The following is a 54,940-nucleotide window of genomic DNA, read 5'->3' on the forward strand; positions in this document are numbered from 1 at the left end:
CGGCCTCACGGCCTCACGGCCTCACGGCCTCACGGCCTCACGGCCTCACGGCCTCACGGCCTCACGGCCTCACGGCCTCACGGCCTCACGGCCTCACGGCCTCAGGCGCCGAGCCAGAGGTCCGGCCCGAACACCTCGTAGTGGATGTCCGCCGCCGGGACGCCCGCGGTCAGCAGCTGCTCGCGGACGGCGCGCAGGAAGGGGAGCGGCCCGCAGAGGTAGGCGGTGGTGCCGGCCGGGACCTCGACGGTGGAGAGGTCCACCAGGCCGGTGCGCTCGGCCGGCCACTCGCCGAGCGGCCGCTCGTAGAAGACGTGCGAGTCCGCGTTCGGCAGGTCGGCGGTGAGCCGTGCCAGTTCGGCCCGGAAGGCGTGGCTCAGCTGGTCGCGGTCGCCGTGGACGGAGACGATCCGCCGGGTGGAGCCGGTGGTGGCGAGGTGGTCGAGCATGGCGGTCATCGGGGTGTTGCCGATGCCGGCGGAGGCGAGCAGCACCGGGCCGTCGCCGTCGGCCAGGGCGATGTCGCCCAGCGGGGGCGCCAGTTCGACGGGGTCGCCGGCCTTCAGGTGGTCGTGCAGGTGGCCGGAGACCTCGCCGCCGTCCTCGCGCTTGACGCTGAAGCGCAGCGCGCCGTCGGCGCCGCCGGAGAGGCTGTACTGGCGGATCTGCCGGGCGCCGTCGGCCAGTTCGGTGCGCACCGAGACGTACTGGCCGGGGCGGAAGGCCGGGACGGGGCGGCCGTCGGCGGGGCGGACCAGGTAGCTGGTGACGGCCTTGGTCTCCTGGTGGCGGGCGATCACGGTGTAGGGGCGCCACAGGTCGGCCGGGTCGCCGCCGGCGGCGGCCTCGGCGCGCAGCCGGTCCTCGAGGGCGATCAGCGCGTTGGCCATCAGCCAGTAGACCTCGTCCCAGGCGGCGGCGACCTCGGGGGTGACGGCCTCGCCGAGCACCTCCACGATGGCGGCGAACAGGTGCTCGTGGACGATCTTGTACTGGCTGCTGTCGATGCCGACGGAGACGTGCTTGTGGGCGATGCGGGCGAGCATCGCGTCCGGCCGCTGGTCCGGGTCGGCGATCAGGGCGGTGGCGAAGGCGGCTATCGAGCCGGCCAGCGCCTCGCGCTGGGTGCCGTTGGCCTGGTTGCCCCGGTTGAAGAGGTCGCGCAGCAGCTCCGGGTGCGCGGCGAACAGCCGGTCGTAGAAGCGCGGGGTGATGTCGCCGATGGCGGCGCCCACGACGGGCAGGGTGGCCTCGATGACCTCGGTGGACTTCGCGGACAGCATCAGTCGGGCTCCTAACTGGTATTTGAGATTCGCATTAAAGGCTGTGAAAGAGGCGCGCAGCCCCGGTGGGCCGATCGGCCGGTGGGTCCGGCGGTCTCGGTGGGTCCGGCAGTCTCGGTGGATCCGGCGGTGCCGGTGACGCCGGTGGGTCAGGCGGTGTCGGCGGGTCTCGCGGTGAGGCTGAGCAGGACCGGCCCGGTGGGGGAGGCCACCAGGTCGTCGATGGAGAGGTGGTCGAGCGCGGCGAAGAACGCCTCCTGGGCGCCCCGCAGTGCTCCGCGCAGCCGGCACGCGGCCCGCAGCGGGCAGGGCGGGTCGTCCTCGCAGCCGACCACGTCGCCGACCCCCTCCAGCTCCCGCAGCAGCAGTCCGAGCGAACCGGTCCGCCCGGCGAAGGTGAGCATCAGCCCGCCGCCGCGACCGCGCCGGGCCTCCACCACCCCCAGGTGCTGCAGCCGGCTGACCACCTTCGCCGCGTGGGTGTACGGCACGCCGACGGACGCGGCCACCTCGCGGGTGGTCGGGTTGTCGCCCTCGCCCAGGACGGCCAGTCGCATGGCGATCCGCAGGGCGATGTCGGTGCTCTTGGTCAGCCTCACGTTCGGAACGCTATCGAATACGACTCCGCAACTCCAATTTTCTGCACGACGTCGATCGAGACCCCGGTCACGTCGATCCGGAGCCCTCGGCCCGGTCGGGGCCGTGGCGGGTCCGCGCACCCTCGCGCGGCGATCGGATCTGAACATTTGGCGACATTAGTAGTCACTCCCTGACGGAAAGTCAGGGCGGCTTCTACGCTTCCCCCGGCTCCGAACCCACCACAGCACCACCACACGTTCGTCCGTGCCGAGCAGCTGGAGAGACCCGTGAGAACACCCCGCACACCCCGTCGTACCCGGACGGCCGTGGCCGCGATATCCGCGACCACGGCCGCACTGCTGTCGCTGCCCGCGACCGCCGAGGCCGTCACACCGCCGCCGGCCGTCGCCGCGCACCTGGCGGTGGCGCCGTACCCGGCGGGCGTCGCGCTGACGCCGGACGGCGGCCACGCCTATGTGACCAGCCAGAGCAGCGGCGCCGTCAGCGTGCTCGACACCGCGAGCAACACCGTGTCCGGCGGCTTCACCGCCGGGTCCGGCTCGTACGCCGTGGCCGTGTCGCCCGACGGGCACCGGGCCTACCTGACCCACCACCTGGACAACACCGTCAGCGTCGTGGACACCGCGACCGACGCCGTCACCGCGACCGTCCCGGTCGGCGCCCAGCCCTGGGGCCTCGCCCTCGCGCCGAACGGCTCCCGCGCCTACGTGAGCAACGCCGCCGCCAACACCGTCAGCGTGCTGGACACGTCGTCCGACACCGTGACCGCGACCGTGCCGGTCGGCGCCGAGCCGCACGGCCTGGCCGTCTCCCCGGACGGCACCCGGCTGTACGTCGCCGCGTCCGGCGCCAAGGCCGTCACCGTGGTCGACACCGCGAGCGGCACGGTGAGCGGCACCGTCCCGGTCGGCCACGGCGTCTTCGGCCTCGCGCTCAGCCCGGACGGCACCCGGCTGTGGACCGCCGACGGCGACGACGGCACCGCCGCCGTGATCGACACCGCGGCCGGTACGGTCCTCGGCACCGTCGCCGTCGGCTCCGGCCCCTACGCGGTGACCGTCTCCCCGGACGGCACGGCGGCCTACGTCTCCAACTACGCCGACAACACCCTGAGCGTGGTGGACACCGCGAGCCGGACGGTCACCGCGACCGTCCCGGTGGGCGCCAGCCCGTACAGCCTGGCCCTGACCGCCGACGGGCGGCACGGCTACCTCGCCGACTTCACCGGCAGCGCCGTCGACGTGGTGACCTTCCCGCTGCCGGTGCCGGACGTGACCGCGATCAGCCCGAACGGCGGCTCCGGGACGGGCGGCACCGCGGTGACCATCACCGGCACCGACCTGGCCGGCGCCACCGCCGTGACCTTCGGCGCGGCCGGCGCCGCCACCTCGTTCAGCTGCACGAAGACCAGCTGCACCGCGACCGCCCCCGCCACCACCGTCGCCGGAGCCGTGGACGTGCGGGTCACCGGGCCCGGCGGCACCAGCGCGGCCGTCGCCGCCGACCGCTTCACCTACACCGCCCCCGCCGCCCACCTGGGCGTCGCGCTCACCGCGACCCCGGTCACCGGGCTGCTCTCCAGCCGGGTCGACTACACCGTCACCCTCACCGGCCAGGGCCCCGACCCGGTGACCACGGCCACCGTCGCCGCCGACCTGCCCGCCGGGCTGACCACGACCTCCGGTGACTGCACCGTCGCCGCCGGGAAGCTGAACTGCGCGCTGACCGCGCCGCTGGCCAAGGGCGCGAGCACCACCCGGCACTTCTCGGTCGGCGTCGGCCTGCTCACCCTGCTCCGCAGCTGGGACGTCACCGTGGCGCGCACCGCCGGGGCGCCCGCCGACCCGTCGCCCGCCACCAGCCGGGCCACCCGCAGCTGCTCCGCGGTGCTCGGGCTGCTGATCACCTGCAAGTAGCGCACGGGCAGCCGCCCCGGGCCCCGCCGGAACCCTCCGGCGGGGCCCGGGGCGTGAAAGCCCTGGACCAAGTGTCCGAGCCGGACGTACAGTCCAGGCATGTCCTCGGAAAACCCCGACCCCCGCGTACGGACCTGGTCCCCGGTCTGCCGCGCGGTGGCCCTGCTGCTCGGCCCGTACGCCGAGGTCGTGCTGCACGACACCGCCACCGACCGGGTCCTCGCCGTCTGGAACCCGATGACCCCCCGGGCCCCCGGCGACCCGTCACTGCTCGGCGAGCTCGACGGGATCGACCCCTCCGCCCCCGACGTCTACGGCCCGTACGCGAAGCTGCTGCCCGACGGACGCCGGCTCTCCTCCGTCAGCGCCGTACTGCGCGACGACGACGGGAAGCCCACCGCGGTGCTCTGCGTCAACCTCGACCGCGGCCCGCTGGAGCAGGCCGCCGCCCTGCTGGCCGGCTTCGCCGCCCCCACCGCGCCGCGCCCCGAACCGCTCTTCGAGCGCGACTGGACCGAGCGGATCAACGACGTGGTCGGCGGGTACGTCCGCGCCCAGGGCCGCCCGCTGGAGCGCTTCACCCGCGAGGACCGGCTCGCCGTCCTGGGCGAACTCGACCGGGCGGGGGTGTTCGCCGTCCGGCGCGCCGTCCCCGTCGTCGCCACCGCGCTGCGGATCTCCCGCTCCAGCGCCTACAGCCTGCTCGCCGAGCTCAAGCAGCACCCCGCGGGCCCCAGCGAGGAGGACCACCAGTGACCCGGCTCCCCGACTTCCGGCTCGAAACCCACTTCTCGCGCTGGGAGTTCACCGCCCGCCACCACCTCACCGCCTCCGACGCGCAGACCATGACGATGGCCGAGCTGCTCGCCCTGGCGGGCCCCGAGGACCGCGAGGCCTGGGACACCCTGGCCCTCGGCTACACCGAGACCTTCGGCGACCCCGGGCTGCGCCGCGCCGTCGCCGGGATGTACGAGCGGGTCGGCGAGGACGACGTGATCTGCTTCGGCGGCGCCCAGGAGGGGCTCAACCTCGCCATGTAGGTCCTGCTCGAACCGGGCGACCACGCGGTGGTGCTGACCCCGAACTACCAGTCCGCCGAGACCGTCCCGCTCTCGCTCTGCGAGGTCACCGGCGTCGCGCTGGACCCGGAGCGGGACTGGGCGCTGGACCTGGACGCGGTCGAGGCGGCGCTGCGGCCGAACACCAGGGTGCTGTCGGTCAACTTCCCGAACAACCCGACCGGCACGGTGATCGACACCGCCGACTTCGTCCGGCTGGCCGAGCTCTGCGACGAGCGCGGCATCCGGCTGTTCTCGGACGAGGTCTACCGCGGTCTGGAGCGCGACCCGGCCCGCGCCCTGCCGCAGGCCGCCGACCTCTCCGAGCGGGCCCTCTCGCTCAACGTGACCTCCAAGTCGCTCGGCCTGCCCGGCCTGCGGATCGGCTGGATCGCCTGCCGGGACCAGGAACTGCGCTCGCGCCTGGAGCGGGCCAAGCACTACACCACGATCTGCAACTCGGCGCCGAGCGAGGTGCTGGCCCGGATCGCGATCACCGCCCGCGACCGCATCCTGGCCCGCAACCGCGCGATCATCGCCGGGAACCTGCCGCTGTTCGACGCCTTCTTCGCCGAGTTCGCCGACCTCTTCGAGTGGCGCGCGCCGGACGGCGGCTGCGTCGCCTTCCCGCGCTACCTGGGCCCGGACGGCGTGGAGGAGTTCTGCACCGCGCTGGTCGAGCAGGCGGGCGTGCTGCTGCTGCCCGCCGGGATCTTCCGCTCGGAGCTGACCCCGACCCCGGCCGACCGGTTCCGGATCGGCCTCGGCCGCCGCGACCCGGGCCCGGGCCTGGCGGCCTTCGCCGACTGGCTCCGCAAGCGCTGAGCGGCGCTTCCCGTGCTGAGCGGTGCTCCCCGTGCTGAGCGGTGCTCGCGGAACTGAGCGGTGCTCCCCACGCTGAGCGGCGCTCGCGGTACTGAGCGGCGTCTCCGTACGGCGAAACGGCCGGGGCGCCGGCCACCGAGGGGAGTCGGTGGCCGGCGCCCCGGCCGTCAAGGCCGCTGCCCGGGAGCGCTCAGAGCTTCTGCCAGGCCGGCTTGGCCGCGTAGGTGTCGCGGAAGTAGTCGGCGAGCTTGAGGCGGGAGGCGGCCGCCTCGTCCACCACGACGGTGGCGTGCGGGTGCAGCTGCAGCGCCGAGGCGGGGACGACCGCGGAGAGCGGGCCCTCGACGGCGAGCGCGACGGCCTCGGCCTTGGCCTCGCCGGTGGCGAGCAGGACCAGGTGGCGGGCCTCCAGGATGGTGCCGATGCCCTGGGTGATGACGTGGTGCGGGACCTCGTCGAGGCTGTCGAAGAAGCGGGCGTTGTCCTCGCGGGTCTGCCGGGTCAGGGTCTTGATCCGGGTCCGGGAGGAGAGCGAGGAGCAGGGCTCGTTGAAGCCGATGTGGCCGTCCGTGCCGATGCCGAGCAGCTGGAGGTCGACGCCGCCGGCCTCGGCCAGCGCGCGGTCGTAGGCGGTGGCCGCCGCGGCGATGTCGGAGGCGTTTCCGTCCGGGCCCAGGAAGGAGTCCTCGGTCAGGCCGAGCGGCTCCACGACCTCGCGCAGCACCACCGAGCGGTAGGACTCCGGGTGGCCGGCGGGCAGGCCGACGTACTCGTCCAGCTGGCAGATGCGCGCCTCGGCGGCGTCCAGTCGGCCGTCGCGGACCCGCTCGGCCAGGGCCTGGTAGATCGGCAGCGGGGTCGAGCCGGTGGCCACGCCGAGCAGGGCGTCGGGCTTGTCGGTCAGCAGATCGGTGATCGCCGCGGCGATGAGTTCGCCGGCCGCACGGGCGTCAGGGACGATCACGATTTCCATACTGGGTCCACCGTTCTGAGGCGAGGCTGAGGTCTAGACCTCCAAGGTCTAGACCAGTTTGCCGTGAAGGGGTGCCCCAGGTCCACCCGGGTCCGCGTTCCGGATGATCTCCGCCGCCGCCTCTTCTGCCTGATCGGGACGGCTGCCGCCCGATCGGCATGGCCGGGGCCGGTCGTCGGGACGGGATGTCCCGGCGGCCGGCCCCGGTGGTGGTGCTCTTCACTGCTTCCCGCCCCCTGGTCGTCCGGACGGCTGCCCGGTCGTACGGACGGCGTGGGGGTGGTGGGTGCGGCGCCTCGGCGGCCCCGCGATCAGAACGGGTGGGTACAGGTGGTGACCTGCTTGGCGACGTCCAGCGCGGGGCCGGCGGTCGCGCAGATCATGCGGGGGGCGCCGGCGGTCACCCGCGGGGTGACCGCCTTGGCGGAGCCGAACCGGACGGTGGTCGCGGAGGCGACCGCCTCCCAGGGGCTGCCCCAGGCGGCCTGGGTGCGGACCTCGACCCGAACCAGCGTCAACTGGCCCGGGTCCGCGCTGACCTGGGCGACGCCGACGATGCCGGAGCCGTCGGCCTGGTGCGAGATGCAGGGCTGGTTGAGCACCGTGGCGCAGAGCGCGGTGTCGGTGTCGGACGTCGCGGTGGCCGCTATGGCCGGGGCCGCCGTCAGGCCGGCGATCCCTGCCGCCGCCATCACCACAGCTGCGATCCGAGCGCGCATGATACGAACCTCCTTGGAAATTAAGGGAATCTCACTCCTTGAGATGAGTCTTGCACACATCGTGAACGTGTTGTGTGTGCGTTGCGTCACACTCATGGTGACCGTTCAACTACATCCTGCAACCATTCCTCATCTGTTCAGCACACGGACAACTCCAGTCCTGACGGATGATCAGTTCATGGGTGGAAAAGGGCGGTTCCTCACCCGTCCGGGTGGCGGGTTTGCCCCCGGGGCGAATAGGACGGATACCATCGACCCCATCCCACGGAGGTATCGACCCGATCCCACGGAGGTGCCGCGTGGACACGGTCATCGTCCAACTGCCCGGCCCCGGGCCCGGGATGAGACCCGGTGGGGCCCCCGGCCTGCTGCGGATGGGCCCGGGCGAGACCGCGGTGTTCGGGCGCGGGGAGCCCGGCCGACCGGTCCCCATCCCACTGCCCGACCAGGGCGTCTCCCGCCGGGCGGGGGAGGTGGTCGCGGCCGAGGACTACTGGCGGCTGTCCAACTTCAGCACCTCGGCCACCTACGTGGTGGAGAACCTGGAGGGCGCGGGGGAGCACGTCAAGGTCGCGCCCGGCCGGCTCGGCGCCCCCGTCCCGTTCGAACTCTCCCGGGTGCTGCTGCCCGCGCTCGGCGAGCCCGCGGCCTTCAAGGTCTTCGCCCCGCAGCACGCCTACCTCGACGGGCGGCCAGGCGGCGCCGACGGCGAGCACACCGTCAGCCCGTTCGCCCTGGACCCGACCGCCAAGTACTTCCTGGTCCTGCTCGCGCTCTGCGAGCCCCGGCTGCGCTCACCCTCCGCCGCCGCCGTCCCCGGAGTGACCGAGGTGCTCGCCCGGCTGCGCGCCCTGCCCGGCTGCCGCGGGCTGAGCCGCTCGGCGGTCAACTACCACATCGACTACCTGGTGGAGACCAAGCTGCGGCTGCGCGAGCCGTACGAGGAAGGGCCGGCCGGCGGCAAGCGCGAGGAACTGGTGGCGCTGGCACTGAAGTTCGACCTCGTCCGGGAGGAGCACCTGGCCCTGCTCCCGCCCCGGCGCCCGGTCGCCCGGCCGTGACGCCCGGCGCCCCGTCCGAGCCGTCGCCGGGGTCCGAGCCCGAGCCGGAGCCGGGTTCCGACCCCGGGCCGTCCGGGGGCCCGTCCTTCGCGGTCCCGGAGGGCTACCCGATCGCCGGCTACCGCCTCGGCGCCTTCCTCGGCGCGGGTGCCTGGGGCAGCGTGTACGCCGCCGAGGGCCCCGACGGGAGCCAGGCCGCCGTCAAGATCCTCGGCGCGGCCCGGTTCGCCCCCGGCCAGCGCCGGACCGTGGCCCGGATGGCCCGCAGCGAACAGCGTTTCAGCCGCCGCGCCGACCACCCCCACCTGATCCGCACCCTCGCCGTGGCCACCGTCGAGGACCCGGACCACCCGGCGCTCGACGGTGCCGTCGCCCTGGTGATGGAACGCGCCGCCAGCAGCCTCCAGGACCTGCTGGGCGAGGCCCGCCCCGGTGCGGCGGTGCCCGGCGCCGAGCGGATCCTGGCCGAGGTCTGCGCCGGGCTGAGCCACATGCACCGGGTCGGCTGGGTGCACGGGGACCTGAAACCGGCCAATGTCCTGCTGATGCCCGACGGCACCGCGAAGATCGCCGACTTCGGCCTCACCGCCGAATTGGAGGGCACCCACGCCTACGCCCCGCCGCTGGGCTCGCCCGACCACGTCCCGCCCGAGTGGTGGTCCGAGCGCACCGGCGCCCGCGGCATCGCGCTGCGCCCCAGCGCCGACGTCTGGGCCTTCGGGGTGATCGCCCACCAGGTGCTCACCGGCGGCCTGCACCCCTTCCTCGGCGCCACCAGTCGGGCCCGCTCGCTGGCCGCCCAGGCGTACGCGCGGGGCGCCGCGCCGCTTCGGCTGCACGAGGCGCTGCCGGTGCGCTGGCGGCCGGTGGTCGCCGCCTGCCTCGCCCCCGGGCGGGAGGAGCGGACCCGGACCGGGCCGGCCGGGCTGGCGGCGCTGGTCGCCCGGGCCGCCGCCGTTCCGGGCCGGGGCCGTCGGGCCGCTGTCCGGGTCGCCGTCCAGGCCGCCGTCCGGTCCGGCGCGGGCCTGCTCGCCTGCGGGCTCGCCGTCCTCGCCCTGGCCGGTGGCCCGGAGCCCGGCGGTCCGGGCGCGGCTGAGCGCGCGGCGCCCCCGCCGCCCGGCGCGATCCCGGCCGGATCGGACGTCCCGGTGGCCTACCGGGGCATGATCGAGACCGCGGCGCGGCGCTGCCCCGAGCCGGAGGTCACCCCGGTGCTGCTGGCCGCCATGCTGAAGGCCGAGAGCGGCTTCGACCCGAAGGCCGCCCGCCCGGAGACCGGCGAGTACGGCATCGCCCTGTGGACGCCCTCCGTCTTCGAGGCCTGGGGCAAGGCCGCCACCCACGCCGGTCCGAAGTCGTACTGGGACCCGGGCGACGCGATCGCCGCGATGGGCAACTACGCCTGCTGGCTCGACCAGCAGATAAAGCGCCACGGCTTCACCCACGACCTGCCCGCCCTGGTTGCGGCGGCCTACCGGACCAGCGACAAGACCGTGGCGACCGCCGGGGGCGTCCCGGAACGACTTCGGCAACATGTCGACAAAGTGCTTCAGTACCTTCATGGCTACGGTGGGTGACTGCCGAATTGGGATGAGTTATGCCACATCCCTATGTATCCGGCGCGGGCACCCGGGTGACGGGCCTCCGGTCTGGGATCCTCGGCGGCATGATCACGAAGCTCCGCGCGGCTCTCGCGCAATGGACCGTCGTCGTCCCGGTGGTGTCGTTCCTCGTCCTCGCCCTGACCTGGCACAAGGAACTCCCCGGCTGGGTGGTGGCGGTGGTCGCCTGCTTCCTGGTGGGCGCCGTGCTGTCGGCCGTGCACCACGCGGAGGTGATCGCGCACTGGTCGGGGGAGCCCTTCGGGTCACTGGTCCTCGCCGTGGCGGTCACCGTGATCGAGGTCGCGCTGATCGTGACGCTGATGGCCGACGGCGGGGACAAGTCCTCCACCCTGGCCCGGGACACCGTCTTCGCCGCCGTGATGATCACCTGCAACGGCATCCTCGGACTGTCCATCCTGGTCGCCGCCGTCAAGTACCGGACCGCCGTCTTCAACGCCGAGGGCACCGGCGCCGCGCTGGCCTGCATCGCCACCCTCGCGACCCTCAGCCTGGTACTGCCGACCTTCACCACCAGCTCGCCCGGCCCCCAGTTCTCGACCACCCAGCTCACCTTCGCGGCCACCGCCTCGCTGGTGGTCTACGGCCTGTTCGTGGCCACCCAGACCGTCCGGCACCGCGACTACTTCCTGCCCGTCACCCCCGAGGGCCGGGTGCTGGCCGAGGAGGAGCACGCCTCCCCGCCCACCCTCCGGGCCGCCGGGATCAGCCTGCTGCTGCTCGCCGTCGCCCTGGTGGCGGTGGTGGGCCTGGCCAAGGGCGTGTCGCCGACCATCGAGAAGGCGGTGGACGACGCCGGGCTGCCGCACGCCGTGGTCGGCGTCGTGATCGCCATGATGGTGCTGCTGCCGGAGACCATCGCGGCGCTGCGCGCGGCCGTCCGCAACCGGGTGCAGACCAGCCTCAACCTCGCCCTCGGCTCGGCGCTCGCCAGCATCGGCCTGACCATCCCGGCGGTCGCGATCGCCTCCACCTGGCTCTCCGGCCCGCTCGTCCTCGGCCTCGACCCGGCGCACATGGTGCTGCTGAGCCTGACCATCGTGCTGCTCACCCTCACCGTCATCCCGCGCCGGGCGACCCCGCTGCAGGGCGCGGTGCACCTGGCGGTGCTGGCGGGGTACGTGGTGCTGGCGCTGAACCCGTGAGGGCCCGCCGGCCGTAGACGACAGTGGAAGCCCCTGCCACGTTCCCCCGTGCGGTCAGGGGCTTCCGCCGTTCCCGGGGCCGGATCGGGTGGTGCCGGTGGTGTCAGTGGGACTAGTGAGATCAGTGGGACTGGTGGTGAACCCGGGAGGCGGTGCCGGCCGTGGTACCGGATGAGGGCCCCGGTCCGCCCCCGTGGTCGGGGCCCTCGTCGAACCCGGCGCGACCGCCGTTGATCCCCCCGAGGGGTCCGCGCCGCGGAACGACGGAGAGCCCCTGGTCCCGCTGCTGCTCGCGGGCCGGGGGCTCGGTTGCGTCCGGGCCCCGGCGTGGCGGGTGGACCCGTACGGCAGGGGTGGCCGGTATTGGCCGGTTCGCGGGGCGGCCTGCGTGTCGGGGCGGCGGGCGGGTGCCGGGGTTCTCTATCGTCCGTCCGGAACCGCCCAGTCCGAGGACTCCGTCGCGCGGACAGCCGATCCGACCCGTGGGAGAGTGCGATGCCCGGCCCAGAGCAGACCGTCCGGCCCGAGGAGACCGTCAGTGGCGGGGAGGCCGTCCAGGACGGGGGGAGCGCCGACGTCATCGTGGTCGGCGCCGGACCGGCCGGCTCCACCGCCGCCGCCCACCTCGCCCGGACCGGACTGGACGTCCTGCTGCTGGAGAAGTCCGCCTTCCCGCGCGAGAAGGTCTGCGGGGACGGCCTCACCCCGCGCGCCGTCAAGCAGTTGACCGACCTCGGCATCGACGTCTCCGAGGAGGCCGGCTGGCTGCACAACCGGGGCCTGCGGCTGATCTCCGGGCACCGCTCGGTGGAGTTCGACTGGCCCGAGCTCTCCGCCTACCCCGGGTACGGACTGGTCCGGCGCCGCGCAGACTTCGACGAACTGCTCGCCCGCAAGGCCGCCTCGCTCGGAGCCCGGGTGGTCGAACGCGCCAATGTGACGGGCCCGACGCTGGACGAGCGGACCGGCCGGATCACCGGGGTCACCGCCAAACTGGGCGAGGAGCGCCGGCCGGTCGCCTACCGGGCCCCGGTCGTGGTCGCCGCCGACGGCAACTCCACCCGGCTGTCGGTGGCGATGCGGCGCTACCGCCGCACCGACCGCGCGATGGGCGTCGCCTACCGGACGTACTTCACCACCCCGCGCCACGACGACCGCTACCTGGAGGTCTGGCTCGACCTGCGCGACCCCGACGACCGGGCCCGGCGCCAGTTGCCCGGCTACGCCTGGGTGTTCGGCATGGGCGACGGCACCGCCAACGTCGGCCTCGGGGTCCTGGACACCGCCGGGACCGAGGCGGACTGGCGCGAGGTGCTGCGGCGCTGGTGCGACGGCCTGCCCCCGGAGTACGGCTACACCCCCGACGCGGTCACCGAGCCGATCCGCGGTGCCGCCCTGCCGATGGGCCTCAACCGCGCGCCCCACTACGCCGACGGTCTGCTGCTGATCGGCGACGCGGGCGGGACGGTCAGCCCGGGCACCGGCGAAGGCATCGCCTATGCGATGGAGTCCGGTCGCTACGCCGCCGAGACCATCGTCCAGGCCCTCGCCCGCCGCACCGACCGCGGTCGCGAACTCGCCCTGCGTGCCTACCCGCAGGCGCTGCGCTCCGCCTACGCGGGCTACTTCGCGCTCGGCCGCCTGGCCGCCGACCTGCTGGGCCGCCCGAAGCTGCGCGGCGCGGCCGGGGCGGCCGGGCTCGGCCACCCGGCGCTGCTGAAGGCGGCGTTCCGGCTGATGGCCAACCTGACCGAGCCGAACTCCAAGGACGCCCTCGACCGGCTGCTCCACCTGCTCGGGCGGGTCGCCCCGGGGAAGTGACCCGGGCGCGCCGGACCGCTCATCCTCGCGGACGGGCGGTCCCGGTGTCCCGGCTTTGGCCGAATCCGCCGAGTCGAACGCGCAGTCGCACTGATCATGTTGACGAATGATCAGATGATCCGATTGCCTGGTGTCGAACCAGCCACGGAGGGTGAGCAGAACGCTCCTCCGTGGCTCCTTTTTCGACCGCTGACCCGTTCGACGGAGACACCGTGCGCCTTCGCCTTCGCCTGCTCGTCGCGCCGCTCGCCGCGGCCGCCGCCCTCACCGCCGTGACCGTCCCCGCCGCCGTCGCGGCCCCGGCGGCCACCCCCGCCGACCAGTGCTCCGCCGCCTTCCGCCACGACGACGCCCGCCTCGGCCCGGCCGACCTCCCGACCGCCGGGCCGGTCGGCCGCCAGCTCGTCGGCTACCAGCGCACCGGCGGCGCGGGCGAGCAGGACTTCCTGGCCAAGTACTACGACCCGGCCGGCAACGGCGGCAAGGGCGGCTGGATCTACCCGCCGGCCGACGGCTACGTCACCCTGCCCGACGGCAGCCCGATCGAGTTCGACCTCACCCTCTACCCGAACCAGAACATCGACCGCTACGGCAGCGAGTACGGCGCCTACCTCGCCCCCGAGGGCCTGCCCTACGCCAGCCGCGCGCTCCCGCCGCAGAGCCTGGACGGCACCCCGCCGGCCGCCTGCAACTACCATGACTACAAGGTGGTCAAGGCCTTCACGGTGCACGCCGGCCCGATCGCTCCCTGGTTCAACCAGCCCGGCTGGGGCCTCCAGTACCAGCTCGACGCCACCCTGCTGCCCGGCGGCCCGGCCAAGCTGAACGTGCTCTGGCTGGTGGAGAACGGCTACCTGGCCCGGAGCTGACCGCGCCCCGTCCGCCCGCCCGCTCCGTACGCCCGCTCCGTCCACCAGGGGCGGAGCGGGCGTCGGGGCGGGCGCCGGAATATTCGCTGGCGGGCCCGGGGGAGCGGGGGATAGGAAGACGGGATGACCATCAGCGATCCCGGCACCGCCCAGCGGCTGTTCCGCCCCACCGTCCTCGACCTCGGCGACGCCGTGCTGCGCCCGTGGGGGCCCGGCCTCGACGTGTCCGGCGGAATCGTGCCCGCCCTGCTCGCCGCCGCGGCGGACCCGGCCGTCGCCCGCTGGAACCCGCTCAGCGCCACCGGCCCGGTCGACCCGCAGGCCTACCTGGAGCGCTGCGAGGCAGGCTGGGCCGACGGCAGCGCGGCCTCCTTCGCCGTGATCGACGCCGCCGACGGCAGCCTCTGCGGCAACGCCTACCTGGGGTGGAGCAACCAGGACGACGGCGTGGCCATGGTCGGCTACTGGCTGCTCGCCGCGGCCCGCGGCCGGGGCCTGGCCACCCGGGCCACCACCGCCGTCACCCGCTGGGCGGTGGAGCACGCCGGCGCCCGCCGGATCGAGCTCTACCACGCCGTCGGCAACGAGGCCTCCTGCCGGGTCGCCGAGCGGGCCGCCTTCCCGTACGAGGGCACCCTGCGCGCCTCCTACACCTACGGCGGGGGCGTCTACACGGACGAGCACCTGCACGCCCGGCTGGCCTCGGACCCGTTCACGGACTGAGCGCCCGCCCGCGGGCCCGCGGCCGGCGGAACGGCTCAGCCCCGGACGGTCCCGCCGCGGACCGCGTACGCGTGGGCGGTGGACTCGGCGAAGCGCTCCTCCTGCATGGCCGTCAGCCGCTGGACGACCAGGACGGCGAGGACGGCGGCGACCACCTCCAGCACGTCGGAGGCCAGCAGCCAGCCGAGGGCGGTCTGGTAGTCGTCCGGGTACTTCGCCGAGTTCAGGTAGTTGGCGCCGAACCGGCCGGTCGCGTTGGCCAGCCAGAAGGTGGCCCACCAGAGGTTGACCAGCGGCTGGGGGTGCGGCAGGCGCACCCCGGAGGCGTCCGGCCGGGCGCTGGCCGTCCAGGTGTCGACCGTGATCCGGAACGGGAACCAGAGGGCGACCACGGGGGTGAACCAGCCGCCGATCGCCCAGCCGCGCTTGAACCGGTGCCCGCTCGGGTCGAAGACCTCCGCGTTCACCCGCACCCGGTGGAACCAGGTGATGAAGGCGACCGCCGAGGCCAGCAGGGTGAGCGTCTGGACCAGGCTGACGTTGTCGTAGAGCAGGGCCGCGTCCGTCAGCGCGGACTCGTCGGCCAGGTCGGAGTCGGCGGCGAACTCCCCCGCCTCCCCGTACAGGCGGAAGCCCGCGGCGAGCGAGGCGAGGGTCGCGGTGCCGCACACGGCGAGCAGGACGGTGGCGGCGGTGGAGCTGGGTCTGGGCGAGCGGTACAGGGCGGGCGAAGGCATCGGGGACGGACTCCTGGACTGGACCAATGTGACGGGGCGACACCCTAGGGCCTGCGGCCCACCCCGGACCAGCGGCTTTTCACGGACCGCACCGCACGACGGGCCCCGGCGCGCGGCCGTCGTCCCCGCCCCGGCCCCGGCCGGCGCTCCGGAGCGACGGCGCACGCGCGGAGCGGCGGTCCGGGCGGCGCGAACCGACGGCCGCGCGGCCCCCCGCCGTGGCTCCTTGCCACGGCCCCCCGCCGCGGATCCACGGGGCGCAGGCTGCGCGCGCGGCGGGGGAGCGACCTAACCTGGAAGAGAGCGTTCGGTGCGTCGCCCGCGAACGGAAGCGGTGGTCATGACGGTGGTCTCGGCGGCTCTCTTCGGTACCGACTGGTGGCAGCCCGCGCTGCCCGGCGGTGCCGAGTTGCTGCGCGAGTGCGCGGTACGGGGCTGGACGGTCGTGCTGACCGGCCCCGGGCCGGCCGGGGCTCCGGCACTGGCCGTGGCCGACCCCGGGGGCGACCCGGTGCGGGCCGCGCTGGACCTGGTGGACGGCAGGCCCTGGCACGCCGTGGCCGTCGCCGGGAGCGTGCGCGAGGTCCGGGCGGCGCGGCGGGCCGGGGTGCCGTGCGTCGCCCTGGCGGCCGGCCGGGACACCGGCCCCGAGCTGCGGGCGGCGGGCGCGGCCGAGGTCCACCGCGACGCCGCCGCCCTGTTGAGCGTCCTGGACGACAGCCTGCTCGCCCGCCCCCGGGCGTTCGGGCCCGTCGGCGCCGGAACAGGCGGTGCCCGGAACGGTTAGCGCGAGCCCGTACCGGGCAACCGCCCGGGTGCGAGCACGTCACCCGAAGTGTCGGAGGTGACCGAGATGGACGGACCCGCGTTGAGCGGATGGGAGCGGCGGCTCCTCGAGGAGATCGAGTCCGATCTGCGCCAGGACACACGGCTCGACCGGAAGCTGAGCACCATGGGCGCCGAGCCGCCGAGCCGGGTCCGGGGCGTGCTCCGCGGCATCGGGCGCAGGTTCTCGGCGGGGGTCGTGCTGACCGCCCTGGTGATGACGATGATCTGCCTCGGTGTGGGCCTGCGGACCCCGGCCACCGCCGTACTGGTCGCGCTCGGCGTGGTCTGGGCGGCCACCGTGGCGGCCGCGTTCGCCGCCTCCGAGCTGCTGCGCCGCCGTCGCGCCGGCCGCGGCCGCACCGAAGCGGTGGACCCGGCGGAGGCCCGGGAACGCCGGGAGCGCCGCGAACGGCGGCCCTGGGACCGTCCGGAGGCGTGACACCATGACCACCGACCTGTGGGAGTACCGCCCGGGCTCCCATCCCGCCGCCGACCTCACGCTGGTCGGGTACGAGGTGCTCGCCACCGACGGCCCGGTCGGCCGGGTCGAACAGGACGCCGGGGACCACCTGCTGGTCGACGCCGAACCCTGGGTGCCCGGCACCCGGGTGCTCGTCCCGGCCGGGCTGGTCGCCCGGCTCGACCACCTCGACCGCGCCGTCCACCTCGACTGCCCGCGCGCCAGGCTCAGCTCCGCCCCGCCCGCGGCCGTCGACCTGACCGCCCCGCACCCGCGCTGAGCGACCACGCCATGGGCTGGCCGTCCACCACGCTCACCGGACGCGTGATCGCCTTCCTGGTCGCGCCGTACGGGGCCGAACAGGTCGAACTGACCGACCCCTGGCAGGCCGTCGCCGAGTCCGGCGGCACCCCGCGGCTGCTGTCCACCGCCGAGGGCCGGGTCCGCACCGTCCGCCACCACGCCGAGGGCGACACCTTCGCCGTGGACGCCCTGGTCGCCGCGGCCGACCCGGCGGCCTACGACGGGCTGGTCCTCCCCGGCGGCGTCGCCAACCCCGACCGGCTGCGCCTGGACCGCCCGGCGGTCGCCTTCGTGCACGCCTACTGCGCCGCCGGCCGTCCGGTCGCGGCGATCTGCCACGCGGCCTGGACGCTCATCGAGGCCGACGCCGTCCGCGGCCGCACCCTCACCTCCTGGCCCAGCCTGCGCACCGACCTGGTCAACGCCGGCGCCCACTGGGTGGACGAGCCGGTCCACGTCTGCCACGACGGCCCCGGCCCGCTCGTCACCAGCCGCAAGCCGGGCGACCTGCCGCTGTTCGACGACGCCTTCGTGACGGAGTTCGCCCACGCGGCGGCGAAACGGAGGCGGTGAGCAAGGGGAGCGAGGGCGGGGTCAGTCGCCGCGGAGGCGGAGGAAGGTGGCGGACGGCGGGCGGCCGGTGAGGGTGAACTCGGCGCGGAGCGGGGCGGTCAGCGGGTGGACCGGGCCGTGGTCCGGGTCGGTGGCGGGCGGGCCGAGCAGGGGGCGGGCGAGTTCGGCGACCTCGCGGGACTGGACCGGGGTGAGCCTCGGGGTGGTCAGGAACACCCGGCCGTCGTCCAGCTGGAGGATCAGCGCGTGCGGGTGGGCGGCCGGGCCGGTGACAGCGCGGACGGTGGCGTCGAGGGTGTCGCCGCGGCGGTACTTGACCCAGACCCGGCCCGCGCCGCGCGGGCGGTACGGGGCCGCCGCGGCCTTGCAGACCAGCCCCTCCACCCCGGTGTCGGCGAGCCGCTCCGTCCACTCCAGCGCCTCCGCCCGGTCGGTGGTGGCCATGACCGGCCGGATCGGCGGCGGGACGTCGGCGAGGGCGGCGAGCAGCAGCCGGCGGCGGTCGGTGAGCGGAAGGGCCCGCACGTCGCGGCCGGGCAGCGCCAGCAGGTCGAAGGCGATCAGGCCGAGCGCGACCCCGGTGGCGGCGGCGCGGGCCCGGCGGGTGCGCAGCAGCTCGCCGAAGGCGAACCGGCCGTCGCGCCAGGCGACCAGCTCGGCGTCCAGCACCAGGCCCTCCGGCAGCCGGGCGACGGCGGCGGCGATCGGCGGGAACTCGGCGGCGAGGTCGCGGCCGCCGCGGGACTGGAGGTACGCGGGCCGCCCGCCCCGGGCGAAGGCGACGCAGCGGAAGCCGTCCAGCTTCAGCTCGTACTGCACGCCCCCGCCGCCCAGGCCGTCGGCGGGCGGGACGGCGGCCACGGCGGCCGGGCGCATCACCTCGACGGGCGGGTGCAGCACCTGGGCCGGCCGCGCTCCTTCCGCCCGCCTGGTCGGTGGTGACCCCGTCGGTGGTGACCCCGTCGGCGGTGGCGCCGCCGGTGCGCCGGGCAGCGGCCGGGCCCGCTCCGGGTCCAGTAGCGGGGCGAGCAGGTCGCCGTGCGCGGCCAGCCGGTCGGGCACCTCGGCGAGGGTGAAGACCAGGTCCCGCTCGTCGGCGGCCCGTTCCAGCTCCGCCCAGGCCAGCGGGGTGGAGACGGTCGGCAGCGGCCTGGCCCGCAGGGTGTACGGCGCGGCGGTGGTCTTCTTGGCGTTGTTCTGCGACCAGTCGACCAGCACCCGGCCCCGGCGGCGGGCCTTGGCCATGGTGTGCACCACCAGCTCCGGGTGCTCGGCCTCCAGGGCGGCGGCCAGCGCCTTCGCGTACCCGGAGACCCGGGCGCTCGGCGCGGGCTCGATCGGGACCAGCAGGTGCAGGCCCTTGGAGCCGGAGGTCTTCACCCAGGCCGCCAGGCCGTCCGCCGCGAGCCGCTCGCGCAGCAGCAGCGCGACCGTGCGGCAGGTGAGCACGTCGGCGCCCTCGCCGGGGTCCAGGTCCAGCACCAGCCGGTCGGCGAGGGCGGGTCGGGCCGCGTGCCACTGCGGGACGTGCAGTTCCAGGCAGCCCAGGTTGGCGACCGCCAGCAGCGCCGCGCCGCTCTCCAGCACCACCTGGCGCAGCTCGCCGGTGTTGCTCGGCACGTCGACCGTGCGCACCCAGTCCGGGGTGCCGGGCGGCGGGTTCTTGGCGACGAACACCTCCGCCTCGACGCCGTCCGGGCAGCGGAGGAAGGAGACCGGGCGGTCGCGCAGGTGCGGGAGCAGCGCGGCGTGCACGGCGGCGTAGTAGCGCAGCACCTCGCCCTTGGGGGTGCCGGTGCGCGGGTAGTACACCTTGTCGAGGTGGGAGAGGGCGAGGGTGTGCCCGTCCACCGTCATCTGCGGCACGGTCCGCCTCCGATGCCTCCGATGCCTCCGGTGGGGTGGCCCCGCTGTCAGTCTGCCCCGGTCCGGCGGCCACCGCCTCGGCGCCGCCGCTCCGGGCCGTCCGCGACCGCGGACCGCCTCACCCCCGTGGGCGGCCGGCCGGCCGGGGCGCGCCCGGGTAGGTGCCGAAGTACCAGCGGTTGCCCTCCGGGTCGGCGGCGGCGAAGTCGCGCGAGCCGTAGTCGGTCTCGTACAGCCCGGTGGTGATCCGGGCCCCGGCGGCCACCGCGCGGGCGTGCACGCCGTCCGGGTCGGCGGTGACCACGTACGCGGTGAAGCCGCCCGGCCGGCCCGGCCACGGTTCGGCGTCCTCGGGCGCCGGACGGTCGGAGCCGAGCATCACGCCGCCGCCCTCGGGCCAGGCGAGTTCGGCGTGCGCGACGAAGTCGCCCTCGCCGTAGGTGACGACCTCCTGGAAGCCGAAGGCGTCGACCAGGAAGCGGATCAGGGCCCGGGCGTCGGTGGCGCGCAGGTTGGGCCAGACCTGCGGGGCGGGGGTCTCGGTGGTGTCCATGGCTCGCTCACTCCTCGGGACGTGCGGGTGGCCGGGCCGGTGGCCGGGCCGGTCGCGTTCTCCTCCACTCTGCGGCCGCGCCCCGGGCCCCGCCTCGAAGGTCGCGCGGACTCGCCCGCTCCGGCTGCGCGGGGTCGCGGGCGGAGGCGGGGTTGCTTATGGTGAGGGCGCGGTCACAGCCCCCTTCCGCCCCGACGGCGGGAGCCCGGGAGCACCGCCGGGGGGATGCGGGGGGATCAGGCGGGGGGAACCACCGACGAAGGAGTCCCCGTGACCAAAGCCCGAGACATCATGCACACCGGTGCCCAGTGCATCGGCGCCCACCAGACGCTCGCCGAGGCCGCGCGGATGATGCGCGACAAGCACGTGGGCGCGCTGCCGATCTGCGGCGACGACCAGAAGCTCAAGGGCATCATCACCGACCGCGACATCGTGCTGCGATGTATCGCGGAGGGCAAGGACCCGGCCACGATGACGGCCATCGAACTGGGCGGCCACCTGCACTGCGTACGCGCCGAGGACAGCATGGAGACGGTGCTGCGCAAGATGGAGCAGCACCAGATCCGGCGGATCCCGGTGATCGACGGGGACCGGCTGGTGGGCATGATCAGCGAGGCCGACCTGGCGATGGGCCACCGCGAAGGCCAGCGGCTGACCGATCAGCAGATCATCGAGTTCATGGACAGCGTGTACCTGAAGCACTGACCGGCTGACACCCCGCCCGGCCCGCCCCGCCCCGCCCCGTTTCCGCCCTGCCCTGCCCCGCCCCGCCCGCTCCGGTGACCGGCCGGCCCCCCGTACCGGCCGGGCCCTTCGAGCGTGCCGGGCGGGGCAGCGGTGCGTCTTGTACGAATGCGCACTCCTCAGCTCCCGGAACCCCCTGGGTCCAGGACGGTGCTGGTCACCCGCCCGCTGACCCGGTCGGTGACCCGCTCGGCGGGCCCGGGCAGGGCGGCGGCGGTGCGCCGGGCGGCCAGGAACGCGCGCGGCGAGCAGCCGACCATGGCGCGGAAGGTCCGGTCGAGGTGGGACTGGTCGTAGTAGCCGCAGCGCGTGGCCAGGTCGGCGCCGGTGGGCCGGTGCCCGGGGCGGTGGTCCCCGGAGGGGTGGTCCTCGTGCGCGGTCAGGGCGTTGAGGGTGCGCTGGAGCCGGAGGATGCCGGCCGCCTGCTTGGGGGCCAGCCCGAGGTGCTCGCGGAAGCGCAGCTCCAGTCGGCGGCGGCTCCACCCGGTGCCCTCGACCAGGGTGCCGATCGGCACCAGCCCGTGCGAGTGCCGCAGTTGCCGCCAGACCCAGTGCACGGACGGGTCCCAGTCCGGCCCGTACGCGAACAGCGCGCCGAAGTACCCGTCCAGCATGGCGAACCGGGCCGGCCAGCTCGGCGCGTGGGCCAGCCGGTCGGTCAGCGCCCGCAGCCGCGGGCCCAGGACGTCCCCGGCCTCGGCCCAGTGCCCGCCGAGCTCGCCGGCCAGCGGCCCGAACGCCCGGAACGCGCCCTGCGGGGTGAGCGAGACGGCCAACCCGTGCAGCGCGCCCGCGTGTTCGGCGACCGTCGCGGTGCGGCGCAGCCCGGCCGCGACCGAGCCGAAGGAGGCCGCGGCCGCGGGGGAGACGGCGTCGGTGAGGCTCATGGTGCCCTCGAAGGCGAGCGCCACGGTGACCACGTCCGTCGGCACCTCCAGCCGCCGGAGCGGCTGCCGCAGCGCCAGCCGGTAGCCCCGGTAGCCGAGCACGTACCCGCGCAGCGGCGCGGCCGGCGCGCCGAGGACCGTCCCGGGAGGGGTGTTCCGGATCATCGCAACTCCCCAGCTCGGTCCGGCGGGTGACACGCGCACGGGCCATCGTAGGCGGCACCGCCCGGCCCCCGGGAGGGCCCGGGCGGTGCGGGGCGTCTCAGGAAGCGGAATCCGGTTTCTTGCCAGCCGAGATGGGGGCAGACTGGCGGGCATGGGAAAGCAGTACGAAGCCATCGACGGTCGGCTGCGCCGGTTCATCGAGCGCCAGCCGGTCTACTTCGTGGCCACCGCCCCGCTGGCCGCCGACGGGCACGTCAACCTCTCGCCCAAGGGCCGGTCCGGGACGCTCGCGGTGATCGACGAACTCACCCTCGCCTACCTGGATTTCGGCGGCTCGCAGGCCGAGACGGTCGCCCATCTGCGGGAGAACGGCCGGATCACCCTGATGTGGTGCGCGTTCGAGGGCCCGCCGACCGTGGTGCGGGTGCACGGGCGCGGGGAGCCGGTGTTCCGGGACGACCCGCGGTTCGCCGAACTGCTCGGCCACTTCGACCCGTCCGCCGACGGATCCGGGCTGCGGGCGATCGTGCTGGTCAGGGCGGAGCGGGTCAGCGACTCCTGCGGGTACGCGGTGCCGTTCATGGACTACCGGGCCGACCGCGACCTGCACGCCCAGTACTTCGACCGGAAGGACGAGGAGGAGTTCGGCGCCTACTGCGAGCGCAAGCCGCTGGTCGGCAGCAGCATCGACGGGCTGCCGGCCGTTCCGCTGCCACTCCCGCCCCGGCCGTCCTGACCGGCCCGTTCCACCGGGGTGGCCGGGATCCGGGGGCCGAGGGGCCGGGAGCCGAGGGGTCGGGATCCGGGGCTCCGGCCGGGAACGCGACGAGGCCGCCGCGCCCCGGGTGGGGTGCGGCGGCCTCGTGGCCTACGTCTTACTTGCCCAGACCGGCCTTGACGGAGCAGACCGGCCAGGCGCCGGGGCCCTGGGCGGCGAGGACCTTCTCGCCGATGGCGATCTGCTGGTCCTTGGTGGCCTGGTGGGCCTGCGCGGCGTAGGAGGTGCCACCGAAGGCGGCCCAGGTGCTCTGGGTGAACTGCAGGCCGCCGTAGAAGCCGTTGCCGGAGTTGATGGCCCAGTTGCCGGTCGCCTCGCAGGCGGCGACCTTGTCCCAGACCGTGGCCGGCGCGGCGGAGGCGCTGGTGGCCGTGACGAGGCCGGCCACGGGCAGGGCGGTGATCGCCCCGGCCATCAGAGCCATCCGGACGCGGTTGCGGCGCTTCGGGGTGGCAGTGGTGGTGGCAGCGGCGGTCTCGTTACGGAAGGTCATGGAGTTCCTTTCGGAGGGGTCTGCGAGCGCGCGGAACCAGGCCTTCGGAAGGCCGTCGGTTTCGGGGACACGTCACTCGCGTGGTCCTGCACCGTTCTGCCCGGGGGCGGTTGGCCCGGCCGGAGCGGATCGCTCGGTGCAACGGGTTCGAAGTTACGGGGGTGGACGGGGCGGTTTCAAGGATCCGAAGGTTTAGCCACGTCAGAGGGGTGTTACCGCGCGTAAGGATCAAGGAAATATGGCGATTTCGCCCGATTTGCCACCATTTCCAAGATCAAAAAGCCCCGGGAAGTGGCCCGCGCCACTCCGAACCCGCCCCGGAACCGGTGTGAGGCCGCCCACACGGTCGACAGCGCGTGACGGTCGGCCAGCCGCCGGTGCCGGTTCCGCCGCCGCGGCCGCCCGCCCGGGTGGCCCGCGCCACAGCCCTCACCCGGAGTGCCCCCTGCCGTCACTCCCGGTGGCGGGCATAGCCTCGGCCCCATGAGCAACGACAGCGATGCAGCGGACACGGCGGACGCGGGAGAGGCGGCCGCCGGTGCGGGAGGGGCGGCCGACGCCGGTGCGGGAAGGGCCGCCGCGGCGGGGGTGCCGATCGGCGCCGAGGAGCACGAGGCCGCGGCCGCGCCCGCGGGCTTCGAGCTGGGCACCGACGGCCCCAGCGTGGTGCTGGCCGGCCTGGACGGCTCCGACTCCTCCTGGCGCGCCACCGCCTACGCCGCCGGACTGGCCCGCCGGCAGGGCGCCGTCCTCGCGGTGGCGTACGTCCAGCCGATCCTCGGCGCCGCGACCGCCCTGGCCGGGGCCGTGGTGGAGGAGACCACCCAGGAGATCGCCGAGGAGCTGCTGGCCGCCCTGCGCGAGGCCGAGCACCGGGTGCGCGAGGTGTGGAAGGTGGAGTGGCGCTTCCTGACCATGCGCGGCGACCCGTACACCGGCCTCGCCAAGCTCGCGGACGAGCTGCGCGCCGACGCCGTGGTGGTCGGCGTCTCCGAGCAGGCCGGGCACAAGGTGATCGGTTCGGTGGCGGTCCGGCTGGTCAAGGCGGGCCGCTGGCCGGTCACCGTCGTCCCATAGGCGTGTGCCCCCAGCCTGAGGCGCGTGCCCTGACCTGCGTGCCCCGGGCCTGAGGCGCGTGCCCGGCCCGGGGCCGGGTGGCCGCCCGAAGGGGGCCGGAGCGGCGGCCGGTAGGGTGCGTGACCATGACGGACACGCGGGGCACGCACCCCTCCGAGCCCGCCCACCCGACCGGCAGTGACCTGCACCTCGACCTCCCCGCCACCGGGGGCCGGCGTGCCGCGCTGATGACGGCCCTGCGCGAGGCGATCCGCAGCGGCAGACTGGCCCCCGGCACCCGGCTGCCGCCCTACCGCGCCCTCGCCACCGACCTCGGCCTGGCCCGCAACACCGCCGCCGAGGCCTACGCCGAACTCGTCGCCGAGGGCTGGCTCACCGCCCGGCAGGGCTCCGGCACCACCGTCGCCGAACGCGCCGAACCCGTCCCGAGCGGCCGGGCCCGTCGGCCCTCCCGCCGCCCCGGCCCCACCCACGACCTGCGCCAGGGCCAGCCCGACGCCTCCTCCTTCCCGCGCACCGCCTGGCTCGCCGCCGCCCGCCGGGCCCTCACCGCCGCCCCCAACGAGGCCTTCGGACCCGGCGACCCCCAGGGCCGGCGCGAACTGCGCACCGTCCTCGCCGACTACCTCGCCCGCGCCCGGGGCGTGCGCACCGACCCCGACCGGATCGTGGTCTGCTCGGGCTTCGCCCACGCGCTGCGGCTGCTCTTCGACGGCGCCGCGCCCGTCCTGCCGCCCGCCGAGCACGGCCCGTTGGCGGTCGAGGCGTACGGGCTGGGCTTCCACCGCGGGCTGCTGGCCGCCGCCGGCGTCACCACCGTTCCGCTGCCGATCGACGAACGGGGCGCCCGGACCGGCGAGTTGGCGAACCACCCGGACGTCCGGACGGCGCTGCTCACCCCCGCCCACCAGTTCCCCACCGGCGGCCCACTGCACCCTGGGCGCCGCGCCGCCGTGGTGGATTGGGCGCGCGGGCGCGGCGGGCTGGTCCTGGAGGACGACTACGACGGGGAGTTCCGCTACGACCGCCAGCCGGTCGGCGCCCTCCAGGGGCTCGACCCCGAACGGGTGGTCTACCTCGGCAGCGCCAGCAAGAGCCTCACCCCCGCGCTGCGGCTCGGCTGGATGGTGCTGCCCGACCACCTGGTGGACCGGGTGCTCGCCGCCAAGGGCGAGCGCGAGGGCTGGGCCAGCGCCCTCGACCAGCTGACCCTCGCCGAGTTCATCGACTCCGGCGGCTACGACCGGCACGTGCGCCGGATGCGCCGCCGCTACCGCGAGCGCCGGGACGAGCTGGTGGCCGCCCTCGCGGCCCGCGCCCCGCACGTCGAGGTGTCCGGCATCGCGGCCGGCCTGCACGCGGTGCTGCGCCTGGAGCCGGGCACCGAGCGCTCGGTGCTCAAGGCCGCCGCCTACCGGGGCCTGGCCGTCGAGGGGCTCGCGGACTACCGGCACCCGGCGGTCGGGGAGGAGGCGATGCCCGCCGTCGACGGCCTGGTGGTCGGCTACGCCACGCCGCCGGACCACGCCTACCCGGCGGCGCTCGGCGCGCTCTGCGACATCCTGCCGCCGTGCGGGTGAGGGCCGCCCCCGGGAGCAGCGGCGAAGGATAGGCCCCCGGGTGCGCCCGTGGGGGCGGAACGAGAGCGGCCGGTGCGGGGTGTCCGCTCGCCGCTCCTGCGTCGGTACGGACCCGGGCCGAGGAGCACAACCCCGGCGGAGGCGGGGCCTACGCTCCTTGGTCATGCGCAGAACACATCCGCGTCGCGCCGCGCTCGCCGCGTGTCCGGCCCTCGTCGTCGGTCTGCTCCTCTCCGCCGCCCCTGCCGCCCGGGCCGACGGACAACTGCCCCTCACGGCCGTCTCCGACAAGCAGACGACGGTCCGGGGGAGCGAGTTCACCGTCACCCTGACGCTCACCAACCCGTACGACACCCCGATCCAGTTCGTCTACCAGAGCGTCCAGGAGACCTACGCCACGAGTCTGGAGACCGGGCTGAAGTTCACCGCGACCGCCTGCGGCACCCAGACCAACGGGTGCAGTGACAACGTCCACGGCGGCATCGCCCGGTACAACGTCCCACTCGCCCCCGGTGCCAGCAGCGCCTTCACGGTGACGTACGCCGTCGCCCCCGATTCGGCCTGCGGTCCCGGCACCCGGATCGACCTCTACTCCTACCTGTACTACGAGTACAAGGGCGGTGAGGCCAACAACTCGGGCATCGTCGGCGTCCCCGGCACCCAGGTCGCCTGCGCCTGACCCGCCCGCCTCGACCGGCCTGCCTCACCGGCCTGGTCACCCGCCTGGTCCGCCTGACCTGAATGACCCGGCTGACCCGAATGGTCCGACCGGCCCACCGGTGTCATCGGCGGAGCACCACAGGCGCGCACCGTCCTCTCCGGCGCAGACGCCCACCGCACACCCCCCGTTCACCCGTCAGGTGCCGGCCTCCCCCGTGCCGGCACCTGACGGGCCGTTCGCGTTTCCCGTGGTCGGCCGCGGGGAGCGGCGGTCGGAGCCCGGCGGCGCGCGGGTGTCCGAACCGCCGGGACGGTGCGTCGGGTTGACGCCGGACGGTGGTCTCCGGGCCGTCCGGCCGGGCCCCGACCGGGGTGGAAAGGCCGTTGGCCGCAGGGGGATCGCCGGGGCGAACGGATGTTCCCGGAGTTTGCGGGGAGATGGGGGCGGACCGGGCAAGATTCACCCTATCGGGGGGTAGTGAGCCTTCGTTCGGGCTCCGTCGGGTCCTGATGATCTAGGGTTCCGGGTGGGCCGCCGGGAGACGGTGGTCGCCTTCTCGCGTAAATCGCCAACGCCCCCACCGATAAACGGATCTGATGATCCGTCATGGCATGCGTCAGGGCGGGCCGCTGTGCCCCTGGACGTGTGACCCGATCACAGGAATGGAGAGCCCTGCCGATGACCGTGGACACGAGCCCGGAGGCAGTGCAGGCCAAGCAGCAGAGCCTTGCGACGGCTGCTGCCCGGAACCTTGCCACCACGACCAAGTCCGCACCGCAGATGCAGGAGATCACCTCCCGCTGGCTGCTCAAGGTGCTCCCCTGGGTCCAGGCGGCCGGTGGCGCCTACCGCGTCAACCGTCGGCTCACCTACGCCGTGGGCAACGGGGTGGTGGAGTTCATCAAGACCGGCTCCCAGGTCCGGGTGATCCCGGCCGAGCTGGGCGAGCTGGCCCTGCTGCGCGGCTACGAGGACGAGGACGTCCTCACCGCCCTGGCCGACCGCTGCCAGCAGCGGGACTTCGGCCCCGGCGAGGTGCTCACCACCCAGGGCGAGGCCGCCGACAAGATCTTCCTGATCGCGCACGGCAAGATCAACAAGATCGGCACCGGCAAGTACGGCGACGACACCGTGGTCGGCGTGGCCGGCGACGGCGACCGCTTCGGTGACGACGCGCTGCTGAACCCGGACGCCGTCTGGGAGTTCACGGCCAAGACCGCCACCTCCGGTGTCGCCCTGACGCTGACCCGGGCGGACTTCGCCGCCATCCGGGACAACGCGCCCAGCCTCCAGGAGCACCTCCAGGGCTTCCTGGCCCTGCCGCTCCAGGCGCAGAACGAGCGCGGCGAGGCCGAGATCGCCATGTCGGCCGGCCACCACGGCGAGTACGAGCTGCCCGGCGCCTTCGTGGACTACGAGCTCAAGCCGCGCGAGTACGAGCTGAGCGTCGCGCAGACCGTCCTGAAGGTCCACACCCGCGTCGCGGACCTGTACAACCAGCCGATGAACCAGACCGAGCACCAGTTGCGGCTGACGATCGAGGCCCTGCGCGAGCGCCAGGAGCACGAGATCGTCAACAACCCGGAGTTCGGCCTGCTCAACAACGCCGACTTCGACCAGCGCATCCAGACCCACTCCGGCCCGCCCACCCCGGACGACCTGGACGAGCTGCTCAACCGCCGCCGCGACCCCGACTACCTGCTCGCCCACCCGCGGACCATCGCCGCGATCGGCCGGGAGTTCAACGCCCGCGGGCTGTACCCCACCCACGTCGACCTCGGCGGGCAGCAGGTGCCGGCCTGGCGCGGGGTGCCGATCCTGCCGTGCAACAAGATCCCGATCACCAAGGAGAACACCAGCTCGATCCTGGTGATCCGTACCGGTGAGGACAACCAAGGCGTCATCGGCCTGCACCAGACCGGCCTCCCGGATGAGTACCAGCCCTCGCTGTCGGTCCGCTTCATGGGCATCGACGAGAAGGCGATCATCTCGTACCTGGTCAGCGCCTACTACTCGGCCGCCATCCTGGTGCCGGACGCGGTCGGCGTGCTGGAGAACGTGGAGATCGCGCACCGCCGCAGCTGAGCGCGCAGAACGGTGAGCGCGGGCCGTTACCGGTCGGCTCGATGATCGTTTGACCTGATGACGGACGGCCCGCCCCCTGAAGGCGGGCCGTCCGCCTGACCGTGTCTGATCACTTCTGGTCGTACCCGATGGAACTTCCGTCGGGAACGCGACCGTACTCGACCTTTCCGCCCGTTCCGTCCGTTCTGCCCGTTCCCTCGCGGCCGGTCGGCCCGAGCCCGTTCCGTCCTCCCCGGACGATCCGAGAGGTGTGTGGAGCCCATGCCCCAGCGTCGGCAGATCTGCCGGATACCGTCCGGCGTCGCTGGGGGTGCGGCCCCCGGGCGGCGGGTACGGCTGATCGGCGCGGCGGCCGGCGTGGTCGCGATCTGCGCGCTGGTCGGCGGTGCGACCGCGTCCGGCGCCGGGCATCCCGGGGGGTACCCGCACGGCCCGGTGGTGGACATCTGCGTGTGCGACGAGACCGACCTCTCGATGTCGGTGCGGCCGGGCGGACAGGTGACCGTCGGCGTGGACGTGGACGTGGACGTCCAGGTCGGCGCCGCGCCGGGCGTCGGCCCGGGGCACCACGGGCCCAAGCCCCCGCACGGGCACCACCCCTGCCGCACACCCAAGCCCGCCCCGAAGCCCACCGCGCCGCACTTCCCCTCGCCCCAGTTCCCCTCGGCGCACTTCCCGGCACCGTCCGTCTCGGCGCCGTCCTTGTCCTCGCCGCCCTTCTCCTCGCCCTCGCGTCCGGCGGGGCTGCGGAGCGAGCCCGGACGGCCGGTCGAGGGGCAGGGTGGCCCCGGGCAGCTCGGGCCGGGCCACGACGACGGCGATGACGACGAGTACGACGACGGGTACGGCGACGACGAGTACGGCTGGCACCACCATCACCATCACCACCACCATCCGTGCCCGAGCCCCAGTCCGAGCCCGAAGCCCACACCGAGCCCGACGCCGACCCTCACCCACACGCCCAGCCCGACGCCCACTCCGACGCCGACGCCGACGCCGACGCCAACTCGGACTCCGACCCGCACCCCCACACCGACCGCCACGCCGTCGCCGACTCCCACGCCGTCACCGACTCCGAGCCCCACGCCGAGTCCGAGCGCGACTCCGAGTCCCACGCCGAGCCCGAGCGCGAGTCCGAGTCCGAGCGCGAGTCCGAGCCCTACTGCCACGGCGTCGCCGACCTCACCGTCCCCCAGCCCGACGCCGTCCCCCAGCCCGTCGCCCGCGTCGCCCGCACCTTCGGCGTCCCCGGCTCCTTCGGTCCCGCCCTCCGTGCCGCCGTCGGCACCCGTACCGGGGCCCTCCCCGGCCGCGCCGGCGACCCCGGCCCCGCCGGCGCCCGCCCCCGTACAGGCCCCGCCGCTCCCCGTTCCGGCGGCTCCCGCGCCCGCGGTCCCGAGTCCGGCCGCGCCCGGTCCGGCGGCCCCCAGCCCCGCGGCCTCGCCGAGTTCGGCCCGTCCGAGCCCGCTGTGGCCGACCCCGTCGGCGCAGCCGGTGTTCCACGCCCCCAGGGCGAAGCCCGCCCCCATGGCCCGGCAGCACCAGGGCACTTCGATGACCACCATGCTGCTGGTGATCATGGTCCCCGGTGTGCTCGCGGCGGCGGCCCTGCGCCCGGGCCGTGGTGGCCGAGGACGCGGCGGCCGTTCGGGCCCGTCCTGACCGTCCCCTGACGGCCCGCCGACCGGTTCCCGGTCGGCGGGGGCCCGTCCTACCGCCCGGTCCCGAACCGAACCGGCCCGTGCCGAAGCGGTCGGGGGGCCGCCCCCTTGAGCTTTCCGTTCCGTCACAAGCCAAGCCAGAGAAGGGAGTTCCCATGTCCGAGTGGGTGGCGTTGATCATCGCCATGGCGTCGGCCTGTGCCGTCGTGATGGCGGTGGTGGTGCTGAGGCAGCGCCGACCGATCGAGGAGAGTGCCGACGAGACCCCGGATGTCATCGAGTACATCACGATGATGATCGGGGTGGTCTACGCGATCGTCCTCGGTCTCGCCATCGCGGGTGTCTGGGAGGCGCGCGGCGCCGCCCAGGACGACCTGTTCCGCGAGGCGCAGTCGCTGCGCGAGATCAGCGACCGTGCGGTGATCTACCCGGCGGAGTTCCGCGACCAGGTCCGGGCCGACGTGGACACCTACGTCTCGTACGTGGTGAACACCGAGTGGTCCTACATGCAGGAGACCGGTGGCATCACCGAGAAGGGCGACCAGCTGCTCCAGAAGCTCCAGAACGACATCGCCACCCGCTCGCCCGCCTCCGACCTGGAGTCGCAGGGCTACCAGCCGATCATGGACCGGGTCAGCCAGGCGTCCGAGTCCCGCAACTCGCGCGGACAGAACGCCGGGCCGACGATGCCCGGAGTGGTCTGGTTCGGCCTGATCGGGGGTGCGGTGGTGACCGTCGGCATGCTCTTCGCGCTCCAGATCCGGCGTACGCCGAGGGAGTTGACCCTGGCGCTCTGCTTCAGCGTGCTGATCGCCTTCCTGCTGTTCATGATCTGGGACTTCGACAACCCCTTCTCCCGGAGCGTCTCGGTGACCACCCAGCCGTTCGAGGACCTCTTCCCCTCGCTCAACCTCGGCGGCTGAGCCGGTCTCCGGCCGCTGCTTGCGGGCCGCCGGCCGCCGGGCGGATCCGGGCAGATGATCTTCGGATAATCTTGCCCGGATCGTCGGGGGTCGGCCCCCGGCGGCGAGAACGAGGAGATCGTCAGCAGTGTCCGACCCGACGCCGGATCTCGGCGCCCACTTCCCGCCGGCCCGCCCGGAGCGCGCCTGGTGGTGGCTGCCCGCCTCGGAACGGCTCCGGCGGAAGAAGCAGCGCCGGGCCTGGGAGGACTACCGGGAGCGCTACCGCAAGGAGGGCCACGCCAAGGCCCAGCGGCGCAAGCGTGCCCGGGACGAGGGCGCGGACTGCTGCGTCGACGGCTGCTGCGAGTTCGCCGACCCCTGCCTGATCGCCCTGATCCCGGTGATGATGGCCTCCGGTGTCCGGTTCGCCCTCACCGGGGCGCGCGGTCGCCGGGCGGCCGATCCGTCCGCCCCAGCCCCGCGCGGGTTCGCGGCCGGGGTGCTGTACGGCGCGGTGCGCTACTACCGCGCCGAGGTCAGCCCCCGCCGTCCGGCCTGCTGCCCGTACACGCCGTCCTGCTCGACCTACGCGGTGCGGGCGCTGCACCGGCACGGTGCGCTACGCGGGGCCCGGCTGACCGCCGGGCGGCTGCTGCGCTGCCGCCCGGGCGCGGGCGGGGCGGACCCGGTGCCGCCGCGCTGAGCCGCGGCCGGCCGGGTCGCGACGGCCGAGCCCGGGACGGGAAGACCGCGGATGGCCCGCGCGGAGTCTCCGTGCGGGCCATCACTGATTTCTGACGAAGCGTGACGAAACGTCAGCGAAGGCTGCTGTCCATCGAGTTGAGCATGGTGCCGGAGGCGTCGTCGTTCTCCAGGGAGAAGGCGAACAGCCCGCCCAGGCCCTTGGCCTTGGCATAGGCCCCGCGCGCCTGGACGGCCTGCGGGGTGTCACCGGTCCAGAAGTTGGTGCCGTCGTAGACCCAGCTGCTCTCGGTGACCGGGTCCCAGTGGGTCTGGGCCGCGGTCGGGTTGAGCTCCTTCCAGGCGGCCAGGCCGGCCTCCTGGCTCAGCGGCTTCTTCGCCGTCGGGCCGGTCGCGCTCTGGTACAGGCCGTAGTTGGAGCCGGCCGGGACGCCGGTCCAGCCGCGCCAGTAGAACGGGATGCCCAGCACGATCTTGTTCGCGGGGAAGCCGCCGGGGATGCCGTACTCGGGCAGGCCGGTGGTGTACGCGGCGAGCGTGGTGTCCACGTTGTACTTGCGGCTGCCCGGGGTGATCGGCGTGGTCGGGTCGGCCGGGCTGTCGTGCAGCGGGTCCTGGTGGTTGGTCGGGCCGGTGGCGTCCCACGCGCCGTGCATGTCGTAGGACATCACGTCCGCGTAGTCCAGGTAGGCGCCGATCTTGTCGGTCTCCAGCTGGGCGACCTTGTCCTGGCCGCTGGGCAGTGCGGCGGTCAGCAGGTAGCGCTTGCCCTGGGCGGCGCCGAGGGCGTCCAGCTGGGTGCGGAACTCCTTGAGCAGCAGGGTGTAGTTCTGCTTGTCGGCCGCGGAGTAGTGGTTGCCGGTGTGGCCGCCGGCCGAGCCCGGGTACTCCCAGTCGAGGTCGACGCCGTCGAAGAGGCCCGCCGCCGAGGCCGCGCCGCCGGAGGCGTCACCGGCCACGCCGGTCGGCAGGTTCCCCTTGAGGAACATGTCGACGCACGAGGAGACGAAGGCCTTGCGGGAGGAGTCGGTGGCCGCCGCGTCGGAGAAGTACTTGGAGTACGTCCAGCCGCCGATCGAGATGGTGAACCGCAGGTTCGGGTACTTGGCCTTCAGCTGGCGCAGCTGGTTGAAGTTGCCCTTGAGCGGCTGCTCCCAGGTGTCGCTGCTGCCGTCCACGCTGGTGGCGGAGCTGTAGTCGGCCTGGTAGTCGGCGTAGGCGTCGCCCGCGCCGTCACCGGCGTTCGGGTTGGACTCGTTGGCCGAGTCGGAGGCCTTCACCGCCTGGAAGCAGGTGAACTTCGTCGGGTCGATGTTGGCGAACGCGTAGTGGACGACGTCCAGCTTGCCCGCCGCGCCGCTGGTGTCGACGTTCTTGGCGTTGTACGCGTTCTCGTAGACGCCCCACTGGTCGAAGTAGGCGGAGCGGATCGGCTGCTGGGCGGGGGCGGCCGCGGTCGTGGTGCTCACCGGCGCGGACTGGGCGGAGGCGTGGCTGCCGGAGTAGCCCTGGACGCTGAAGGTGTAGCTCCTGCCCGGCAGCAGCGAGCTGACCGCGACGGAGGTGCCCATCGAGGTGGCGACCAGCTGGCCGTTGGACCACACCTTGTAGGCGACCGGGCCGTCGCCGCTGGTGAGGGTGGACGGCTGCCAGGTGAGCACCACCGCGTTGGAGGTGGTCCTGGTGACCGCGAAGCCGGTCGGGGTGGTGACCTTGCCGTCCCCGGCCGGGCCGCTCGCGGTGGCCGTCGGGGTCGGGGTGGTGGTCGTGGGGGTGCCCGTCGGGCTGCCGGTCGCCGTCGGGCTCCCGGTGGGGCTGCCGGTGGCGGTGGGGCTCGCGGTGGCCGTCGGGCTGGCCGTGGCGGTCGGGCTGCCGGTGGCCGTCGGGCTGGTGGACGAGGTGGGGCCGGCCGGGCCGGTCAGCGTGAGGTCGTCCGCGTAGTAGGTGCCGGTGCCGTACCAGCCGTGGGTGAAGACCGTGACGGAGGTGGTGGTGGCGCCGGTGGTGAAGGTGGTGCTCAGCTGGTTCCAGCCGGTCGCGCCCGGCGTCCAGGCCGAGGAGTTGACGCCGGTGCCGGTGGCGCCCAGGTAGACGTAGCTGCCCTGCACCCAGCCGGCCAGGGTGTACGTGGTGTTCGGCTGGACGGTGACGGTCTGCTGGCACTGCGCGGTGTCGCCGGCCGAGGCGGCGCCGGCGAGCGCGCGGCTCCCGCCGTGCACCGGGGTGGTGACGACCGAGCCGTTGGAGCAGGTCCAGCCGGCCAGGGTGCCGGTCTCGAAGTCGCCGTTGGCCAGCAGGTTGACCGGGGCGGCCGAGGCGGAACCGAAGGTGAGGGCGATGGCTGCGCCGCTGGTGGTCAGCGTGGCGGCCAGGGCCAGTGCGGTGGCTCTTCTGCGCTGGGCGGCCCGGCGGTCGGCGCGCTCCCCGGCGGGGTGGGCGGGCCGTGCGGGCGTGACGCGGTCGTGCATGCGGTGGGTCCTCCGGATGTGTGGGGGGTTCCGGCGGTGCGGTGGCCCGGGACGGGCCGAGGGGAGCCGGCCCGGGCGCGGTGGGGGCGCGCGGGCTGGTGACGCGTGCTGACGAGCGGTGTGCGGACGAGCGGAGTGCGGACGCGACGGGCGGCCGACCCGTGCACGTCACGACTGAACAGATTGGACTGGACCAATATTCGCCGTCAAGGGTGTCCGCCCGCTGGACCGTTCCCTGCCGGGTCGGCGGCGGCCCGGTAGGTTGGCCGGTACGAGCAGGCCCGTCGAACGGAGGACGCGCGATGGACAGCCAGGACTGGGACGACCGCTACGCCGCGAGCGAGCTGGTGTGGGGTGCCGCGCCCAACCGGTGGGTGGTCCGCGAACTGGCCGGGCGCACTCCCGGCCACGCGCTGGACCTGGCCGCCGGAGAGGGCCGCAACGCGATCTGGCTGGCCGCCCAGGGCTGGGAGGTCACCGGACTGGACTTCTCCGCCGTCGCCCTGGAGCGCGCCGAACGGCTCACCGCCGAGCTGCCCGACGAGGTCGCCGACCGGCTCACCTGGCGCCACGGCGACGCCCGCGCCTACGAGGCCCCCGCCGCCGGCTACGACCTCGTCCTGGTCGCCTACCTGCAGATCCCCGCCGCGGAGCGCCGGGCCGCGCTGCGCCGCGCCGCCGACGCGCTCAGCCCCGGCGGCACCCTGCTGGTCATCGGGCACGACCTGAGCAACCTCACCGAAGGGGTCGGCGGCCCGCAGGACCCGGCCGTGCTCTTCACCCCGGAGGACGTCCTGGCGGACCTCGCCGACCGCGGGCTGCGCACCGTCCGCGCCGAGCGGGTGCACCGGACGGTCGGCGGCGAGCCGGGCCACAAGGGCGCTGCGGGCGCCGGGAGCGCCGGGAGCGCCGAGGGCGCCGAGGCGAACGGGGGCGGCCAGGGCGGCCGGGTCGCGGTGGACGCGCTGGTGCGGCTGGAGCGGAGCGGCGGATGACGGGCGGGGGCGCCGGCGGGGCCTGCCGGACGGCTGCGCCCTGATCCGCCTGGCGGCGCACGACAATTGACGACTCGTCAACTAGCTTGTGGGGTATGAGGACTCGCATGCTCCCGGCGGTCTTGGCTGCCGTCGTGCTCCTGGCCGGCTGCGGCAGCTCGGGCTCCGGTTCCGAGGAGGAGCCGGCGCCCGGACCGACGGGTGCGCCGTCGGCCGGCGGGTCGTCGACCGGCGCGGCCCCGACCGGCGTGGCCCCGAGCGGCACCTCCCCGAGTGGGGCCGAGCGCCGCGCCGACGGTGCCCGGCTGCTCTACCGCGCCGGGGGCGGCCACAGCGCGCAGAACCCGGCCTTCGCCCCGGACGGCCGCTCGGTGCTGCTGACCGAGTTCAGCGGGGGCTACAACAAGGGCGCCGCCGCCCTCAGCATCCTGCCCCTGGACGGTGGCGCGCCGCGCACGGTGTTGGAGGATCCCGACAAGGCGGCCGTCAACCTCCCCGGCAGCAGCTGGAACGCCGCCGCCGACGCCTTCGCCTTCGCCACCGACCGGGAGTCCGGGCACGACGAGGTCTGGCTGATGAAGCCGGGCGGCGCCCCCGAGCGGGTGACCAGCCACGCCGACGGCAGCGGTTACAGCGAACCGAGCTTCTCCCCGGACGGCGAGTGGATCGTCTTCCAGCAGAGCTGGGAGCCGGAGCACGCCGCGGTGCACGGCGACGCGGCCGAGCAGGACTCGCTCTGGAAGGTCCGCCGCGGCGGCGGCGCGCCCGTCCTGCTGGTGGACGGCCGGGGCACCGGATCCGACAACCGGCAGCCGAACTGGTCCCCGAAGGGCGACCGGATCGTCTTCCAGCGGCGGAGCGCGGGCCGCGAGGACTGGTCGCTGTGGACGGTGGACGCGGACGGCGGCGGACTGCGGCGGGTCACCGACGCGCCGGGCGAGCACACCGACCCGAGCTGGTCCCCGGACGGCCGCTTCCTGGTCTTCTCCTCCAACCTCGGCGACCTGCCGAACGCCCAGGTCTTCGTGGTGGACGCGGGCGGCGGCACTCCCGTCCGGGTGACCCGCGACGACACCGCCTACGACGGCGCGCCGAGCTGGTCCCCGGACGGGCAGTGGATCGCCTTCGAGTCCGCCCCGGGCGGCGAGGCCAACCCCGCCGCCCTCTGGCGCATCCAGGCCCCTGGAAACGGCTAGCCGACGGTGATCGTCACCACCGAGTACTGGGCGACGGTCAGCGGCACGCTGACCGTCGCGCCGGTGACGGTGTACGGGACGGCCTTGGGCGCCGGGTCGGTGCCGTCCGGGCTCGCGACGGTGACGGCGGTGACGCCCGCCCCGGCCGGGAGGGCGTAGGAGAGCGTGCAGTTGGCGGGTGCGCTGTGGAACGCCGCCGGGGTGTCGCCGAAGTTGGTGAAGTTCACCAGGTGGACGACGGTGTCGGCGCCGAGCCGCCGGGCGTCCAGGAAGATCCGGCGGTCCCCGGCGAGGGTGACCGCCGGCGGGGCGGCCTGCTGGACGGCGGTGAGCAGCTGGTCCGCCGAGGCCTGGTCGGTCTTGGTGAGGTAGCTCAGCCCGGGCAGTGCCTTGACGTACCAACAGCTTCCGCTGCCGTAGGAGTTCCGCTTGCCGGTGGGAAGCGGGTCGGCCCTGCGCAGGCCGAGCACGTCGGAGAGCGCGAACTCGGTGCGCTGGCCGCCGAGTTCGTCCAGCGCGGTGGGTGCCGGTCCGGTGATCACGATGGTTCCGCCGGCCGAGACGAAGCCGCGCAGCAGCGCCGCCTCGGTGTCCGAGACCGCCTGGAGGTTGGGCAGCAGCAGCACCTTGAACCGGGCCAGGTCGTCGGCGGTCAGACCGGGGCTGGACACCGTGTCGAACGGGACGTGGGCGTAGACCAGCGCCTTGACGGTTCCCCGGAACTCGCCGAGCCAGGGGAGCGAGGCGCAGCTCATCTGCGGGTCGTCGCCGCCCCACCAGTCGGTGATCCCGGCCGGGGCCTTGGCGTTGACGTACATCCCGTTGCCCTCGCCCGGGGCCACGTAGTCCCGGGACGGCGCCGAGTGGTAGACGCCGACCTGCGCGATCGAGGCCGGGTCGTAGAGCTTCGTCTGGTTGGTGCGCACGAAGCGGTACATCCGGGTGCGCATCGCGGCGTCCACGGTGTCGTTCTTGAACGGGGTCTTCACCTCGTACGGGTTGCAGCCGGCCGCGATCAGCTGGGACATCACCAGCGAGGCGTCGTCGGCCTGCCAGCCGTAGGAGAACGCCCAGGCCGGCTTGGTGCCGCTGGCGGCGCGGGCGTACTTGTACATGGAGATCAGGCAGACCCAGTCGGAGGCGGTGGCGTGCCGCATGCCGTCGTAGTTGCCGAGGATGTCCACCTCCCAGACCTGGCTGACGGCGCCGGGGGCCTGGCGCAGGTAGCCGCCGTCCAGGCCGATCGAGGTGGCGTAGCGGTAGTCCATCGACACGGTCTCGACGAAGGTGACCAGGTCGGGGTTGACCGAGCGGCCCGCGTCGGCGATGTCCAGCTGGAATTGGAGCAGGTTGCGGTGGCGCCACTCGACGTAGCGGCGGAAGACCGGGTCGGCGAAGTTCGCGGCCGTGGGCAGGGCGAGGCCGGTGTCGGCCTTGAACGCGGCGGCGCCCCAGGTGGAGGCGTCGCACCAGGTCTGCACGCCGTCGAAGTAGATCGGGACGTCCGGCCAGATGCCGTCCACGCCGGTCGCGGCCACGCCCTTGATCCGCTTGAGGTAGTAGTCCCGCCAGGGCGAGTTGGGGCTGAGCCAGACGCTCTCGTCGCCCGGGTCGACCCAGACCACCACGCTGCCGTAGAACACGTTGGGCTTGCCGGCGAGGTCGCGCTGGACCCAGTTCTTGCCCTGGTCGTTCTTGTAGAAGGAGCGGCCCTTCTCGCCGCCGGGGGAGATCAGCTCCAGCGACGGGTAGTACATGACGACCTTGAGGCCGGCGGCGTGGGCCAGGCCGGTGAACTGCTTCACCTCGGCCATGTGCGCGGCGAACTGGGCGTCGGTGAGCCAGTCGGAGAGCAGGGTGTCCAGCTCGATGACGCTGACCTCCTGCGCCTTGAGGGCGTCCACGGCGCTCTGCATGTCGGCGGGCTCGTTGAAGGTGCCGTCGGCGACGCGGGCGTAGCGGGCCCAGTCCGGCCAGGTCTGCGCGGCGGTCCCGGGGGCGGCGGCCAGGTGGGAGGTGGGCCACTGGCCCTGGTACTCCGAGTTTCCGTAGTCCCCGGCCGCGGCCGGTGCGGGCGGCGGCCCGGCGGCCCAGGCGGCGCCGCCGTTCAGCAGCCGGACGGTGGCCAGCGCGCCGCCGGCGCCGAGGCCGGCCCGGAGCAGTCTGCGGCGGCCGAGGCGGGATCCCCCCGGGCGTTCGGGGGTGGTGTGCTGTTCGGTTCCTTCGTGCTGCTCGGGCATGGTGGTCCCCCCAGCGTGAGCGGGCCGGCGCGGGTCGGCCTGGCCCGGGAACGGTCGTGAGCACTGCGAGTGGTGAGCACGGTGGATCGTGGGCACTGCGAGTGGTGAACACGGTGGGTCGTGAGCACGGTGGATCGTGGCGTACGGCGATCGGTGCGCGGACGGCGCGCCGTGGTTGCCGGCGGCGGTCCCGGGGCCGACCCTAGACCGTGCGCCGCCCCGGTCGTCCGGTCGCGGTCCACGGCTACGCCAGACGTCTGACCGCCGGTTCCCTCAGTGTGCGGACCGTTGTCGGGGTGAGGTCCGGGGGAGTTCGGGGTAGGGGTGCTCGCAGGGCGCCGTCGATGATCATAAATTCTCTACAGTGCTGTAGATTCGCGGCACGGGCGGTGGCAGAACGAGGAGGACGCGATGAGCGTTTCGCTGGCCAAGGGACAGAAGATCAGCCTGGAGAAGCCGGGCGGTGGACAACTGAGCCTGGTCCGGATGGGCCTCGGCTGGAAGGCGGCGGAGCGCAAGGGCTTCTTCGCCAAGCTGCTCGCCGCAGGCCGGGAGATCGACCTGGACGCCTCGGCGGTGCTGTTCGCCCAGGGGCGTCCGGTGGACGTGGTGTTCTTCCAGCACCTCAACAGCAACGACGGCTCGGTCCGGCACAGCGGGGACAACCTGGTCGGCGGCGCGGGCGACGCGACCGACGACGAGTCGATCACGGTCGACCTGACCGCCGTCTCCGCCGAGGTCGACCAGATCGTCTTCACCGTCAACTCCTTCACCGGGCAGACCTTCCAGGAGGTCGAGGCGGCCTTCTGCCGGCTGGTGGACGAGACCACCGGCGTCGAGCTGGCCCGCTACACGCTCACCGCCGGCGGCCCGTACACCGCCCAGGTCATGGCCAAGGTGCAGCGCACGGCCACGGGTTGGCAGATGACCGCGATCGGCCAGCCGGCCAGCGGGCGGACCTTCCAGGACCTGATGCCGGAGCTGGTCAAGCACCTCTGAGCCGCCGGGGCGGGTGCCCGGCGCTGCCGGCGTCATGGGGCGCGTCCCGGTCGTCGACGACGGGACGCCGGTCGTCGCCCAGCGCTTCCGGGTGGTCGGGGCGGACAACGGCGCGCGGCCGTGAGGCAGTGACCGGCAGCGCCGGTTGAGCGGGGCGCGGTTCCTCAGGAGGAACCGCGCCCCTTTGCTCACTTCGTCGGGGCGGCCGACGGCGAGAAGGCGGCGCTGGGAGTGGTGCTGGGCGCGCCGCTCGGGGTGTCCGTCGCGGTCGGGGTGGGGGTGGGGCAGCCCGGGAGGGGCGTCGCCGTCGGGGTGCCGGTGGGCGTGGCGGCCGGGGACGGGGAGCCCGTCGGGGTGGGCGTGCCGGTGGGGGTGGCCGTCGGGTCCGGGCAGCTGGTGGGCGTACCGGTCGGGGTACCCGTGGGCGTACCGGTCGGAGTCGTGGTGGGCGTGCCGGTCGGGGTCGCCGTCGGGGAGGCGCCGCCGCTCGGGGTGGTCGTCGGCGTCGCCGACGGCGAGGTCGAACCGCCGGGCGTGGGCGTGGCGGTGGCGCTCGGGGTCGTCGTCGGCTGGGGGCTCGGCGACTGGTCCGGCGTCGGCGTGACCGGTGCGGGCGGCTGCGGCTCCGTGGTGGGCGTGCCGCCGGTGCCCGTGCCCGAACCGCCGGTGGGCAGGCCCGGGAGGTACGGCGAGGGCAGCGGGGCGGGCGGCACCGGGGAGCCCGGACGGTTCGGGACGGTGGTCACCGTGCCGCTGCCGTAGTGCGCCATCCAGTTGCGCACCGTCCGCAGGTACTCGCCGGAGTTGTTGTAGCTGAGTATCGCCCGGTCGAGCTGCGCCGGGTCGGCGAGGTCGCGTCCGCCCGCGCACAGGTAGCGGCCGGCGCTCTCGGCGGCGTCGAAGATGTTGTTCGGGTCGGCCTTGCCGTCGCCGTTGGCGTCCACGCCCCAGGAGGCCCAGGTGGAGGGGATGAACTGCATCGGCCCGACGGCGCGGTCCCAGCGGGCGTCGCCGTCGTAGCGGCCGCCGTCGCTGTCGGGTATCGCGGCGAAGCCGTTGCCGTCCAGGGCCGGGCCGAGGATCGGCGTCAGCGTCGTGCCGGCGGCGTCCACCTGGCCGCCGTTGGCCTGGCCGGACTCGACCTGGCCGATCGCGGCGAGCAGCTGCCACGGCAGGTGGCAGCCCGGCGAGCGCTGCGCCAGCGAGGCCTCGGCCTGCCGGTAGGCGGCGAGCACGGTGGCGGGCAGCGCGGGGCCGGTGGCCGCGAACGGGCCGGCCGAGGGCAGGCCGGGCAGGGTGCCGGGAGGCTGCGGGAGCTGGACGGTGCCGCCGCCGTCGGCCGGCACGCCGGTGCCGAAGGTGCCGGGGAGGTCCGTCGAGGGGCCGCCGCCGGGCAGGTAGCGGCCGGCGCCCTGATCGGCGGCGCCGTTCGCCGGACCGGCGTCGGCGACCGCGGCCGGGGCGAGCCCGATGCCCGTCACCTGAGAGCCGGTCAGCGCGGCCAGCGCGGCGAAGGCCGCCGCCGTCCCCGTGACCCGCTTGCCTATCCGGACCTTCCGCCCGTCCTTGGCCTTGCCGATCCGCACCGTCATCCGCTGCCCCTCCCCGTTGCCGTCCGGACCCTTCCGGAACGGTTGAGCTGTCGTCATCGTGCCCGTCCAGCCGAGGACCGGGCCCGCCGCCGCCACGATTAGTATCACGACGATCTGACAGGGACAGGGTGACCGGGAGGCGGACCGGAGCCCTCCGAGGGGTTAACTCGGCACCTCAGCGGGGGTGCGGCCGGGCGCCGTGCCGTCCGGCCGCCTGCGCCGCCTACCGCTTCCCGACCGCGACCCGGCGGCAACTCCCGTTCCGGTACGGAGAGTTGACCGGGAGGCCAACACCGGTGGGACAGGCGCTCCCGGGCGCCGGACCGGCGGTTCGGGGCACGGGGGTGGTGCGTCCGCGGCGTTTCGGGCCCCCCGGCGCCGCCCGCTGCCGCCCCTGCTGACCTGCTGGAACGTCGGAGGGCGTCGGTGGCGCCACTACCAGGAAGGACGTCGGGACGCCAGGGCGCGACCCCGACTCGGCCCTGGACGGGTGACGTTCTGGTGAAAATGGGCATGCCAGGAATGACTGCCCGGCATGCTGTGCCGCGTGATGATGCGGATGGAGGTCCAGACCGTGAGCCCGAACCTGCCGGAGACCCTCGCCGAGGGGACGGTCGTCCTGCCGGCTCCCCCTCGGGTGGTGGACGACCTGGCCCGTGACCTGACCCAGGCCGCCGCGGCCGTCCGGGCGGTGTCGCGCACCCGCCGCTCCGGTGGGGACGTCGCGGTCGCCGCGTACACCGCCGTGGTGTGCACCGGGCGGTCCCCCGCCGGCGTCCTGGAGGAGGCCGCCGCCTGGTGCCGGCAGGCCCCCGAGGCCGAGGTGCACTCGCTGGCCTGGGCGCGGGTGCCGGGACACCGCGAGGACGTCCACGAGTACCGCGTCACCATGGCCGTCAGCTTCCCCGACGACGAGACCGGCGAGCACGTCGGGGACACCCACCACGCCTACCGCTGACGCCGTATCATCGCCCTCATGACCGAGGGGGGTACGAACGAGATGACGAAGGACCCGACCGCCGACCCGGACGGCACGGCCGCGGAGGAGCACGCCGACGGCCCGCGGGAGCTCTCACGGGCCGCCGCCGTCGTGGTCACCCTGCTTGCGGCGCTGTCCGGCGCCGCGGTCCTGCTGGCCGTGTTCCACTGGCTGGGGTGGGGCGTCCCGTGGGTCGGCTGGATGGTCGCCAAGGCCGGGATCAAGCTCGCCGTCGGAGGGTTCGCCGGGCTGGCCGTCGGCTTCGCCTGGCTCCGGGGCAGACTGCGGGCGCGGCCCCGGAACTGACCGGCGGCCGGTCTCAACCGGCCTGCGGGGAGGGGCAGGTGAGGTCGCGCCCCGGTGCGGTGCCGTCCAGCAGGTAGCGCTCGACCACCGCGCTGACGCAGGTGTTGGACGTGGGGTACTGGCCGTGGTCGCCGCTCCCGGTGACGGTGACCAGCCTGGAGCCGCGCAGCGCGCGGTGGGCGCCGAGCGCCGCCTCGTAGTAGGTCGCCGGATCGTGCACCGAGTTGAGCATCAGCGTGGTCGGCAGGTGGGCGCCGGTCACCGTGACCTTGGGCGCCGGGGCGACCGGCCAGGCGGCGCAGACCGCGCTGAAGGCGAGCGTCCGGGCCCCGGCCAGCGGCCAGCGGGCGGTGTTCTCGGCGCCGCGCTCGATCCAGCTGCCCAGGTCCCTGGTCCACGGGGTGTCGTTGCAGGTCACCGCGAAGTACTCGGCGAGGAACTCCGGGCTGAGGTAGCTGTTGAAGGCCTTCGCGGCCGCCGCCCTGGTCGCCGGAGCGGCGCCCTGCCAGTCGTCGACGGTGGCCAGGATCCCGGCCAGGTCGGGGAAGTTGGCCGCCCGGTAGATCGCCGACATGGTGAGGCTGTCCAGCTGGTTCGGGCCGATCGTCACCGGGCCCTCGACGATGGGGGAGTCGTGCAGCGCGGCCCGCCGCTGCTCCCAGTGCGCCCGCACCTGCTCCGGCGTGGCGCCCCAGTGGTAGGTGGCGTCCCGGGCCGCGAGCCAGGGCACGAAGTCCTCGTCGAAGCGGCGCTGGAAGCTCATCGGCTGGCCCAGCTCGAAGGCCTCCCAGGTGCCGTCGAAGCCGATGTTGCTGTCCAGCACCATCCGTTCGACCCGGTGCGGGAAGAGCGTCCCGTAGTAGGCGCCGATCATGGAGGCGTAGGACGGGCCGTAGTAGCTGAGCCTGCGCTCGCCGAGCAGGCCGCGGAACAGGTCGATGTCGTGGGCCGTCTGCTCGGTGGTCAGGTAGGGGAGGAGGTCCCCGCTGCGCTCCTGGCAACCGGCGACCAGCTTCTTCGAGTTGGCGATGACCCGGTCGATCGCGGCGGGGGACTGGTCGCGGTAGTCGCCGGCCAGGAACTCCTGGAACTCCTCCGGGGTCTGGCAGACCGCCTTGGTGCTCTCGCCGACCCCGCGCTGGTCGAAGCCGACGACGTCGTACGCGGCGCCGAGCGCCGGGGCGGCGCCGGCCAGCCCGGCCGGGCGCAGCAGGCCCGAGCCGCCGGGGCCGCCGGCCGCCATCAGCAGGGTGCCCTTGCGCTTGGCCGGGTCGGTGGCGCGGTGCCGGGAGACGGCGATGGTCAGGTCGGCCCCGACGCCGGGGTGGTGCCAGTCGCGCGGGGCGGTCATGGCGGCGCAGTCCAGTGCGGGCTGCTGGGCGCAGGGCTGCCAGTTCAGGCTCTGGTGGGTGTACCGGGCGGGCGCCGGGTCGGCGTCGCCCGGGTCGCGGCCGGTGGCGGCCCCCGCGGTGGCGGGCGCCGCCAGGCCGGCCAGCACGGCGGCGGCGACGGCCAGCACGGCACGGCGGCTGCGCCGGGCGCGCCGCGGGGCGGTCTCGGCGGGCCGGCTCCCGGCCTTGCTCCGGGTCTGGTTCTGGTTCTGGGCCGGGGTCTTGGTCACGGTCTTGGTCACAGGAACGATCATGTCCGGCCCCGGCCTGACGATCGATCACCCCCACTGCCGTCTTCGGGGTGGTGCTGAGTACACCCCCGCCGGGGCGGGGGTGCCAGGGCCTCGGGTGGTCAGGTGGATGGGCAGGTGGTCAGTAGGCGGCTGTGAAGCGGGACCGGCGGTGGGCGGGCCGCTCGGTCTCGTCGAGGAGTGCGACGGCGAGGTCCTCCATGGAGATCGCCGAGGTGCCGTCGGCGTCGACCAGCAGCTCGTCGCGGCCGGTCCGGAACCGGCCGGTGCGCACGCCGGGCTCCAGCAGCGCGGCCGGGCTCAGGTACGTCCAGTCGGTGTCCGGGCCGGCGGCGCGGTAGAGGTCGAGCTGCTCGCCGCAGGCCAGGGCGATGGGCCGGATCGCGTCGGGGAAGCCGGGGCTTTCGACCAGGGTGGTCCCGCCGCCGCCCGGGACGAGCAGGCTGCCCGCGCCGCCGACGGCCAGCAGCCGCACGCCGGTGCCGGCGATCCCGGCCAGCAGGCCCTTGGTGGCGATGGCCAGCTCGTGCTCGCTGCCGGGCGCCGGGCGGGTGGCGGTGACCACCGCGTCCTGTCCGGCCGCGATCCGGGCGACGTCCTCGGGCGCCCGGGCGTCGCCGACGACCAGGGTGACGGCGGGCGGCAGGTCGTGCGGCTTCGCCGGGTCCCGTACGACGGCGGTGACGTGGTGGCCGCGGGACAGGGCCTCGGCCACGACCCGGCGGCCGACGTTGCCGGTGGCGCCGAACACGGTGATGCGCATGGGGTACTCCCTGGAGGTGGTGGGAAAGGGGTGGGAAGGGTGGGGCGGGGCGGGGTCAGGCGTTCTCGCGGACGGGCCGCGGGGCGGCCGTCGGCCCGGCTCCGGGTGCGGACTCCGGTGCGGTGCGCGGCCGTTGGATCTGGGCGGCGAGCAGCGAGCCGAGTACGACCAGGGCGCCGAGCGCCTGGAGCGGGCTGAGGTCCTGGCCGAGCGCCAGCCAGCCGAGCAGGGTGGCGACCACCGGGCTGAGCAGGGCGAGGAAGGAGACCGAGGTCGGCGGCAGGGCGCGGAGCCCGCGGAACCAGAGCACGTAGGTGACGGCCGCGCCGATCAGGCAGAGGTAGGTGTAGCCGAGCACGTTGGCAAGGCTGTAGTGGGACGGTGGGGCGCCCTCGGTGAGGAGCGTGACCGGCACCAGCAGCAGTCCGCCGGCGGTGAGCTGCCAGCCGGTGGTGGCGAGCATCGGCGCGGGGGAGGCCCAGCGCTTGGAGAGGACGATGCCGGCGGCCATCACCACGGCACCGCCGAGCGCGGCGACCACCCCGACCGCGTCCGGCTCGGCGTCGGCCCGCAGTACCAGCAGGCTGACGCCGGCGACGCCCGCGATCCCGGCCAGCACGGTGCGCAGGGTGAGCCGGTCGCCGAGGACCAGGGCCGAGAGCCCGGCGGTGACCAGGGGTTGGACGGCGCCGACGGTGGCGGCGATGCCGCCGGGCAGGCGGTAGGCGGCGATGAACAGCAGCGCCTGGAACACCCCGATGTTCAGCGCGCCGAGGATCAGCGAGCGCCACCACCAACTGCCCTGCGGCAGACGGCGGGTGAGGGCGATCAGGAGGAGTCCGGCGGGCAGGCAGCGGATGACGGCGGCGAGCAGCGGGCGCCCGGGTGGCAGGAGTTCGGTGGTGACCAGGTAGGTCGTGCCCCAGACCGCCGGGGCGAGGGCCGTCACCAGGACGAGGGCGAGGCGATTTCTTAGCACTAAGGCAATGTATCTCAGCGCTAAGGCATTCTTCACCGCATCGAGTGAGTGACATGGCTCACGGTTACCTCAGCGCTAAGGAATGTGGTCGGGATCGCCTACCCTGAACCCGTGGCAGATCATGTGGACCGCGTCGTCGCGCAGTGGGGCACCGAGCGCCCCGACCTGGACGTCTCCCCGATGGAGGTGTTCGGCCGGCTCAAACGCCTCTACCGGCTGGTGGACACGGCGCTCAACCGCACCTTCGCCGAGCACGGGCTGGACGCCGCCTCCTTCGACGTCCTCGCCACCCTCAGGCGCAGCGGCCCGCCCTACCGCCTCACCCCCACCGGCCTGATGCGGTCCGCGATGGTCACCTCCGGCGCCATCACCCAGCGGCTGGACCGGCTGGAGGCCCGCGGACTGGTCACCCGCGCCCGCAGCGACCAGGACGGCCGCAGCCGCGAGGTCGCCCTCACCCCCGAGGGCCGGGACCTGATCGACCGCGCGCTGCCCGACCACCTCGCCACCGAGTACCGCATGCTGGCGGGCCTCGACGAGGCGCAGCGGACGGCGCTCGTCGAGGTGATGCGCACCCTGCTGGCGGACCTCGGGGACAGCCCGGAGTAGCGCGGTCGGGGTTTGGCTCCCAGGCGGGCCCCGCGGGCGCGATCGTGACCCCCGTCCACGACCCCGCCCGCGGGGCCCGCTCCGGCAGGAGCAGGTCCCGGCGGGCCCGCGCTACGGCCGGACCGCCACCGCCTTGAAGAAGGTGTAGTGGAACGTCCCGCCCGGCTCGGCCGCGCGGCGCAGCTCCGCGATGCCCCGGTCGAAGGCCTCCGGGGTGCTCAGTCCGGCCTCCAGCGCCTCCGCCCGGACGGCCTCGACCATCGCGACGAAGGTCCGGCGGGTGAAGCCCTCCACCAGGGCGGGCCGGGCGTCGTCGGCGTAGACCGTGCGCGGGCGGACCGTCACCCGCGCGAAGCCGGCCTCCGTCAGCAGCGGGTGGAGGCGGCGGCCGAGCAGGCCGTCGCCGCCCGCCCGGGCCTGCAGCCGGACCAGGTGGTCGACGGTGCGGTGGGCCGCCGGGGTCTCCGGGTGGAAGAGCGCCGAGCCGTGGTCGCCCTCGATCACGGTGATCGTCCCGCCCGGCCGCAGCACCCGGAGAAGCGCCGCCAGCCCGGCGGCGGGGTCGGTCAGGTGCTCCAGCACGAAGCAGAGGAAGACGTGGTCGAAGGAGCCGTCCGGGAACGGCAGTCGGTGGAGGTCGCCGTGGTGCCAGGTGACGTCCGCGGCGGGTGCCTGCGCGGCCACCCGGGAGCGGGCCTGGGCCAGCGAGTCCGCCGAGAGGTCGGCCGCCGTCAGCCGCACGCCGGGGCTGGCGGCCAGCAGGTGCACGGTCTGCGCCCCCACCCCGCAGCCGGCCTCCAGCACCCGGCTGCCCGCGGGGTAGGCCGTGCCCGCGTGCAGCAGTTCGGCGAGGGTGTCGGCCTGGTCGCCGAGGCGTCGGGCCTCGGTCTCCGAGTAGCCGTGGACGTAGTCGGGGCCGTGGTCGAGCCCGTGCTCCGGCGCCGCCGCGTTCGCGGGCGCCGTCGTTTCCGTGGTCATGGCCCCACCCTCGCCGCCACTATGGTCCGGTGAACAGGTCCAAAGTCGAGGCATCCGACCGGTCCAAAGAGGCCGGCGCCGACTTCCTCCAGCTCGACACCACCGAGGCCCCGCCCGGCGGCCTCACCGACTGGCTCGCCCGCCGGCTGCGCGAGGCCGTCGCCGACGGGCGGCTCCCGGTCGGGGCCCGGCTGCCCGCCGGCCGGGTGCTGGCGGCCGAACTCGGCGTCTCCCGCGGGGTGGTGACCGACGCCTACCGGCGCCTCGCCGAGGAGGGGCAGGTCGCCGGCCGCGGGCGGGGCGGCACGGTCGTGGTCGCGGCCACCGCCGTACCGGACCCGGCCGTCGTCGTACCGGGGGAGGCGCCCGCGGCGCGGCAGCCCCGCCAGGCGCCCGCGCTGTTCCGGGACGACCCCGACCCCGAGGTCTTCGACCGGCTGCGCGGCGCCCCCGCCAGGATCGACCTCACCCCCGGCGTGCCCGACCTCGCGGCCTTCCCCCGCGCCGCCTGGCTGCGCGCCGAACGGGCCGTCCTCGACGGCCTCGCCGCGTCCGACCTCGGCTACGGCGACGTGCGCGGCACCCCGGCCCTGCGCCGGACCGTCGCCCACTGGCTGGCCCGCAACCGGGGCATCCGCGCCGACCCGGACGAGGTGCTGATCGTCGCCGGTACGGCCCAGGCGCTCGCCCTGCTCGGCCGCGCGCTCGGGCGGGCGGGCATCGACGAGGTCGCGGTGGAGGACCCGGGCTCGGTCGGCGTCCGGCAGCACCTCGCCCACTGGCTCGCCGCCACCCCGCCCGTCCCGGTCGACGCCGAGGGCGTCCGGGTCGACGCGCTGCGCGCCACCGGCGCCCCGGCCGTCCTGCTCACCCCCGCCCACCAGTTCCCGACCGGTGTCGTGCTCGGCGGCGAACGGCGCCGCGAACTGCTGCGCTGGGCGGCGGAGGGCGGCCTGGTCATCGAGGACGACTACGACGCCGAGCATCGCTACGACCGTCCGCCCGTCCCGGCCCTGCGGGCGGTCCTGCCGGATCGTGTCTGCTACGCGGGCAGCGTCTCCAAGCTGCTCGCCCCCGCGCTGCGCACCGGCTGGCTGCTGGTCCCGGACCGGCTGCGGGACGCCGTCCTGGAGGCCAAGCGGTTCGCCGACCTCGGGAACCCGGTGCTGCCCCAGCTGGTCCTCGCCCGGCTGATGGAGTCCGGCGACCTCGACCGGCACCTGCGGCTGCTGCGCCGCCGCCACCGCCGCCGCCGGGACGCGATGATCGACGCCATCCGCACCCACCTGCCGGGGGCCACGGTGCACGGCGCGGCGGCCGGCCTCCACCTGATGCTGACGCTTCCGGAGGGATGCGGCCGTACCGATACGGGGTTGGCCGCCGCCGCCCTGGCGGAGGGGGTCAAGGTGCAGCCGCTGTCCTGGCACGCCCGGTTGCCGTACCCGCCCGGCCTGGTCCTCGGCTATGCGGCGGGCTCGGTGTCCGAGATCGCCGAGGGTGTGGGCGTCCTGGGCCGGCTGGTCCGCGGAGAGGCGTCACCTCGCGGAGATTGAGTCGGATTATCGGATGAATACGGTGTATGGGGGAATGCCGCGCCGCACCCCTGGGTACGTTGACATGCCGAAGTCACCTGTCGACCGGGAGGCGTGATGGCCCTGTTCCGAAGTGTCGCCCAGTTCGGGGTGGTGCTGGCCGTCATGGGCGCCGCGCTCGGGCCGGTGCCGCTCGGCTCGCCCGCCCCGCCGCGCGGTGCCCCGAGCGCTCCGGGCGTCCCGGGTGCACCGGACGAGAGGACCGCGGCGATGGCCGGCCTGGAGCAGGAGGACTCCCGGGTGCTCGCCGGGCGGCGGGTCGTGCTGTCGTACCCGGGCCCGATACCGTCGGCCACGACGCTCCAGGCGATCCGGGAGGGCCGGGCCGCCGGGGTGATCCTGTTCGGTGAGAACATCACCAGCCCGGAGCAACTCGCGCAGGCCATAGCCGAGTTGAAGCAGGCCGCCGCCGAGGCGCCGCATCCGCGCCCGCTGCTGCTGATGACCGACCAGGAGGGCGGCAAGGTACGCCGGCTGCCCGGTGCGCCCGAACTCTCCGCCCGCCGCGTCGGGTTGGCGGCGAACCCGGTCGCCGTGGCGGCGGAGTCCGGGGCCGGCGCCGCCCGGACCCTCACCGACGCCGGGCTGAACCTCAACCTCGCCCCGGTGCTCGACGTCTACGACACGCCGGACAACTTCATCGACCACTCCGAGCGCTCCTTCGGCCAGGACCCGGCCAAGGTGGCGGAGTTGGGCAGCGCCTTCCTCACCGCCCAGCAGGGCCTCGGCGTGGCCGCGACCGCCAAGCACTTCCCCGGTCTCGGCGCCGCGCCCCGGGGCGCGAACACCGACGAGAGCCCGGTCACCCTGAACGTCCCGCTGTCGCAGCTCCGCGCCCGCGGCGAGGCCCCGTACCGGGCGGCCATCGCGGCGGGCGTGCGCCTGGTGATGGCCTCCTGGGCGATCTACCCGGCGCTGGACCCGGACCACCCGGCCGGGTTCTCGCACGCGATCATCCAGGGCGAGCTGCGCGGCCGGCTCGGCTTCGACGGCGTGACCGTCACCGACGCCATGGAGGCGGACGCACTGGCCCCGTACGGCGGCCCCGGTGACCGCGCGCTGGCCGCCGCGGCGGCCGGGATGGACCTGATGCTCTGCTCCGGGCGCGACCCCCGGCAGGGCGAGGAGGCCACCGAGGCGCTGGCCGCCGCCCTGGACGACGGCCGCCTGGACCGGCACGCCTTCAGCGAGGCGGTGGCCCGGGTCGACGCCTTGCGCGGCTCGCTGGGCTGAGCCGGCGGCGGCGGTTAGGAAGCGGCTCGGCGGCGGCTTCGAAGGCGGCTCCGGGGGCGTTCGGAAACGGTTCACCCGGGCTCCACGCGGGCGTCCCCTGGATGGGGGCGCCCGTTCGACTGTCCGGCGCTGATTGCGCCATCGAAGGTTCAGTTTCGGTCGACACCTGACTTCCGAGGGTAAATCCGCCTCATGGCCGAGGAATCGCATGTCAAAGTTTCTGTCGTGGGCCTATGAAATGTCATATGTACCACGTCACCTGTTCCCAGTCCGTCCTCATACCCTCCGAAGGAGGAGGCACCGATGAACCGCATGAGTCGCGCCACCTGGATCGCCGCCGGCGCCGTCACCCTGCTCGCCGCCCCCGTCCCGGCCATCGCCGCGACCCCGGCCGCCGCCACCACCACCACCTGCGGCTACTCCAGCCTGCAGGCCGGCCTGGCCACCTACGCCTGCGCCGACGTGACGGGTGGCAGCGTCGCGGTCTACGGGAAGATCGGCCTGGCCGGCCCGCCGTCCCCGGGCACCCCGTGGCCGCCGGCGCCGAAGGAGCTGGTGACCCACCTGTCGGCCAACGTGACCGGCGGGGCCTCGCTCGGCACCGTGAACGGCCGCACCGTGTTCCAGGTCTCCACCGTGCGGGTCGACGGCATCTCCAGCACGGTGCCGTGCGGGTCCACCGTGCACGTCTCCTTCGACGTCGAGGGCTTCTGGAGCGGGCAGGTCCCGGCCACGGTCGATGTGCCTGTAGTCTGCTGACGGCTCATCACCATGACTGCCGAGCCCGGGAGTTGGCAGCGTCCCGGGCTCGGCTTTCGCATGCCCCGACCCGATCGCGACCGCCCGGCGGAGCGCCCGGTCGGGGCCTTCCGGATTCCGGCGCACCCCGGCTGCGCGCGGTGACGACTTGAAGAAATCTTCATCTGTCGCGATGATGCCTACCGGCCGCGGCGGAGATCCCCGCCCGGCCGGACGACCATCCAGCCGGACCCGAGGGAGAGCGCGGACGATGCCGGTGCCGCTGTACCAGGCCAAGGCGGAGTTCTTCCGCACCCTCGGCCACCCCGTACGGATCCGGGTCCTGGAACTGCTCCAGGACGGCCCCCGGCCGGTGCGCGAGCTGCTGGCGGAGATCGAGGTCGAGCCGTCCAACCTCTCCCAGCAGCTCGCGGTGCTGCGCCGCACCCAGCTGGTCACGGCGACCCGTGAGGGCAACACCGTGGTGTACGCGCTCAGCACCCCGGACGTCGCCGAACTGCTGCGCGCGGCCCGCCGGATCCTGACCGAGCTGATCACCGACCAGGGCGCGCTGCTCACCGAGCTGCGCGCCCCCGGCGGTCGGCCCCGCTGAGCCGCGCCCGGCCCGTCCGCCCGATCCGAGGAGAAGCACCACCATGAGCGCCAGCACGAGCGACGACAGCGTGAGCGAGGGCAGTACCAGCGGGAGCGGTACGGGCGGGGACGGTACGAGCGAGGAGAAGCGGCGCCGCAAGGCGATGCTGATCCGCGCGGGCATCTACATCTTCGCCACCCACCTGTTCGCCGGTTTCGTGCTGCTGCTGTTCGCGCTCGGCGGCCGGAAGTAGCGTTCCCGGACCGGGCCGCTCACTGGCGCGCCTCCCGGTCCCGCACGCGGTAGCGGTGGCTGGTGCTGGTCCAGGCCTGCACGCCGGCGACCAGCTCCCGGGTGCCGTCCAGGTACCAGCGCCCGGCCGGGTGGCGGCGCAGCAGGTCGCGGCGCAGCTCCTCGCTCTCCTGTTGAAGCTGCGCCACCCGGGTGCGCACCGCGTGGACCGCCCGGTCGCGGGTGCAGCCGTGGGCCCGCTCGAGGGTGAGCACGGTGTTGAACGCCGTCCCGCCCTGCCGCTCCTCGCGCTTCAGCGAGTAGAGGTCGTTGATCAGCGTGGCGGCGTCGGCGGTGTTGGCGCGCAGCTGGTGCAGCGCGGGTTCCGCGTGCAGCGCGGCCGGGGCGTCGGTGCCGTGGACCCGTTCCATTATGTTCATGAACGGGTAGAGGCAACTGCCGTGCCGGCGCAGCCACATGGTGTCCGTCAGGTCGAGGCCGAGGGCGGGCACGGTGCCGTTGGCGCGGTGGTCGGCCTCGGCGGGGAAGGTGGCCAGGCAGGCCCGCCATTCCCGGGCCGCCCGGGCGCGCCACTCGGGGGACATCGAGGCGGTCTGGCGCTCCCACAACTCCCTCCAGGAGAGCAGTAGTCGACTTTCGGAAGGGCTCCCGCCGCGGGCGCCGTCGAGGACCGCGATCAGCGGGTCGACCACGGCGCGGGCCTGGACGGGGTGGCGGCCGGGCGGGCCGTCGAACCGGTCGTCCAGGATGGTGAACCAGCCCAGCATGTCCACCAGGAGGTCGAGTTCGGTGCCCCGGGCGCGGGGATAGGCGTAGCCGATCAGCTCGTGCAGCGCGTACCCCCGGTAGCGGGGCAGCTCCGCCGGGGTGAGCAGGCCGCGGCGGACCGCCCAGTCGGCGTGCCGGTCGGCGGAGAGGAGCAGGTCGGCACGCGACCGGAGGTCCGCCGGGGCGGCCGGGTCGGCGGGGGCGGTCGCACGGGTGGCGCCGGTGAACGGGCACCGGCCCGACGGCGGCTCACCGGGGGAGGAGGGCACTGTGTCCCCCGGTGAGGAGCCGGTATCACCCTCGCGGGAGGCCGCGGTGGAGCTCCTGCGTGGGGAGCGCGCGCCGCGCGGCGCGAGCCGCACCCGCAGGCCGTGCGCCTGGACCGTCGTCCACACCACCTCGCGGGCCCGGGCGCCCGGCACCGCCACCGGCCGCCAGCGCCGCAGGATCGCCGCGGCCGCGACGGTCAGCTCCGCCCAGGCGAAGGCCTCGCCGATGCACTTGTGCTTGCCCGCACCGAACGGCAGGAAGGACGGCCGTCCGGTGCCGCCGGCGTCCTGCCAGCGCTCGGGCCGGAAGCTCATGGGCTCGGGGTAGCGCAGCGGGTCGCGGTGCAGCGCGGTGAGGCTGTACAGCAGCTCGGTGCCGGCCGGGACGCGGTACGGGCCCAGATCGACCGGAACCCGGGCGGTGCGCATCAGGAAGGCGTTCGGCGCGTGCAGCCGCACCACCTCCTGGGTGACGCTGCGGGTGTACGTGAGCCGGGCCAGCGCCTCGAGGGTGGGGACGGTGCCCGCGGGCAGGTGCTCGTCCAGCTCGGCGAGGATCCGGGCCTCCACCTCGGGGTGGCGCAGCAGCTCGTCCAGCAGCCAGGTGAGCGTGGTGGAGACGGTCTCGGTGCCCGCGCCGAACATGGCGATCGCCTCGGACCGCACGTCGGCCTCGGTGAGCGGGCACCCGCTGGCCGGGTCGGTCGCGGCGCGCAGCAGGGCGGGCAGGGTGCGGCGGCCCTCCTCGGCGCCCGCGGCGCGGCCGTTGACGGCCTGGTCGACCACCCGGTTGAGCACCCGGACGGCGTCGTCGAAGCGCCGGTTGACGGGCAGCGGCAGCCGGGCGAGCGCCGGGCTCGGGTAGAGGGACTGGACGATCTGGCCCTTCACCAGGTCCGGCAGCGCCCGGTGGAAGGCGACGGTGGCGTCCTCGCTGAGCCGGGCGTCGAACAGCGTGCGGGTGACGATCTCCAGCGCCAGGTGGTTCATCTCCTTGGCCACGTCGAGGACCTGCCCGGGGCGCCAGCGCCCGGCCCGCTCCTCGGTGACCTGCTGCATCACGGCCAGGTACTCGCCCATCCGGTCCGGGCCGAAGGCCGGCTGGATGATCCGGCGGCGGTCCCGGTGGGCCTGGCCCTCGGACATCAGCAGGCCGTCGCCGAAGGCCGTCTTGAGGGTGTCCTGGACGGCGCCGCGCGGGCAGTCGTGGGCCAGCGCGACGAGCAGGGTGTGGACCAGCCGGGCGTCGGTGACCACGCAGACGGTGCGCGGGCCGAGGCGGATGCGGACCACCCCGCCGTGGCGGGAGAGCGAACCGAGGAAACGGAGCGGGTCGCGGAGCAGGGCACCGGCGTGCCCCAGGCCGGGCAGGGCGCCGGGGGCCAGCGGCGGGACGGCGGCGCGGGCCAGCGGGGACGGGCCGGGTGCGGTTCTCGGGGGGACGATCAGCTTCCGCGTCTCGGTCAGCAGGGACATGACACTACCTCTCACCAGAGGGGCCGGTGCGGGCGATGCCGGGTGGCAGCGGCGGGCCGGCCGGGAGCCGGGGGTCCGCCCAGCGCGGGCCCCGCGCGCGCCCCCGGCGGGAGGGCGCACGTTGAACAAACGCGCCGGTTTCCCGAGCGTTGCGCCGAATGTGCGGGGATCACTCCAACGGCCGAGTGGATCGACCCTTTCGTGCGTGCTCGAAATCCGGTGTTGACCTGCGCCGATGCGACCCTCCGGGCGGTCGGCGGCTCGCCCGCGGGGCAGGGTCTTTGGACCCTCGCCGCACGGGCGTACGAGGGACAGCATGGATGCGAAGAAGGAGGAACCTGATGACCCGTCTGCGCCACCGGCCGGCCCTCGACGTCCGGGTGGAGATCCGCGGTGAGCTGCCCCGCGAGGAGGCCGAGTACGCCCGGGCCCGGGCACTGGCCACCGCCGCGGCGCTCGGCCCCGACACCCACGCGCTGCGACTGCGGCTGACCCGCTCGCGAAACCGCTCGGTGACCCGGCCCGCGCTGGCCCAGGCGGACGTCGAGCTGGCGGGCGTCGGCCCGGTCCGGGTGCAGCTGGCCACCGGCACCGCGCG

Annotated in this window: 52 protein-coding genes and 1 pseudogene (1 of these 53 cut by a window edge); 34 read left to right on the top strand and 19 right to left on the bottom strand. The window is 74.6% G+C overall.

Annotated elements, in window-relative coordinates; all coding sequences use genetic code 11:
• Positions 1-101: 101 nt before the first annotated feature.
• Positions 102-1,283: a globin domain-containing protein gene (locus ACFVXH_RS21990; RefSeq protein WP_387826287.1), complete on the bottom strand. Its 1,182-nt coding sequence runs from the start codon at positions 1,281-1,283 to the stop codon at positions 102-104.
• Positions 1,284-1,432: 149 nt separating this feature from the next.
• Positions 1,433-1,882, bottom strand: coding sequence for an Rrf2 family transcriptional regulator (locus tag ACFVXH_RS21995; RefSeq protein WP_049652449.1), 450 nt, complete (start codon positions 1,880-1,882; stop codon positions 1,433-1,435).
• Positions 1,883-2,188: 306 nt separating this feature from the next.
• Here ACFVXH_RS21995 and ACFVXH_RS22000 point away from each other — a divergent pair, with 306 nt between their 5' ends.
• The 4 genes from ACFVXH_RS22000 (at position 2,189) to ACFVXH_RS22015 (ending at position 5,682) form a co-directional block, all read left to right on the top strand.
• Entirely contained in the window at positions 2,189-3,799 is a 1,611-nt protein-coding gene (locus ACFVXH_RS22000) for a beta-propeller fold lactonase family protein (protein WP_380775836.1), read from the top strand.
• Positions 3,800-3,898: 99 nt separating this feature from the next.
• Positions 3,899-4,555, top strand: a complete 657-nt coding sequence (locus ACFVXH_RS22005; protein ID WP_117492952.1) for a transcriptional regulator — start codon at positions 3,899-3,901, stop codon at positions 4,553-4,555.
• Positions 4,552-4,839, top strand: coding sequence for a hypothetical protein (locus tag ACFVXH_RS22010; protein ID WP_387826292.1), 288 nt, complete (start codon positions 4,552-4,554; stop codon positions 4,837-4,839). The genes ACFVXH_RS22005 and ACFVXH_RS22010 overlap by 4 nt, the downstream gene beginning before the upstream one ends.
• A 3-nt stretch (positions 4,840-4,842) precedes the next feature.
• Positions 4,843-5,682, top strand: coding sequence for an aminotransferase class I/II-fold pyridoxal phosphate-dependent enzyme (locus ACFVXH_RS22015; RefSeq protein ID WP_387826667.1), 840 nt, complete (start codon positions 4,843-4,845; stop codon positions 5,680-5,682).
• Between the two features lie 190 nt (positions 5,683-5,872).
• On the opposite strand, the gene nagB is transcribed toward ACFVXH_RS22015, so the two are convergent.
• The gene (gene nagB, locus ACFVXH_RS22020) at positions 5,873-6,655 is read right to left on the bottom strand and encodes a glucosamine-6-phosphate deaminase (RefSeq protein WP_049652442.1); all 783 of its coding nucleotides are present in this window, start codon (positions 6,653-6,655) and stop codon (positions 5,873-5,875) included.
• 311 nt (positions 6,656-6,966) lie between these two features.
• The gene (locus ACFVXH_RS22025) at positions 6,967-7,374 is read right to left on the bottom strand and encodes a hypothetical protein (RefSeq protein WP_375873729.1); all 408 of its coding nucleotides are present in this window, start codon (positions 7,372-7,374) and stop codon (positions 6,967-6,969) included.
• Positions 7,375-7,673: 299 nt separating this feature from the next.
• Here ACFVXH_RS22025 and ACFVXH_RS22030 point away from each other — a divergent pair, with 299 nt between their 5' ends.
• The 6 genes from ACFVXH_RS22030 to ACFVXH_RS22055 all read left to right on the top strand — a co-directional run bounded on the left by ACFVXH_RS22030 (position 7,674) and on the right by ACFVXH_RS22055 (position 14,615).
• Positions 7,674-8,435, top strand: a complete 762-nt coding sequence (locus tag ACFVXH_RS22030; protein WP_387826296.1) for a serine/threonine protein kinase — start codon at positions 7,674-7,676, stop codon at positions 8,433-8,435.
• The gene (locus ACFVXH_RS22035) at positions 8,432-10,012 is read left to right on the top strand and encodes a protein kinase (RefSeq protein WP_387826299.1); all 1,581 of its coding nucleotides are present in this window, start codon (positions 8,432-8,434) and stop codon (positions 10,010-10,012) included. Before ACFVXH_RS22030 ends, ACFVXH_RS22035 begins: the two co-directional genes overlap by 4 nt.
• Before the next feature lie 89 nt (positions 10,013-10,101).
• Entirely contained in the window at positions 10,102-11,202 is a 1,101-nt protein-coding gene (locus tag ACFVXH_RS22040) for a calcium:proton antiporter (protein ID WP_074004922.1), read from the top strand.
• Between the two features lie 495 nt (positions 11,203-11,697).
• Complete coding sequence (locus tag ACFVXH_RS22045) at positions 11,698-13,023, top strand: geranylgeranyl reductase family protein (protein WP_387826302.1); 1,326 nt, start codon at positions 11,698-11,700, stop codon at positions 13,021-13,023.
• A 212-nt stretch (positions 13,024-13,235) separates the two neighbouring features.
• Positions 13,236-13,892 (top strand): TNT domain-containing protein, encoded by a 657-nt coding sequence (locus ACFVXH_RS22050; RefSeq protein ID WP_387826305.1) that lies wholly within the window; start codon positions 13,236-13,238, stop codon positions 13,890-13,892.
• Positions 13,893-14,015: 123 nt separating this feature from the next.
• Positions 14,016-14,615, top strand: coding sequence for a GNAT family N-acetyltransferase (locus tag ACFVXH_RS22055; RefSeq protein ID WP_387826308.1), 600 nt, complete (start codon positions 14,016-14,018; stop codon positions 14,613-14,615).
• A gap of 35 nt (positions 14,616-14,650) precedes the next feature.
• Here ACFVXH_RS22055 and ACFVXH_RS22060 read toward each other — a convergent pair whose 3' ends face one another.
• Positions 14,651-15,352, bottom strand: a complete 702-nt coding sequence (locus ACFVXH_RS22060; protein WP_074004918.1) for a DUF4328 domain-containing protein — start codon at positions 15,350-15,352, stop codon at positions 14,651-14,653.
• A gap of 340 nt (positions 15,353-15,692) precedes the next feature.
• Here ACFVXH_RS22060 and ACFVXH_RS22065 point away from each other — a divergent pair, with 340 nt between their 5' ends.
• The 4 genes from ACFVXH_RS22065 (at position 15,693) to ACFVXH_RS22080 (ending at position 17,516) form a co-directional block, all read left to right on the top strand.
• A complete protein-coding gene (locus ACFVXH_RS22065) occupies positions 15,693-16,139 on the top strand; it encodes a hypothetical protein (protein WP_387826312.1) in 447 nt (148 codons plus the stop codon).
• 66 nt (positions 16,140-16,205) lie between these two features.
• Positions 16,206-16,619 (top strand): hypothetical protein, encoded by a 414-nt coding sequence (locus tag ACFVXH_RS22070; protein WP_375873734.1) that lies wholly within the window; start codon positions 16,206-16,208, stop codon positions 16,617-16,619.
• Positions 16,620-16,623: 4 nt separating this feature from the next.
• Positions 16,624-16,920 carry a hypothetical protein gene (locus tag ACFVXH_RS22075; RefSeq protein WP_049660555.1) on the top strand — a complete coding sequence of 99 codons (297 nt, stop codon included), beginning with the start codon at positions 16,624-16,626 and terminating at the stop codon, positions 16,918-16,920.
• 11 nt (positions 16,921-16,931) lie between these two features.
• Positions 16,932-17,516, top strand: a complete 585-nt coding sequence (locus tag ACFVXH_RS22080) for a DJ-1/PfpI family protein (RefSeq protein WP_387826315.1) — start codon at positions 16,932-16,934, stop codon at positions 17,514-17,516.
• 21 nt (positions 17,517-17,537) lie between these two features.
• Here ACFVXH_RS22080 and ACFVXH_RS22085 read toward each other — a convergent pair whose 3' ends face one another.
• From ACFVXH_RS22085 to ACFVXH_RS22095, 3 genes and pseudogenes are all read right to left on the bottom strand, one after another.
• The gene (locus ACFVXH_RS22085) at positions 17,538-18,392 is read right to left on the bottom strand and encodes a DNA ligase (protein ID WP_387826670.1); all 855 of its coding nucleotides are present in this window, start codon (positions 18,390-18,392) and stop codon (positions 17,538-17,540) included.
• Positions 18,393-18,503: 111 nt separating this feature from the next.
• Positions 18,504-19,373: pseudogene (gene ligD, locus ACFVXH_RS22090) on the bottom strand (non-homologous end-joining DNA ligase); the annotation flags it as partial.
• 127 nt (positions 19,374-19,500) lie between these two features.
• Complete coding sequence (locus ACFVXH_RS22095) at positions 19,501-19,935, bottom strand: VOC family protein (protein ID WP_387826318.1); 435 nt, start codon at positions 19,933-19,935, stop codon at positions 19,501-19,503.
• A gap of 270 nt (positions 19,936-20,205) precedes the next feature.
• Between ACFVXH_RS22095 and ACFVXH_RS22100 the strand changes: the two genes are divergently transcribed.
• Complete coding sequence (locus ACFVXH_RS22100; protein ID WP_234348648.1) at positions 20,206-20,640, top strand: CBS domain-containing protein; 435 nt, start codon at positions 20,206-20,208, stop codon at positions 20,638-20,640.
• A 158-nt stretch (positions 20,641-20,798) separates the two neighbouring features.
• Here ACFVXH_RS22100 and ACFVXH_RS22105 read toward each other — a convergent pair whose 3' ends face one another.
• On the bottom strand, positions 20,799-21,731 hold the full coding sequence (locus tag ACFVXH_RS22105) for a helix-turn-helix domain-containing protein (RefSeq protein ID WP_387826322.1): 933 nt from the start codon (positions 21,729-21,731) through the stop codon (positions 20,799-20,801).
• Between the two features lie 151 nt (positions 21,732-21,882).
• On the opposite strand from ACFVXH_RS22105, the gene ACFVXH_RS22110 reads away from it, so the two are divergent.
• The gene (locus tag ACFVXH_RS22110) at positions 21,883-22,467 is read left to right on the top strand and encodes a pyridoxamine 5'-phosphate oxidase family protein (protein ID WP_049658863.1); all 585 of its coding nucleotides are present in this window, start codon (positions 21,883-21,885) and stop codon (positions 22,465-22,467) included.
• Between the two features lie 139 nt (positions 22,468-22,606).
• Here the strand turns inward: ACFVXH_RS22110 and ACFVXH_RS22115 are convergent, their stop codons facing one another.
• Positions 22,607-23,002: a transglycosylase family protein gene (locus tag ACFVXH_RS22115; protein WP_063780366.1), complete on the bottom strand. Its 396-nt coding sequence runs from the start codon at positions 23,000-23,002 to the stop codon at positions 22,607-22,609.
• A gap of 483 nt (positions 23,003-23,485) precedes the next feature.
• On the opposite strand from ACFVXH_RS22115, the gene ACFVXH_RS22120 reads away from it, so the two are divergent.
• The 4 genes from ACFVXH_RS22120 to ACFVXH_RS22135 all read left to right on the top strand — a co-directional run bounded on the left by ACFVXH_RS22120 (position 23,486) and on the right by ACFVXH_RS22135 (position 28,405).
• Entirely contained in the window at positions 23,486-24,079 is a 594-nt protein-coding gene (locus ACFVXH_RS22120) for a universal stress protein (RefSeq protein ID WP_079272610.1), read from the top strand.
• A gap of 125 nt (positions 24,080-24,204) precedes the next feature.
• Entirely contained in the window at positions 24,205-25,659 is a 1,455-nt protein-coding gene (locus ACFVXH_RS22125; protein ID WP_074004909.1) for a PLP-dependent aminotransferase family protein, read from the top strand.
• A gap of 163 nt (positions 25,660-25,822) precedes the next feature.
• A complete protein-coding gene (locus tag ACFVXH_RS22130; RefSeq protein WP_063780349.1) occupies positions 25,823-26,338 on the top strand; it encodes a hypothetical protein in 516 nt (171 codons plus the stop codon).
• Positions 26,339-26,998: 660 nt separating this feature from the next.
• Positions 26,999-28,405 (top strand): family 2B encapsulin nanocompartment shell protein, encoded by a 1,407-nt coding sequence (locus ACFVXH_RS22135; RefSeq protein ID WP_074004908.1) that lies wholly within the window; start codon positions 26,999-27,001, stop codon positions 28,403-28,405.
• Positions 28,406-29,286: 881 nt separating this feature from the next.
• Here ACFVXH_RS22135 and ACFVXH_RS22140 read toward each other — a convergent pair.
• Positions 29,287-29,985, bottom strand: coding sequence for a hypothetical protein (locus ACFVXH_RS22140; RefSeq protein WP_387826328.1), 699 nt, complete (start codon positions 29,983-29,985; stop codon positions 29,287-29,289).
• Between the two features lie 236 nt (positions 29,986-30,221).
• Here ACFVXH_RS22140 and ACFVXH_RS22145 point away from each other — a divergent pair, with 236 nt between their 5' ends.
• Positions 30,222-30,989: a DUF4239 domain-containing protein gene (locus ACFVXH_RS22145; protein ID WP_049660896.1), complete on the top strand. Its 768-nt coding sequence runs from the start codon at positions 30,222-30,224 to the stop codon at positions 30,987-30,989.
• A gap of 127 nt (positions 30,990-31,116) precedes the next feature.
• Positions 31,117-31,674: a membrane protein insertion efficiency factor YidD gene (gene yidD, locus ACFVXH_RS22150; RefSeq protein WP_387826331.1), complete on the top strand. Its 558-nt coding sequence runs from the start codon at positions 31,117-31,119 to the stop codon at positions 31,672-31,674.
• 112 nt (positions 31,675-31,786) lie between these two features.
• Here the strand turns inward: yidD and ACFVXH_RS22155 are convergent, their stop codons facing one another.
• A complete protein-coding gene (locus ACFVXH_RS22155; protein WP_387826334.1) occupies positions 31,787-34,141 on the bottom strand; it encodes a glycosyl hydrolase family 18 protein in 2,355 nt (784 codons plus the stop codon).
• Between the two features lie 302 nt (positions 34,142-34,443).
• On the opposite strand from ACFVXH_RS22155, the gene ACFVXH_RS22160 reads away from it, so the two are divergent.
• On the top strand, positions 34,444-35,136 hold the full coding sequence (locus ACFVXH_RS22160; RefSeq protein ID WP_387826337.1) for a class I SAM-dependent methyltransferase: 693 nt from the start codon (positions 34,444-34,446) through the stop codon (positions 35,134-35,136).
• 95 nt (positions 35,137-35,231) lie between these two features.
• Positions 35,232-36,332: a TolB family protein gene (locus ACFVXH_RS22165; protein ID WP_387826340.1), complete on the top strand. Its 1,101-nt coding sequence runs from the start codon at positions 35,232-35,234 to the stop codon at positions 36,330-36,332.
• On the opposite strand, the gene ACFVXH_RS22170 is transcribed toward ACFVXH_RS22165, so the two are convergent.
• The gene (locus ACFVXH_RS22170) at positions 36,329-38,572 is read right to left on the bottom strand and encodes a hypothetical protein (protein ID WP_387826342.1); all 2,244 of its coding nucleotides are present in this window, start codon (positions 38,570-38,572) and stop codon (positions 36,329-36,331) included. The two genes, ACFVXH_RS22165 and ACFVXH_RS22170, sit on opposite strands and share 4 nt — an antisense overlap.
• A 411-nt stretch (positions 38,573-38,983) precedes the next feature.
• On the opposite strand from ACFVXH_RS22170, the gene ACFVXH_RS22175 reads away from it, so the two are divergent.
• Complete coding sequence (locus tag ACFVXH_RS22175; protein WP_049656177.1) at positions 38,984-39,571, top strand: TerD family protein; 588 nt, start codon at positions 38,984-38,986, stop codon at positions 39,569-39,571.
• 188 nt (positions 39,572-39,759) lie between these two features.
• On the opposite strand, the gene ACFVXH_RS22180 is transcribed toward ACFVXH_RS22175, so the two are convergent.
• Positions 39,760-41,220, bottom strand: coding sequence for a lytic transglycosylase domain-containing protein (locus tag ACFVXH_RS22180; protein ID WP_310593228.1), 1,461 nt, complete (start codon positions 41,218-41,220; stop codon positions 39,760-39,762).
• A 490-nt stretch (positions 41,221-41,710) separates the two neighbouring features.
• On the opposite strand from ACFVXH_RS22180, the gene ACFVXH_RS22185 reads away from it, so the two are divergent.
• Both ACFVXH_RS22185 and ACFVXH_RS22190 read left to right on the top strand, forming a co-directional pair.
• Entirely contained in the window at positions 41,711-42,121 is a 411-nt protein-coding gene (locus tag ACFVXH_RS22185) for a hypothetical protein (protein ID WP_143204668.1), read from the top strand.
• 18 nt (positions 42,122-42,139) lie between these two features.
• Positions 42,140-42,448 (top strand): hypothetical protein, encoded by a 309-nt coding sequence (locus ACFVXH_RS22190; protein WP_387826346.1) that lies wholly within the window; start codon positions 42,140-42,142, stop codon positions 42,446-42,448.
• A gap of 13 nt (positions 42,449-42,461) precedes the next feature.
• Here the strand turns inward: ACFVXH_RS22190 and ACFVXH_RS22195 are convergent, their stop codons facing one another.
• The 3 genes from ACFVXH_RS22195 to ACFVXH_RS22205 all read right to left on the bottom strand — a co-directional run bounded on the left by ACFVXH_RS22195 (position 42,462) and on the right by ACFVXH_RS22205 (position 45,832).
• On the bottom strand, positions 42,462-44,081 hold the full coding sequence (locus ACFVXH_RS22195) for an alpha/beta hydrolase (RefSeq protein ID WP_241853090.1): 1,620 nt from the start codon (positions 44,079-44,081) through the stop codon (positions 42,462-42,464).
• Positions 44,082-44,211: 130 nt separating this feature from the next.
• Complete coding sequence (locus ACFVXH_RS22200) at positions 44,212-44,853, bottom strand: NAD(P)-dependent oxidoreductase (RefSeq protein ID WP_387826349.1); 642 nt, start codon at positions 44,851-44,853, stop codon at positions 44,212-44,214.
• A gap of 55 nt (positions 44,854-44,908) precedes the next feature.
• The gene (locus tag ACFVXH_RS22205; protein ID WP_387826352.1) at positions 44,909-45,832 is read right to left on the bottom strand and encodes an EamA family transporter; all 924 of its coding nucleotides are present in this window, start codon (positions 45,830-45,832) and stop codon (positions 44,909-44,911) included.
• Positions 45,833-45,943: 111 nt separating this feature from the next.
• Between ACFVXH_RS22205 and ACFVXH_RS22210 the strand changes: the two genes are divergently transcribed.
• A complete protein-coding gene (locus ACFVXH_RS22210; protein WP_375873748.1) occupies positions 45,944-46,441 on the top strand; it encodes a MarR family winged helix-turn-helix transcriptional regulator in 498 nt (165 codons plus the stop codon).
• Positions 46,442-46,552: 111 nt separating this feature from the next.
• Here ACFVXH_RS22210 and ACFVXH_RS22215 read toward each other — a convergent pair whose 3' ends face one another.
• Complete coding sequence (locus tag ACFVXH_RS22215; protein ID WP_387826355.1) at positions 46,553-47,419, bottom strand: methyltransferase domain-containing protein; 867 nt, start codon at positions 47,417-47,419, stop codon at positions 46,553-46,555.
• Between the two features lie 29 nt (positions 47,420-47,448).
• On the opposite strand from ACFVXH_RS22215, the gene ACFVXH_RS22220 reads away from it, so the two are divergent.
• From ACFVXH_RS22220 to ACFVXH_RS22240, 5 genes are all read left to right on the top strand, one after another.
• Positions 47,449-48,972, top strand: a complete 1,524-nt coding sequence (locus ACFVXH_RS22220; RefSeq protein ID WP_387826358.1) for a PLP-dependent aminotransferase family protein — start codon at positions 47,449-47,451, stop codon at positions 48,970-48,972.
• Positions 48,973-49,068: 96 nt separating this feature from the next.
• Complete coding sequence (locus ACFVXH_RS22225; RefSeq protein WP_387826361.1) at positions 49,069-50,244, top strand: glycoside hydrolase family 3 N-terminal domain-containing protein; 1,176 nt, start codon at positions 49,069-49,071, stop codon at positions 50,242-50,244.
• A 303-nt stretch (positions 50,245-50,547) separates the two neighbouring features.
• Positions 50,548-51,003, top strand: a complete 456-nt coding sequence (locus tag ACFVXH_RS22230) for a hypothetical protein (RefSeq protein ID WP_387826363.1) — start codon at positions 50,548-50,550, stop codon at positions 51,001-51,003.
• Between the two features lie 250 nt (positions 51,004-51,253).
• Positions 51,254-51,595, top strand: coding sequence for a helix-turn-helix transcriptional regulator (locus ACFVXH_RS22235; RefSeq protein ID WP_049656769.1), 342 nt, complete (start codon positions 51,254-51,256; stop codon positions 51,593-51,595).
• Positions 51,596-51,638: 43 nt separating this feature from the next.
• Positions 51,639-51,830: a DUF6126 family protein gene (locus ACFVXH_RS22240; protein WP_049656767.1), complete on the top strand. Its 192-nt coding sequence runs from the start codon at positions 51,639-51,641 to the stop codon at positions 51,828-51,830.
• 19 nt (positions 51,831-51,849) lie between these two features.
• Here the strand turns inward: ACFVXH_RS22240 and ACFVXH_RS22245 are convergent, their stop codons facing one another.
• On the bottom strand, positions 51,850-54,342 hold the full coding sequence (locus tag ACFVXH_RS22245; protein WP_375873752.1) for a cytochrome P450: 2,493 nt from the start codon (positions 54,340-54,342) through the stop codon (positions 51,850-51,852).
• 341 nt (positions 54,343-54,683) lie between these two features.
• Here ACFVXH_RS22245 and ACFVXH_RS22250 point away from each other — a divergent pair, with 341 nt between their 5' ends.
• Positions 54,684-54,940 carry the 5' portion of a sigma 54 modulation/S30EA ribosomal C-terminal domain-containing protein gene (locus ACFVXH_RS22250; protein WP_181970906.1) on the top strand. It continues 508 nt past the right edge of the window, so 257 of the gene's 765 nt are visible here — the first part of the coding sequence; the start codon lies at positions 54,684-54,686; its stop codon lies off the right edge, out of view.

It is taken from the genome of Kitasatospora sp. NPDC058184, from assembly GCF_042883725.1.
Classification (GTDB): Bacteria; Actinomycetota; Actinomycetes; order Streptomycetales; family Streptomycetaceae; genus Kitasatospora.

Bases quoted from the DNA above. Each gene is read 5' to 3' on its own strand.
- ACFVXH_RS21990 (WP_387826287.1), bottom strand. From the start codon at position 1,283: ATGCTGTCCGCGAAGTCCACCGAGGTCATCGAGGCCACCCTGCCCGTC.
- ACFVXH_RS22005 (WP_117492952.1), top strand. From the start codon at position 3,899: ATGTCCTCGGAAAACCCCGACCCCCGCGTACGGACCTGGTCCCCGGTC.
- nagB (WP_049652442.1), bottom strand. From the start codon at position 6,655: ATGGAAATCGTGATCGTCCCTGACGCCCGTGCGGCCGGCGAACTCATC.
- ACFVXH_RS22025 (WP_375873729.1), bottom strand. From the start codon at position 7,374: ATGCGCGCTCGGATCGCAGCTGTGGTGATGGCGGCGGCAGGGATCGCC.
- ACFVXH_RS22040 (WP_074004922.1), top strand. From the start codon at position 10,102: ATGATCACGAAGCTCCGCGCGGCTCTCGCGCAATGGACCGTCGTCGTC.
- ACFVXH_RS22045 (WP_387826302.1), top strand. From the start codon at position 11,698: ATGCCCGGCCCAGAGCAGACCGTCCGGCCCGAGGAGACCGTCAGTGGC.
- ACFVXH_RS22055 (WP_387826308.1), top strand. From the start codon at position 14,016: ATGACCATCAGCGATCCCGGCACCGCCCAGCGGCTGTTCCGCCCCACC.
- ACFVXH_RS22060 (WP_074004918.1), bottom strand. From the start codon at position 15,352: ATGCCTTCGCCCGCCCTGTACCGCTCGCCCAGACCCAGCTCCACCGCC.
- ACFVXH_RS22065 (WP_387826312.1), top strand. From the start codon at position 15,693: ATGACGGTGGTCTCGGCGGCTCTCTTCGGTACCGACTGGTGGCAGCCC.
- ACFVXH_RS22070 (WP_375873734.1), top strand. From the start codon at position 16,206: ATGGACGGACCCGCGTTGAGCGGATGGGAGCGGCGGCTCCTCGAGGAG.
- ACFVXH_RS22075 (WP_049660555.1), top strand. From the start codon at position 16,624: ATGACCACCGACCTGTGGGAGTACCGCCCGGGCTCCCATCCCGCCGCC.
- ACFVXH_RS22080 (WP_387826315.1), top strand. From the start codon at position 16,932: ATGGGCTGGCCGTCCACCACGCTCACCGGACGCGTGATCGCCTTCCTG.
- ACFVXH_RS22085 (WP_387826670.1), bottom strand. From the start codon at position 18,392: ATGCGCCCGGCCGCCGTGGCCGCCGTCCCGCCCGCCGACGGCCTGGGC.
- ACFVXH_RS22095 (WP_387826318.1), bottom strand. From the start codon at position 19,935: ATGGACACCACCGAGACCCCCGCCCCGCAGGTCTGGCCCAACCTGCGC.
- ACFVXH_RS22105 (WP_387826322.1), bottom strand. From the start codon at position 21,731: ATGATCCGGAACACCCCTCCCGGGACGGTCCTCGGCGCGCCGGCCGCG.
- ACFVXH_RS22110 (WP_049658863.1), top strand. From the start codon at position 21,883: ATGGGAAAGCAGTACGAAGCCATCGACGGTCGGCTGCGCCGGTTCATC.
- ACFVXH_RS22115 (WP_063780366.1), bottom strand. From the start codon at position 23,002: ATGACCTTCCGTAACGAGACCGCCGCTGCCACCACCACTGCCACCCCG.
- ACFVXH_RS22120 (WP_079272610.1), top strand. From the start codon at position 23,486: ATGAGCAACGACAGCGATGCAGCGGACACGGCGGACGCGGGAGAGGCG.
- ACFVXH_RS22125 (WP_074004909.1), top strand. From the start codon at position 24,205: ATGACGGACACGCGGGGCACGCACCCCTCCGAGCCCGCCCACCCGACC.
- ACFVXH_RS22130 (WP_063780349.1), top strand. From the start codon at position 25,823: ATGCGCAGAACACATCCGCGTCGCGCCGCGCTCGCCGCGTGTCCGGCC.
- ACFVXH_RS22135 (WP_074004908.1), top strand. From the start codon at position 26,999: ATGACCGTGGACACGAGCCCGGAGGCAGTGCAGGCCAAGCAGCAGAGC.
- ACFVXH_RS22140 (WP_387826328.1), bottom strand. From the start codon at position 29,985: ATGATCACCAGCAGCATGGTGGTCATCGAAGTGCCCTGGTGCTGCCGG.
- ACFVXH_RS22145 (WP_049660896.1), top strand. From the start codon at position 30,222: ATGTCCGAGTGGGTGGCGTTGATCATCGCCATGGCGTCGGCCTGTGCC.
- ACFVXH_RS22155 (WP_387826334.1), bottom strand. From the start codon at position 34,141: ATGCACGACCGCGTCACGCCCGCACGGCCCGCCCACCCCGCCGGGGAG.
- ACFVXH_RS22160 (WP_387826337.1), top strand. From the start codon at position 34,444: ATGGACAGCCAGGACTGGGACGACCGCTACGCCGCGAGCGAGCTGGTG.
- ACFVXH_RS22165 (WP_387826340.1), top strand. From the start codon at position 35,232: ATGAGGACTCGCATGCTCCCGGCGGTCTTGGCTGCCGTCGTGCTCCTG.
- ACFVXH_RS22170 (WP_387826342.1), bottom strand. From the start codon at position 38,572: ATGCCCGAGCAGCACGAAGGAACCGAACAGCACACCACCCCCGAACGC.
- ACFVXH_RS22175 (WP_049656177.1), top strand. From the start codon at position 38,984: ATGAGCGTTTCGCTGGCCAAGGGACAGAAGATCAGCCTGGAGAAGCCG.
- ACFVXH_RS22180 (WP_310593228.1), bottom strand. From the start codon at position 41,220: ATGACGACAGCTCAACCGTTCCGGAAGGGTCCGGACGGCAACGGGGAG.
- ACFVXH_RS22190 (WP_387826346.1), top strand. From the start codon at position 42,140: ATGACCGAGGGGGGTACGAACGAGATGACGAAGGACCCGACCGCCGAC.
- ACFVXH_RS22200 (WP_387826349.1), bottom strand. From the start codon at position 44,853: ATGCGCATCACCGTGTTCGGCGCCACCGGCAACGTCGGCCGCCGGGTC.
- ACFVXH_RS22215 (WP_387826355.1), bottom strand. From the start codon at position 47,419: ATGACCACGGAAACGACGGCGCCCGCGAACGCGGCGGCGCCGGAGCAC.
- ACFVXH_RS22225 (WP_387826361.1), top strand. From the start codon at position 49,069: ATGGCCCTGTTCCGAAGTGTCGCCCAGTTCGGGGTGGTGCTGGCCGTC.
- ACFVXH_RS22230 (WP_387826363.1), top strand. From the start codon at position 50,548: ATGAACCGCATGAGTCGCGCCACCTGGATCGCCGCCGGCGCCGTCACC.
- ACFVXH_RS22235 (WP_049656769.1), top strand. From the start codon at position 51,254: ATGCCGGTGCCGCTGTACCAGGCCAAGGCGGAGTTCTTCCGCACCCTC.
- ACFVXH_RS22240 (WP_049656767.1), top strand. From the start codon at position 51,639: ATGAGCGCCAGCACGAGCGACGACAGCGTGAGCGAGGGCAGTACCAGC.
- ACFVXH_RS22245 (WP_375873752.1), bottom strand. From the start codon at position 54,342: ATGTCCCTGCTGACCGAGACGCGGAAGCTGATCGTCCCCCCGAGAACC.